The organism is Amycolatopsis sp. NPDC058986 (assembly GCF_042741125.1).
In the GTDB taxonomy this organism is placed as follows: domain Bacteria; phylum Actinomycetota; class Actinomycetes; order Mycobacteriales; family Pseudonocardiaceae; genus Amycolatopsis.
Window position 1 is genome coordinate 54,425 of the sequence record NZ_JBHYJW010000015.1, and the last position, 57,126, is coordinate 111,550.

The following is a 57,126-nucleotide window of genomic DNA, read 5'->3' on the forward strand; positions in this document are numbered from 1 at the left end:
GGATCTGTCCGGAAACCCCGACCGTGACAGGTCGACGCTCGGCAACCATCCCGGTCCCCACCGCGATTAATCGAAAAATTTCTGCGGAAACCCTAGCGGAGGGCATAATCCGACCGCTAGATTGCGAAGATCATCAGCTGCAGGGTGCGGTTTTCGTAGATCGCGCGCTGCACACCCCGCCCACGAGTGGCCCCTTGATTCCGCGGGCCGGTGCCGTTGCACTCCCCTCCCCCGACCGGCACCGGCCCGCGGTTCCACATCCCATACCGGTCAGCTGACCGACTTCACCCGCGTGACCAGGATCCCGGCGATCACCGTCGCGGCGGCCGACGCGGTGAACAACGCCGGATAGCCCCCGAACGACGCGAGGATGACGGTCGTCAGCAGCGGTGCGACGACCTGCGGCAGCGAGTTCGCGATGTTGACGACACCAAGATCCTTCGCCCGGTCCTGCGCGGCGGGCAGCACCTGCGTCAGCATCGCGAGCGCGACAGCCATGTACGTGCCGAAGCCGACACCCAGCAACGGGGACGCCGCGAGCGCGACCGGCCACGTCTGCCACACCACGAGCAGGAGCGCGGCGAGCGCCATGACCGCCGACGCGCCGAGAACGTACGGCTTCCGGCGGCCGGACTTGTCGGAGAAGTGCCCGGCGAGCACCGCGCCGACCACCAGCGCGAAGCCGTAGAGCCCCATCATGATCAGCAGCCCGGTGTCCGGATCGGGGTAGTGCACCGCGTCCTTGAGGAAGAACAGCAGGTACAGCGTCCCGAACGCGTTGCCGAGGTTGATCATGAAGTGGCACGCCCACGCCCAGGCGAAATCCGGATGCCGCCGCGGGGAGACCCACAACTCGGTCAGTACCGCACGCAGCCGGGTGGACGGACGGAACGCGATCGGCAGCCGCGCGTCCGGTGTCCGCAGCACGAACGCCGCCGCGCCGCCGAGCACGATCGCCGCGCAGACGGCGTAGGCCAGCGGCAGCCCGGCGAGGTCGAGCATGACCACGACCACCGCCGAGCCGAGCACCGTGCCAAGCATCTGCGCGATGCCGACGAGCCCGCCGGCCTGGGCGCGCTGGGCGATCGGCACCCGGTCGGCCATCCCGGACATCAATGTCGCGAGCATCCCGTTGAGCCCGGCCTGCACGAGACACCAGCCGATCGTCATCACCGCGACGTCCGGCGCGATCGCCAGCACGAGCAGTCCTGCCGCGGCGACCGTCGCGCCCGCGACCGTCCACGGATGACGGCGGCCGAAGCGGGAGCAGGTGCGGTCGGACAGCAGCCCGATCGCCGGGTTCATCACCATCGCCACCACCGCGCCGACGCCGGTGACGAGACCGAACACGAACTCCTTGTCCGCGGCGGCGAGCAGCTCCGCCTGTTTCGGCAGCAGCACCTGGATCGGCGCGTAGATCCCGAGCCAGAGCGCGAAGTTGGCGGTGAACAGCAGGCTCATCCAGCCCGCGCGGACCCGGACGACCGGTTCGGCCAATGCCTCCGGCACCTCGGACGACGGCTGCGGTTCGGCAGTGAGCTCACTCATGGCGCACCAGTTTCCGGTACCAGTGGAAGGAATCCTTGGGTGTGCGGCGCTGCGTCTCGTAGTCGACGTGCACCAGGCCGAACCGCGGCGCGTAGCCCTTGGACCATTCGAAGTTGTCCAGCAGCGACCAGACGAAATAGCCGCGGACATCCACCCCGGCGTCCATCGCCTCGCGGACCGCGCCGAGGTGTCCGGCGAGGAAGTCGACACGCTCGGGGTCGTGCACCGCGCCGTCTTCGCCGACCTCGTCGGCGAAACTGCAGCCGTTTTCGGTGATGTGGACAGGCGGCAGCTTCTCGCGGTAGCGCTCGTGGAAGGACACCAGCAACTCGCGCAGGCCGTGCGGGACGATCGGTGAATCGTTGGTCGTCATCGGATAGCCCTCGATCGGGCGAAGTTCGAACGGGAGCGGGTTGCCCTCGCCGGGCGCGGCGACACCCTGCGGCTCGTAGTAGTTGACGCCGTAGAAATCGAGTGGCTGCGCGATCGTCGGCAGATCGTCGGCGAATCCCTCGGGCAGGTGTGGATGCAGCTGTTCCGGGTACCGGCCCAGGAGGACGGGGTCGGCGTAGAGCCGGTTGATCAACGCGTCGAGCCATTCACCCGCGGCGCGATCGGCGGGAGTATCGGCTGCGGGCCAGATCGGCGAGTGGTTGTTCGCGGTGCCGATGCCCGTGGCACCGGCGGCGCGCAGGGCCTGGACCGCCTTGCCATGGGCGAGCGCCTGGTGATGCGCGGTCGGAACGGCGTCGAGCAACAACGTCCTGCCTGGCGCGTACTCCCCGATCGCATAGCCATAAATCGACATGACCATCGGCTCGTTGAGCGGAATCCACAATTTCACCCGATCGGCGAATCGCTCGCCGAGGATCGCGGCGTACTCGGCGAACCGGTCCGCGGTGTCACGGGAAAGCCAGCCGCCGTCGTCCTCGATGGCTTGCGGGCTGTCCCAGTGATAAAGCGTGACGACGGGGGCGATGCCGGCCTCGCACACCGCGTCGATCAGCTTGTCGTAGAAGGAAAGTCCCTCCGGATTCGGGGCACCCTTCCCGGTGGGCTGGATCCGTGGCCAGGCGACCGAAAGCCGGTACGCGCCGACGCCGAGTTCGGCCATCAGCGCGACGTCTTCGGGGTACCGGTGGTAATGATCAGCCGCGACGTCGGCGTGTTCACCGCGTGCTACCTTGCCCTCGGTCACGGTGAAAGTGTCCCAAATGGACGGTCCGCGACCGCCCTCCTTGGTGGCTCCCTCGATCTGGAAGGCCGAAGTCGAAACTCCCCAGAGGAAATCGGGCGGGAAGGTCGGGTTCTCCACCGGCTACGCACCTTTCGTCCTGCCACCCGTCCGGGTGAATGTGAAAAGTTCTCATATACTAGGTCGTCGTCCGGGCCGGGGGAAGCCCGTCGACACGATAAAGTCCCAGATCGGAAAGTGGAGGAGGAACTCAGTGCCCGACGTCGAGGCCTCGAAGGTGTCCGCTGACACCACCCCTCTCCGGCGGCAGCCGGTGCAGCAACGCAGTGCGAAGCGTGTCGAGCAGATGCTCGACGCGAGCGCCGCGTTGATAGACGAGCTCGGCTACGACGCACTGACCACGACGCTCATCGCGAAGCGGGCGGGGGTTGCCGTCGGCTCGCTGTACCAGTTCTTCCCCGACAAGCGGGCTGTGGTCCAGGCGCTGACCCAGCGCAACATGGAACGCTTCGTCGCCGCGGTGAACGAGCGGCTGACCGAACTCAGCCCGGAGCACTGGTGGGACGTCGTCGACTCGATCCTCGACATCTATCTACGGATGCACCGCGAGGTACCGGGCTTCTCCAAGGTCCACTTCGGCGACGTGGTCGACCGCCAGCTGCTCGACGAGGATCGGGACAACAACGCGGTACTCGTCGACTCGCTGACCGACATCCTCAGTGTGCGGGTGGACCGGCCGGTCGAGGACCTGCGCTTCGCCATCACCATCGCCAACGAGGCCGCCGACGCACTGCTCAAACTCGCGTTCCGGCGCGAGTCACGCGGTGACGAGAAGATCGTCGCGGAGACGAAGTACCTGGTGAAGGGCTATCTGGCGAGCAAGTTCGGCGAATGACGGTGATCAGTAAGCGCCTTCCCCGAACTGAGGACCGGGACTGACCTAATTGCCGCCTACCCTCGGCCGGGTCACCGAGCGAGGGAGCACACGATGAGCCGAATCGACCACAACCAGCCGCTGGGCACGCCGACGTGGATCGAACTGGAGGTCGCGGATCTGCCCGCGACCCAGGCGTTCTACGGGTCCGTTTTCGGCTGGGAGTTCGCCACCGGCGAGCACGGCACCACCTGTCTGCTGCGCGGCCTCCCGGTCGCGGGCTTGCGCGAGACCATGTCGGCGGGCGGCGGCTGGACCGTTCACCTGGCCACCGACGACTGCGACGGCACCACCAAGCAGGCCGTCGCCGCGGGCGGCACGCTGTTCGAAGAGCCGCACGACCTCGGCGACGAGGCTCGTACGGCGCTCGTCGTCGACCCGACGGGCGCGCGGTTCGGGCTCTGGCAAGGACGTTCCCGGCCGGGCTGCCGGTTGGTCAACGAACCGGACACGCTGGTGCGCAACGACCTGGTCACTCCCGCCGCCGAGCGGGCGCGGGCCTTCTACACCGCGGTCTTCGACTTCACGCTGGACGGCAACAAGGACCTCCCCGGCGTCGATTTCACCTTCCTGCGCAGGCCGGACGGGCACGAGATCGGCGGCATCATGGGATCGGCCGACGCAGCGGCGTCGAGTTGGGCGACGCTGTTCGAGGTCGCCGACGCCGACGAAACCGTGGCGCGAGTCAAGGCCGCGGGTGGGAAGGCCACCACGCCGGAAGACACGCCGTACTGCCGGATGTCCACGATCACCGACCTGTGGGGCACGGAGTTCTCAGTAGGATCCCGGCAGTAATCAGCCGAAGTTCTGCTGCTCGCCGCGGTAGGTCGGCACGGTGCGCTCCACCCGGTCGCCGGAGACCAGGTGATAGTGCGTGAACCGCTCGGCGAGTTCGCCTGCCTTCGCGTGACGCATCCAGACGCGGTCGCCGAGCCTCAGCGACCGGACGGCTTCGCCGGTGACCGGCGTCTGGACTTCGCCCGCACCCTCGAAGCTCAACAGCGAGAGCCCCGAAGGCAGGTACGGCGTCGGGACGCGCGAAGGTCCTGTCGGGCCCGAAGCGATGTAGCCGCCGGAGTAGAGCGTCGCGACGTTGCGCGTCGGGCGGCGCACCACCGGAAGTGCGAACAACGCGGCAGGACGCGGCGAGAAATGGGTGTAGCCGTCGAAGAGCGTCGGTCCGATCAGCCCCGAACCGGCCGCGACCTCGGTGACCGCGTCCTCCGCGACCGTGGATTCGACGCTGCCGCTGCCCCCGCCGTTCACGAACTCCAGATCCGCGATCGCCCGCACGGCCCGCACCGCGGCCCCGCGCCGTCGTGCCAGCTCCGCCGCCGACCGGCGCTGCATCCAGCCGACGACCGCGTTCTTCGGACGGCCGCCGTCGGCGTCCCCGAGACCAGCGATCTGGCCCTCGTACGCCATCATCCCTGCCAGGCGGAAACCCTTGCGCGCCATGATGATCCGGGCCAGTTCGGCGGCCTGCTTCGGGGTGAAGACCGGCGACCGCCGGGTACCGACGTGCACGCCGGGCAGCGGCCGCCACGACGCGTCCAGCTCCAGGCACACCCGGATTTCCGGATGCCCGTTCCCCAGCGCGGCGTCCACCAGATCCAGGTGCTCGGCCGAATCGACCATGATCGTGATCGCCGCTCGCGCGCGTTCGTCCGCCGCGAGCCTGCGCAGCGCCCCGTAATCGGCCGTCGGGTACGCGACGACTATGTCGTCCGTGGTGCCCTGCTCGACGTGCCAGACGGCTTCGGCCAGCGAGTAGCACATGAGGCCGGTGAAACCCGGCTTCGCGAGCACCCGCTCCAACAGCGCACGGCAGCGCACGGATTTACTGACCACCCGGATCGGCTTTCCCGCGGCGCGGCGCACCAGGTCGTCGGCGTTCGCGTCGAAGGCCGCCAAGTCGACGACGGCGAACGGAGGATCGAGGTCCTTGGTCGCCGCGTCGTACACCGTCGCACTGGTCACCGCTCTAAAGTACGACAACAAGGCTTGAAACGCGAATACTATTCACTTACTGTTTCGGCACTCACACCTCTGAGGAACAGGTGCAGACGCATGACACGGTGGAGCAACTGGGCCGGTACCGCGCACGCCTCGCCGCAGCGCGTCCATCAGCCCCGCAGCGTGGCCGACATCGCCGAAACCGTCGCGACGGTGGCCGCCGCAGGTCACAGCGTTCGCGCCTGGGGCAGTGGCCATTCCTTCACCGCGATCGCCGTCGCCGACTCGGACGCGCTCGACCTGACCCGCTGGACCGGCATCGAAAAGGCCGACGTCTCGACCGGGCTCGTGACCGTTCGCTCGGGTACGACGTTGCGGCAGCTCAACGCCGAACTCGACGCACTCGGCCTGGCGATGACCAACCTCGGCGACATCGACGCGCAGACCGTCGCGGGTGCGATCTCGACCGGAACCCACGGCACCGGCGCGAAATTCGGCGGGCTCGCGACCCAGATCGCGGCGCTCGAACTCGTCCTGGCCGATGGCTCGGTCGTGAGCTGCTCGGCCACCGAACGCCCGGAACTCTTCGCCGCCGCCCGGGTCGGGCTCGGCGCGCTCGGCGTCATCACCACCGTCACGCTCCAGTGCGAACCGTCGTTCGTGCTCTCCGCGCAGGAACGTCCGGAGCCCTTGGAGCAGGTCCTCGAAGGTTTCGACGAGTTCGCCGCGAACAACGACCACTTCGAGTTCTACTGGTTTCCCTACGGCCGCGACGCGCTGGTCAAGCGCAACAACCGGCTGCCTGCCGACGCCGAGCGCAAGCCGCTGAGCAGGCTCAAGCAGTTCATCGACTACGACCTCACCGAGAACATCGCGTTCGGCGGGCTGTGCCGCATCGGCCGCGCGGTGCCGAAGCTGGTGAAACCGCTGGGCGGCTTCGCCTCGCAGGTGCTCTCGGAACGCGACTACAGCGACGTCTCCCACCGCGTGTTCGTCACGCATCGTGGGGTCCGGTTCACCGAGTCCGAGTTCGCGGTGCCGCGTGAGTCCGTCCTCGACGTGCTCGCCGAGTTGCGCGCGCTCGTGCCGCGCTTGGAGAACCCGGTGATGTTCCCGGTCGAGGTCCGCGTCGCCGCGGGCGACGACATCTGGCTGTCCACCGCACACGGCCGCGACTCCGCCTACATCGCCATCCACCAGTTCACCGGCATGCCGTATCGCGAGTACTTCGCGGCCTTCGCCGACATCGCGGGCCAGGTCGGCGGACGCCCGCACTGGGGCAAGATGCACGACCTCGACGTGCACACGCTACGGACGCGCTACCCGCGTTTCGACGACTTCCTGCGTATTCGCAAGGAGGTCGACCCGGCGGGCGTGTTCACCAACACCTATCTCGACCGGATACTCGGACCGCTCACTTAGCCTCTTGTCCAGCACGGTCGTGCGTGATCACATCGGCGGGTGAACAGCACGACCACGGAAGCGCCGTCGCGGCGCCGGATCGCGACCGCCAGCTTCATCGGCACCGCGATCGAGTTCTACGACTTCTACATCTACGGGACCGCGGCCGCGCTGGTTTTCGGCACGGTGTTCTTCCCGAAGTTCTCCACGCTCGCCGGCACGCTGGCCTCGTTCGCGACGTTCGCGGTCGGGTTCATCGCCCGTCCGCTCGGCGCCGTCCTTTTCGGACATTTCGGCGACCGGCTCGGCCGCAAGCGGATGCTCATCGTCTCGCTGCTGCTGATGGGCGGGGCGACCGTGGTTATCGGGCTCATTCCGTCCTATGCGGACATCGGGGTGGCCGCGCCGATCCTGCTCGTGATCACGAGGTTCCTCCAGGGCATCGGCCTCGGCGGGGAATGGGGCGGCGCGGTGCTGCTCGCCACCGAGTACGCGCCGCCGGGCAAACGCGGGCTGTACTCGGCGTTCCCGCAGCTCGGGCCCGCGATCGGGTTCGTGCTGGGCAACGCGTTGTTCCTGATCCTCAACGCGACGATGTCCGCCGACACCTTCCGCTCGATCGGCTGGCGCATCCCGTTCCTGGCCTCGGCGATCCTGCTGGTCGTCGGCTTCTACATCCGGATGCGCATCGCCGAGACGCCGATCTTTCAGGCCGCGCTGGACAAGCAGGAGCGATCCCGCGTCCCGTTCTTCGAGCTGCTGCGCCGCCAGCCCGGCGTGCTCGTCCTCGCCACGCTGTCGTTCATCCTGGCGCACACACTCTTCTACACGGTCACGACGTTCGTGCTCTCCTACGGCACCGGAACGCTCGAGGTCAGCCGTACGACGATGCTCGTCGCGGCCATGATCGCGGTGTCGATCATGGGCGTGCTGACGCTGGTGTTCGCGGTGTATTCCGACCGGATCGGCCGCAGGCTGCTGTGCATCGCCTCGGCGACCATCGCCGCGCTCTGGGCGTTCCCGATGTTCTGGCTGATCGAAACCCGGGAGCCGGTGCTGATCACACTCGGCATGACCGGCGGCATGCTGTGCTTCGCGATGCTCTACGGCCCGATGGGCGCGTTCCTGCCCGAGTTGTTCCGCGTACGGTTCCGCTACTCCGGCGCGTCCTTCGCCTACAGCGCGGCGGGAGTCGTCGGCGGCGGGGTCAGCCCCATCATCGCGACCGACCTGCTGGCGAAGACCGGCTCGTCCACGCCGATCTCGCTGTACCTGATCGGGATCGCGGTGATCTGCCTGGTCTCGCTGCTGCTGATGCGGGAGACGAAGGACGCCGACTTCACCGACGGCCTGAGGCAGTGATGTTCGCGCTCGACGGCGTGCACGCGGTCGTCACCGGCGCCGCCCGCGGGATCGGCCTGGCGACGGCCACCGCGTTGGCGGCGCAGGGCGCCGAGGTCACGCTGATCGACCGCGACGCCGCGGCACTGACCGCTTTGGACAGTCCACACCGGACGATCGCGCTGGACGTCACCGACCACGACGCCCTCACCGACGCGGTCCGCACGTCGTTGGCGGACGGGCCGGGCCACGCGGTACTGGTCAACAACGCGGCGTTGCTGGACACGACGCCGCTGGCCGAGCTGACCCCCGAACGCTGGGAGCGGGTGCACGCGGTGAACCTGACCGCGGCCCTCACCACGATCCGTGCCGCGATCGCCCCGATGCGCGCTCGCGGCGGACGGATCGTGAACGTCGCGTCGGTCGCCGGACGTCAGGGCGGCGGGTTGCTCGGCACTGCGGCGTATGCGAGTTCCAAGGCGGGTCTGATCTCGCTGACCCGCAGCGCCGCACGCGAGCTGGCCACCGAGGGGATCACCGTCAACGCCGTCGCGCCCGGCCCGGTCGACACCGGCCTCATCAACGACCAGGACCCGGAGCTACTGCGCCGCATCCTCGCCGCCGTGCCGGTGGGACGTCTCGGCACGGCCGAGGACATCGCGGCGGCGGTCTGCTTCCTCGCTTCGGCCGAGGCGAACTGGATCACCGGCGCCGTCCTCGACGTCAACGGCGGTGCGTTGATGGCTTAGGCGGGCTCGAACAACGCGCTGACGGATTCGCCGTTGTGGATGCGGCGGATCGCCTCGGCCATCGCCGGAGCGATCGAGAGGATCTTGAGCTTGTCCGTGCGTTCGTCCTCCGGGATCGGCACCGTGTTGGTGCAGACGATCTCCAGGACGTCCTCCTGCCCGCCGATCCGCTCGATCGCCTTGGCGGCGAAAAGCCCGTGCGTGCAGGCGACGCGGATCGAACGCGGCTTCAGCTCGCGGAGCCTGTCGAGCAGTTCGAGGACCGTGCTGCCCTTGGCGATCTCGTCGTCGAGGACGATCACGTCGCGACCGGTGATCTCGCCGATCACGGAGCTGATCTGGACGCGGTCGTCGGCGAAGCGCTGCTTGGCCCCGGCGGCGACCTGCGCCCCGAGCAGCCGCGCGAAATGCGCCGCCTCCTTGGCGTTGCCCAGATCCGGCGACACCACGGTGGTCTGCGAAAGGTCGTACTGCCGGAAGTAGCGGGCCAGCTCCTGCAACGCGTGCAGGTGATCGACCGGGATGTCGAAGAACCCGTGCACCTGCGGCGAATGCAACGTCATCGCCAGCACCCGGTTCGCGCCCGCCGTGACCAGCAGATCGGCGACGAGCTTGCCACCGATGGAGATCCGCGGCGCGTCCTTCTTGTCCGAACGCGCGTAGGAGTAGTGCGGGATGACGGCGGTGATCCGGGCGGCCGAGGCGCCACGCGCGGCGTCGAGCATCAGCAGCAGCTCGACGAGGTTTTCCTGCACCGGGCGAACCAGCGGCTGGATGATGAAGACGTCGCGTTCGCGGCAGTTGGCCTGCAGCTGCACCTCGAGGCAGTCGTTCGCGAACCGCTGCACCCGCACGGGAAGCAGGGGGACGTCGAGATGCGCGCAGATCTCCGCCGCGAGCTCGGGATGGGCACTTCCGCTGAAGACTGCGATCTCGCGTGCGCTCACTTCCGACAGCCTAACGGTCCTCCATCAGAGCGTCGCCAGGGCTTCGGCGACCGTCAGGTCCCCGGAAATCAGCTCCAGCGTGCGGCCCGCGGTCTCGGGCGCGTCGAGCAGGCCGACGAGGGCGCGGGCGACGTCGTCCCGCGGGATCTTGCCGCGGCCGGTCGAGTCCGAGAGGTACACCAGCCCGGTGCCGGGATCGTCGGTCAGCTGACCCGGCCGCAGGATCGTCCAGTCCAGATCGCGGGCCCGCAGGTCGTCCTCGGCGGCCTTCTTGGCCTCCAGGTAGACGCGGAATTCCGGACTGAACGCGGGCGAGTCGAGCTTGTCGGTGCCCATCGAGCCGACCTGGATGTGCCTGCGCACCCCGGCCCGTTCGGCCGCTTCACCGAACAACGCGGCAGCACCACGGTCCACAGTGTCCTTACGAGCGGTACCGCTGCCCGGCCCGGCGCCCGCGGAGAAGATCGCCGCGTCGGCACCTTCGAGCACCTTGACCACAGCGTCCACATCGGACTTCTCCAGGTCGAGCACCACGGCACGGGCACCGACCGTTTCGAGGTCCGTCACGTGTTCGGGATTGCGGACGATCCCGACCGCCTCGTCCCCGCGCGCGGCGAGCAGTTTCTCCAGCCGCAGCGCGATCTGACCGTGTCCACCGGCAATGACAACTCGCATACCGGTGACAGTAGTACGGCTAGTCGACGTCCGCCGGGACCTCGGTGGCGCGCAGGAGCTGGTCGTAGACGAGCTCGTTGACGTACCGGGAGACCGAGTCCTCGGCGAGCAGGATCCGCTCGTCGCGGCCCTCCAGGTCGAGGTCGATCATCGCGTTCGGGTCGGCGGTGACGACGGCGAGGCCGTACGCGCGGGACCGCGGCAGGCAGTTGCCGACGTAGTCCTCCGTCAGTACGGCTGGCGATGGCAGAACCATCGCGGCCTCGCCGTAACGTGCGAACGGAACCGCGGAGGCCATCGCGGTGCGCCAGTGCCGGGCGACCGCGAGGACGCCGATGATCTCGGCGGCCGGCGCGGGTGCGGTCGCGGCCAGCTCCGGCCAGGTCCAGGTGTCGACGGTGGCGCGGTCGGCGACGGGACCGACACCCATCGCGATCCGCTCGGCGTGCACGTCGGTGCGCAACCGCGCGACCACGCAGACCTTGCGGCCGAGCATGGTCGTCTCGGGCAGCACGACTCCGTGCCAGCCCAGCAGCGCGGCGGCCTTGCGGGCCAGCTCTTCGACGCTCGCCGGAAGCTCGATCGGCGGCACCACACGGCTGGGCAGGGACCGGCTGCGCTTCGCGCTCCCGGTGACCGCCGAGCTCTCGGTGTTCTGAGGTGTAGCCGCCACGAGTCCGCCTCCTTCAACCCTGTACCGCTCGTGCCAGCGGAAACCGGCACAGGTACTTGAGTACCAGTGCGACGGCGCGGGGTCTCCGGGTAGCGGGAGTGGCTGCGATCGACGGCGCTCAGCGGTCGGTGACCGGTCGACGGGCGGTCGTCGGACTTCGGTCCGACCGTGCCGCCAACCGAGTGAGGGCAAGGTGAGTGGCATTACTGTGCGCCCGCGGACCACTACCGAAGGCACAGAACCGGCGTAGGGCAAAGGATTCAACGCGCTAGGCCATTCAGCCCAATCGACTCGGATTCCACAGTGGACGTCGAAGTGATGACCAGCGAAAGCGGTTGCGGTTGCCCCATCCGTGTTCCCTCACCCGGTTGGAGGTGACTTGCACCGCAGCGCCCGGGCGGCGCCCGGGTTTATGGTTACTCGTCGGTATACAACCGTGCATGGAGGATCGATGCGCTCGCCGAAGGACTTCTTCGCCCCGCTCGCGCTGGGCGCGCCGGAACCGCTCCGCCAGATCCCGGTGCGGCCGTCGCGGATGATCCACTTCTTCGATCCCGGCAACGAGAAGATGGCCGCCAAGGTGCCGGACATCGCGAAGAAGGTCGACGTCCTGCTCGGCAACCTCGAGGACGCCGTGCGCGCGGACCGCAAGGAGGCCGCGCGCAGCGGGCTGGTGGCGATCGCCAAGGCGAACGACTTCGGGAAGACCCAGCTGTGGACGCGCGTCAACAGCCTCGACTCGCCGTGGGTGCTGGACGACCTGGTCACGCTGGTCACCGAGATCGGCGACAAGCTCGACGTCATCATGGTGCCGAAGGTCGAGGGCGCCCAGGACATCCACTACGTCGACCGGTTGCTCGCCCAGCTGGAGGCCCGCGCCGGGCTGGAGAAGCCGCTGCTCGTGCACGCGATCCTGGAGACCGCGAGCGGGGTGGCGAACGTCGAGGAGATCGCCGGCGCGAGCCCGCGCATGCAGGGCATCTCGCTCGGCCCTGCCGACCTCGCCGCGAGCCGCCGGATGAAGACCACCCGGGTCGGCGGCGGGCACCCCGGCTACCTGGTGCGCACCGACCCCGTCGGCGAGGACCTGATCACCGGGCGCACGACGTACCAGCAGGACCTGTGGCACTACACGGTCGCGCGGATGGTCGACGCGTGCGCGATGCACGGGATCCTGCCGTACTACGGGCCGTTCGGGGACATCCGCGACGTCGTGGCCTGCGAGGACCAGTTCCGCAACGCGTTCCTGCTCGGCTGTGTCGGGGCGTGGAGCCTGCACCCGGTGCAGATCGACATCGCGAAGAAGGTCTTCTCCCCCTCGCCTGCCGATGTGGCCTGGGCGCGCCGGGTCATCGCCGAGATGGGCGACGGCACGGGCGCGGTCATGATCGACGGGAAAATGCAGGACGACGCGTCGGTGAAGCAGTGCCGAGTGGTCGCCGAACTGGCCGACGAACTGGCCGCCGACGATCCCGAACTCGCCGCCGCCTATGACGCGGCCACCAAGGAGGCTTTGGCGTGACCGAGGTCAAACCGCGCCGTTCGGTGCTGTACATGCCGGGCGCGAACGAACGCGCGCTGGAGAAGGCGAAGACGCTACCCGCGGACGCGCTGATCCTCGACCTGGAGGACGCCGTCGCGCCGGACGCGAAGGAAGAGGCCCGTGAACGCGTCTGTGCCGCGGCTTCGTCCGGGGATTACGGCAAACGCGAGGTGACCATCCGGGTCAACGGCCTCGACACCGAATGGCACGACGCCGACCTGCGCGCCGCCGCACAGGCTGGCCCGGCCGCGATCGTGGTGCCGAAGGTGAACTCGGCGGCCGAGGTGCACAACATCGAGCGCGCGCTGGAACTCGGCGGCGCCCCGGAGAGCACGAAGATCTGGGCGATGGTCGAGACGCCCGTCGCGATGTTGCACGCGGCGGAGATCGCGGGCGCGTCGGAGCGGCTGACCGTGCTCGTGATGGGCACGAACGACCTGGCCAAGGAGCTGCACGCGGAGTTCGTGCCGGGCCGCGGACCGCTGCTCGGCGGGCTGTCGCTGGCGCTGCTCGCGGCACGGGCGACCGGGAAGGTCATCCTCGACGGCGTCTACAACGACGTGAAGGATCTCGAGGGATTCGAGGCGGAATGCCTGCAGGGCCGCCAGTACGGCTTCGACGGCAAGACGCTCATCCACCCCGGGCAGGTCGAGCCGTGCAACCGGATCTTCGCGCCGTCCGAGGAGGAGATCGACCGCTCGCGCCGGATCATCGCGGCGTTCGAAGAGGCTCAGGCAGCGGGTAAGGGCGTCGTGACGGTGGACGGGCGGATGATCGAGAACCTGCACGTGGACAACGCGCGCCGGGTACTCGCCCTGGCCGACGCCATCGGCACGCCTGCGGAGTAGGTGGGCCCGGCCCCGCACCGAGGGACGCCCTTGGTGCGTTGGATGAGACGAGGGCGTCCCCGGGTGCGGCCAGTGCACCGAAGGCGTCCCTCGGTGCGGAGGCTCACGGCCAGGGGTGTTGTGCCGGGCGGAGGCGTTCGAAGGCGGCACCCGCCCGCAGCACCGCGACGTCGGCGAAGCGGGGGCCGGTGATCTGCAGGCCGATGGGCAGGCCGCCGGAGGTGTAGCCGCAGTTGACGGCGAGCGAGGGCTGGCCGGACATGTTGTACGGCACGGTGAACGCGATGTGCTCCAGCGCGCGGACCGGGTCGTTGGTCGGCGAGGCCCATTCCGCGGGCGGTGGACTGACCGGGCTGGTCGGCGAGAGCACCAGATCGAACGGGGCGGTCGCGCGCAGGGCAGCCACACTCACCGCGTCCATCTGGGCGAAGGCGCGGTAAGTGTCCACACCGGACACTTCGGCCCCACCCCCGGCCCACGCGGCGATGTAGGGCAGGACCTTCGCGCGGCGCTCGGCGGGCAGTGCCGTCATGTCGGACCAGGCACGAACGCGCCAGAAGCGGTCGAGGCCGTCCAGCATCTCCCGGGTCGTGAAGGCGGCCATCGGCTCGACCACTGCGCCCGCGGCTTCGAAAAGCCGCGCGGCCTCGGTGACGGCGGCGATGATCTCCGGTTCCACCGCGAGACCCGTTCCGGGATCGAGGTGGAGTCCGACGCGCAGACCGCGCACCGAGGCGTCCACAGTGGACCAATCGAGGTCCGCGGGTGGCAGGCACAAATGGTCGCGTAGGTCGGGCGCGGACAGGACGCTCATCAGCAGCGCGGCGTCGGCCACCGTGCGGGTCATGGGCCCCGCGACGCGGCCGAGGAACGGCGGGTCGACCGGGACGCGGCCGAAGCTCGGCTTGAGCCCGGCCAGACCACACCACCCGGCGGGCAGCCGGATGGAGCCGCCGATGTCGGTGCCGACGTGCAGCGGTCCGTACCCGGCAGCCGCGGCCGCACCGGCGCCCGCGCTCGAACCGCCCGGTGTGCGCGACGGGTCCCACGGATTGCGCGACGCGGTGTGGAAGCTCGACAAACCCGAGGTCAGCATGCCGTAGTCCGGCATGGTCGTCTTCGCCACCAGCACCCCACCGGACTCGCGGACTCGGGCAGCGGCCGGCGCGTCGGCGGGGGCCGGGACGAGTTCGGTGGCGGCCGTGCCGAGCGGGACCGGCGTGCCGCGCGTCGCGATGTTCTCCTTCAGCGTCAAGGGGACGCCATCGATCGGGCCTTGAGGCTCCCCCGCCTGCCAACGCGCCTCGGACGCCTTCGCGTCCTCTCGCGCGCCAGCCGGGTCGTACGCGTAGAGCGCGTGTAGCTCGGGCTCGCGCGCCTCGATGCGGGCGAGGACGTCCTCGGTGACCTCGACCGGCGAGAGCGTGCCCTCGCGGTACGCGGTCACCAGCTCGACGGCGGTCAGATCGGCCAACTCCGGCACGGCGTTCCTCCTCAGCGTCGGTCCGTGAAGGCCTCCTTACCGGCGCTCAACGCCGTGAAGGAGGCCTTCACGGAAGGTCAGGCGGGCGGGGTGAAGCGGCCGTCGACGGCGGTCCAGCCACCGTCGACGGCGAGCACCGACCCGGTCACGAAGCTCGACGCGTCCGAGGCCAGGTAGACCACCGCGCCCGCCAGTTCGTCCGGGCGCGCCCAGCGGCCCAGCGCACCCTTGGTGGCGTAGGCGTCGTACCACTCCGGGTTCGCCTTGATCTGCGCCGTCAGCGGAGTTTCGACGACGCCGGGCGCGATCGCGTTGACCCGGACCCCGGCCGGGCCGAACTCCGCGGCGGCCGTGCGGAAGAGCTGGACCAGCCCGGCCTTCGTGGCCGAATACGGCCCCTGGCCAGGCTCGACGGTGGTCCCGCGGATCGACGAGAACCCGATGATGCTGCCCCGCCCCCGCTCGACCATACCGGCGCCGAAGGCCCGCACGACATCGAAAGTCGCGCCGAGATTCAACGCGATCACCCGGTCGAACTCCTCGCGGGTGTAGTCGAGCAAACGTTTGCGTACGTTGGTCGCGGCGGTCAGGACAACGATGTCGACCTCGCCGAGGTCGGCCACGGCGCGTGAGATCGCACCCGGCGCGAGGATGTCGATCTCGTACGCGTCGCCGACGCCCGTCTCGCGTGCGGAGGCGACGTCGCGATCCGCACAGATCACCGACGCACCGTGCGCGGCCAGCGCCCGCGCGGATTCCCGGCCGATCCCGCTGCCGCCGCCGAGCACGACCGCGCGTTTGCCATCGAGCCGGAACAAGTTCTCGTAGTTCACGGCCGCAACACCGCCATCCTGGTCACCGTCAGCTCCTCGACCGCGAACCGCGGCCCCTCCCTGCCGATCCCGGAGTCCTTGACCCCGCCGTACGGCATGGTGTCGGACCGGAACCCGGGCACCTCGTTGATCACGACGCCGCCGACCTCCAGCTCGTCCAGCGCGCGGAACGCGGTGTTCAGCGAACGGCTGAACACACTCGCGTGCAGCCCGTAGCGCGACGCGTTGACCGCGGCGAACGCACTGTCCACATCGGACACCGTGCGCAGGCAGACGACCGGACCGAAGATTTCCTCGTCCCAGCAGTCGACGCCGTCGGGGACGTCGGCGAGCACGGTCGGCCGGATCACCGGCCCCTCCGCACTGCCACCCGCGAGCAGCCGCGCCCCCGAGGATGTCGCTTTGTCGACCCAGTCCAGGACGCGTTGCGTCGACCCCTCGTCGATCAGCGCCGAAACCCGCGTCTTCTCGTCCCTCGGGTCGCCGATGACGACCTCGCCGAGCCGGGACAGCACGCGTTCGGTGAACTCGTCGGCGACCGCGTCCACCACCAGCAGCCGCTGCACCGAGATGCACGCCTGGCCGGAGGCGTAGAACCCGCCACGCAGCACCGCGTCCGCCGCGGCGTCGAGGTCGGCATCCTCGGCGACGACCAGTGCGGCGTTGGATCCCAGCTCCAGCAACGTCTTCGTCGGCGCCGCGTCGCGCGCGATCCGGTGGCCGACCGCGGCCGAGCCGGTGAAGGACACCGCGCCGATCCGCCGGTCGGTGACCAGCGCCGAGCCCACCGAGGCATCGCCGGTGACCAACTGGACCATCGTGGGAACGTCCGTCACCGAACGCACCAGGTGGACCAGCCACAACGTGGCAAGGGGCGTCTGCGGCGCGGGTTTCACCACGACCGGGCAGCCCGCGGCGACGGCGGGCGCGATCTTGTGCGAGGCGAGGAGCAATGGGTAGTTGAACCCGGCGATCCCGACGACGATGCCGATCGGCTTGCGCTTCCAGAACCCGACCAGCCCGTCGCCCGAAGGCAGCAGGTCGAGTGGCACTGTCTCGCCGTGCAACCGCGAGACCTCCTCGGCCGCCGCCTGCCAGGTGACGATCGTGCGGGCGACCTCGACCCGGCAGTCCACCAGCGGCTTCCCGGTCTCCAGCACCAAAAGCTGTTCGAACTCCGCACGCCGCGATGCCACCGCGGCTGCGACGTCGTTGAGGATCGAACGCCGAGTCCGCGAGGGCAACGCCGCGACCTCACGAGCGACGGCGACGGCTTCGTCGATCGCCTTCCGCGCCAGCTCCGGCGTCCCGACCGGCGCCTGACCGACGACGCTGCCGTCGTACGGGAACACCACCGGCGCCGTGTCCACTGTGGACGTCCAATCGGCACCGATCGGCAGGCCCTCCGGATACTCTGCTGATGGGTTCTCAGCGGTAAAGAGTACTTCGAACCTAGCCATCTTCGCCCCCTTCGCTCAGCCGGGCCAGCGCGGCACGCAGGCTGGGCGCGGCCGCGAGCAGCTCCCGGGTGTACTCGTGCTGTGGCGCGTCGTAGACCTGGTCGACGTCGCCCAGTTCAACGATCTCGCCGCGGCGCATCACCGCGACGCGATCGCACACGTGCCGCACCACACCGAGGTCGTGCGAGACGAACACCAGCGTCAACGAGAACGTCTCCACCAGCGAGGCAAGCAGGTCGAGAATCTGTGCGCGCACCGAGACGTCCAGTGCGCTGACCGGCTCGTCGGCGACGAGCACGCTCGGGTTCGGCGCGAGCGCACGGGCGATCGAGATCCGCTGGCGTTGCCCGCCGGAAAACTGGTGCGGATAACGCTCGGCCGCATCCGCGGGAAGCCCGACGGCGGCGAGCATCTCGGTGACCCGCTCGCGACGCCCCGCAGCGCGGCCGAGCGGTTCGGCGACGATGTCCCGGACACGCATGCGCGGATCGAGCGAGCCCATCGGGTCCTGGAACACGATCTGGAGTTCCGACCGCAGGAAGCCAAGCCTGCGTTCCGGCAGCGTGTCGATCCGTTGCCCTTGGAACGTCACGGACCCGGCGGTCGGCTTGTCGAGCGCCGCGAGCAGTCTGACCAAAGTGGACTTTCCCGAGCCGGATTCGCCGACGATCCCGAAGCGCTGTCCGGCCTCGACGTCGAACGACACCCCGCGCAACGCGTGGACGTCCCGCCGCGCGTAACGGCGTTCCAGATCCTTGACCTCGATGATCGGCGTCATCGGCGGGCCTCCAGATCCGACGCGGCCAGCAGCTTGCGGGTGTACTCGTGTTTCGGCGCGGTCAGGACTTCACGCGTGGTGCCGGATTCGACGATCTCGCCGTCCAGCATCACGAGCACGCGTTCGCACACCGACGCGACCACGGCGAGGTCGTGCGTGATGAACAACAGCGCGCTCGCACTGGAAAGCCGCGCGCGGATGAGGTCGAGGATCTGCGCCTGCACGGTGACGTCGAGCGCGGTGGTCGGCTCGTCGCAGATGAGCAGTTTCGGATTGTTCGCCAGCGCGATCGCGAGGACGACACGCTGCCGCTGTCCGCCCGACAACTGATGCGGATACGCGCGGGACGTGCCGGGCAGGCCGACGGAGTCGAGCAGTTCGTCGGCGGCTTTGCCGGGATCACGTCGCGTGCCGTGGATCCGGATCGGTTCGGCGACCTGCCTGCCGACGCGCATCGCGGGATTGAGCGCGGTCATCGGCTCCTGGAACACCATCGACAGCTCATTGCCCCGCAGTCGCGAAATGTCCTTTTCGGACACTCCGAGCAGCTCACGACCGTCGAGCTTGATCGACCCCTTGGCCGTCAGCTCCTCGGGCAGCAGGCCCATGACCGACAACGCCGTCAGCGATTTCCCCGACCCGGACTCACCGATCAACCCGACCCGCTCACCCGCCCCGATCTCGAACGAGATGTCCCTGACCAGCCCCGCCACGGTGAGCCCGCGTACTTCCAGCGTCATAGCCGGGCCGCCAATCGGGGGTCGAGACGGTCGCGCAGGCCGTCGCCGAGGAGGTTGAAGCCGAGGACGGCGACGGCGATCGCGATACCGGGGACCAGCGCGAGCCGTGGGTAGGAGGTCAGGAGTTCCTGCGATTCCTGGAGCATCCGGCCCCACGACGGCGTCGGCGGCCGGGTGCCGAACCCGAGGAACGACAGCGCGGCCTCGGCGAGCACGGCGATCGCGAACGACACGGACGCCTGCACGATCAGCAGTCCGGCGATGTTCGGGACCACGTGGCGCACGGCGATGTTCAGCCGCGACCGCCCCGCCGAGCGCGCCGCCAGGACGAACTCACTGCTCAGGATCTGCAACGCGCCGGACCGCGCGATCCGCGCGAAGGACGGGATGGTCGCGATGCCGATCGCGACCATCGCGGTCAGCGTGTCCGCCCCGAACACCGCGCCGAACATGATCGCCAGCAGCAGCGCGGGAAACGCGAGCACGAGGTCGTTGACGCGCATGACGAACTCGCCGAGCCAGCGCGGCGTCATCGCGGCGAAGATCCCGAGCGGGGTGCCGATCACCGCGGCGATCCCGACCGCGACCACGCCGACGTACAGCGTCGTACGCGCGCCGACCATGATCTGGCTGAACACGTCGCGGCCGAACTTGTCGGTGCCGAACAGGTTCTCGCCGCCGGGTCCGAGCAGCCGGTGCGCGGCGTCGACCTTGACCGGATCGTGCGGCGTCCACAGGAACGACACCAGCGCCGCGAGCACGACGAGCCCGACCAGTACCAGCCCGACGACCAGGCTGCCGTTGCGGTTCCGGGTGACCACGGCCATCACGAACCCCGCAATCTCGGGTCGAGCGCCGTGTACAGCACGTCGACCACGAAGTTCACCAGCAGCACGCCGACCACCAGCACCAGCACGATTCCTTGCACGGTCAGCAGATCCCGCGCCGCGACGGCGTCGAGCAGCATGCTGCCCAGCCCCGGCAGGACGAACACGCGCTCGACGACCACCGCGCCGATCAGCAGCGTCGCGAGTTGCAGACCCAGCACGGTGACCACCGGGACGGCTGCGTTGCGCAGCCCGTGCCGGTACAGCGCCTGCCCCGGCCGCAGGCCCTTCGACCGCGCGGTGCGCAAATAGTCCTGTCCCAGCGTGTCCAGCACGGCCGAGCGGACGTAGCGCGTCACGACCGCGCCCTGCACCAGGCCGAGCGACAACGCCGGAAGCACGAGCCCGCGCAGGAACTCGCCGAAGTCCTGGTTCGGCGGCGTCCACCCGCCCGAAGGCAGCCAGCGCAGCTGCACCGCGAAGATCTGCACCAGGATGATCCCGGCGAGGAACGCGGGAATCGCGACACCGATCTGCGACAGCCCGGAAACGCCGGCGCCGGACAGCTTCCGGTGTCGCACCGCGGCGAACGTCCCGACCGGAACGGCGATCACGACCGCGATCAGCATGCCCGCGCCGACCAGCCACAACGTCACGCCGAGCCGGTCGAGCAGCTGTGGCCCGATCGCCTCGCGCGTGACGTACGAGCGGCCGAAGTCGCCGCGCAGGACACCGCCGATCCAGTCGAAGTACTGCGTGACCAGCGGCCGGTCGATGCCGAACTCCGCACGGGTCTTCGCGACCAGTTCCGGCGTCGCGTTGACGCCGAGGGCTACCTGCGCGGGATCGCCCGGCAGCACGGCCATGAAGAGAAAGACCACAATGGACGCCGCGAACACGCTGACCAGCAGGATCGCGATGCGCCGAAGCACCTTGACGGTCATCGCGGCGCCAATCCGGTGAGGTCGAAGGATTCGCTGACCTGGTTCCGCACGAACCCGGTGACCTTCGACTTCGCCACGATCACGTTGGGGAACAGGAAAAGCCAGTCCGCAGCGGCGTCCGCGGTGAGCCGCTTCGCCACCTGGCGCATGTCCGCGACCTGCTGTTCCGGCGTCCCGGTGTCCGCCTCGGCCAGCAGCCGCTGGACGTCCTTGTTGTCGTAACCCCAGTAGTACTTGGGCTTGCCGAACGTCGTGATGTCACGGGCCTCGACGTGCTGGATGATCGACAGGTCGTAGTCGTGGTCGGTGAAGACCTGTTTGAGCCACACCGCCGGGAAGTCCAGCGGCTCGATGGTCACGTGCACACCGACGTCGGCCAGCTGTGAGGCGACGACCTGCGCGGCGGACACCGCGTATGGGAGGTTCGGGATCCGCAGCCGCAGATTGAGATTCGTCGCGCCCGCTGCGGCGAGCAGGGATTTCGCCTTCGCCGGGTCGAACGGGTAGTACGTCGAAAGGTCCTCGTACCAGGGATCCGTCGGCGGGACCATGCTGCCGATCAACGTGCCGCGGCCGCCCCACGCGGTGTCGAGCAGTGCCTTGCGGTCGATCGCGTAGGTCAGCGCCTGCCGCACGCGGACGTCGTTCAGCGGGGCACGCGCGTTGTTCATCGCCATCGTGACCTCGCTGTTCGTACTGCCCTGGACGACGGTGAACCGGTCGTCACCAGTGAACTGCGGGATCGAGTCCGGCGCGGTGATCGCCGAAATGACGTCGATTCCGTTGGACAGCAAGGCGTTGTTGAGCGCGGTCGGGTCCTTGATGTACTTGAGTACCACGGTCCCGTACGCCGGTTTCCGGCCCCAGTAGGCCGGATTCGCCTTGAGCACGACGGAATCGCCGCGCTTGCGGGACGCCACGACGTACGGCCCGGTGCCGATCGGCTTGTTCGCCAGATCCCCGGCGCCGGTGCGGCTGAACATCGCGCCAAGTCTGCTGGTGAGGCTGAACAGCCAGCCGTTGCTCGGCTTGGTCAGCACGACGCGCGCGTGGTCCGGCGCCACCACGTCGACGTGGTCGACGACGTCCATTGTGGACTTGATCGAGATCGTCCAGTCGGTCTTGACGCGCATCAGCGAGAACTTGACGTCGTCCGCGGTGAACTCCGCGCCGTTGCCGAACTTCACGCCCTTGCGCAGCTGGAAGTCGTACGTCCTGCGATCCGGGCTGATCGTCCACGACTCGGCCAGGAGCGGGACGATATGGCTTTCGGCGTCCAGCTTCACCAAGCCTTCGTAGACGTTGTAGAGCAAGGCCTGCGGGATCGCGGTGCCGTCGCTGTGCGTGAAGTCGAAGTTCGCGGGTTCGGCGGTGAAGCCGACGGACAGCGTGTCCGGCCCGCCCGAGACGCTCGCGCTGGAGCCCGCCGAGCAGCCGGACGTCACCAGCAGCAGCGCGAGTGCCGCGGCGGGAAGCCGGCTCTTCATACGCCCTCCACCATGCTCTGGCGGTACACTGGTCTGACCAGTAACCTTCGCACCGCAGGACGCAGTGGTCAAGGGGGTGCAACGGGATGAGATTCGAACCGGTCGCCCCGGTCCGCGCCTACGAACGGGTCGTCGAGCAGATCGAGGAAGCCGTGTTCAGCGGCCGGCTGAAACCCGGCGAGCGGCTGCCCAGCGAGCGTGAACTGATGACGCAGTTCGGCGTCGGCCGCTCGACCGTGCGCGAGGCGCTCCGGGTGTTGCAGGCGGCGGAAATGATCCGCTCCCGGCCCGGTGATCCGCGTGGCCCGGAGGTGCTGGCCGCGTCACCGGCCGCGTTGCAGCGCTCCATGCAGCGGCTCGCCCGCGCCGAGCACGTCGGGCTCGCCGAGTTGCTGCAGTTCCGGATGACGCTCGACGGGTCGGCGCATCTGCTGGCCGCGCAGCTGCGCACCGAGGATGACCTGGCCGATCTGGACGCCGCGCTCGCCGCGATGCGGTCGGGCGCCGAGCAGGGTTTCGCCGAGTTCAGCCACGCCGATGTCGCGTTCCACGAGATCATCGCGCGGGCGTCGGGAAATCCGCTGCTGGTGATCAGCAGTGAGGTCGTGCGCGGCGTCGTCCTCGAACTCATCGAGGACAAGCTGGAGCACGCACAAGACCGGACTTCACTGATGCGTGCCTGGCTGACCCACCACGCCGACGTCCTCGAAGCGATCCGCGACGCCGACGGTGGCCGCGCCTCTCACCTGGCCAAACAGGCGTTGTACGACAACTACGCCGAATACGTGCCTACGGAGGATCACCGGCTGCTCACTCCTCTGCTGGATTGATCCGCCTACGCCATCCGGCGGATAATCCGGCTCCGGGTAACAGGACTCGGGGTACTTGCGACTCCCCCTACACTCATCGCACGTGGGGGATGCCATGGATATGACCACATTTCGGCGACAAGGCGTCGGACTCGCGCTTTCCGGCGGCGGGTACCGCGCGATGCTGTTCCACACCGGGGCGTTGTGGCGGCTCAACGAACTCGGCTGGCTGCCCAGGATCACCACCGTGTCCAGCGTTTCCGGGGGCTCGATCGCGGCGGGCGTGCTGGCACACGCGTGGCACAAGCTTCGCTTCGCCGACGGGATCGCGGAAAACCTCGACGCCGAGTTCGTGCGGCCGATCCGCAAACTCGCGCGGACGAAGCTCGACGTCCCGGTGGTGCTCACGGCGATGATGCTTCCCTGGCGCAGCGTCGGGGAGCAGCTGGCCCGCGCCTACGCGAAGCATCTGTTCGGGGATTGCAGCCTCGACGAGCTCAGCCCGGACGGCCCGCAGTTCGTGTTCACCGCGACCAACATGCAGGACGGCACGCTGTGGTGGTTCTTCCGGCAGAACGGACCACACGGGAAGCTCCCGCTGGCGACCGCGGTCGCCGCGTCCTCGGCGTTCCCGCCGGTGCTCTCCCCGGTGGTGATCCCGAACCCGCTGGAGGACAACCGGAAACGCAAGGTCGTGCTCGGCGACGCCGGCATGTACGACAACCTCGGCCTCGACCCGGTCGACGGCCAGTGCGCGACGGTACTGGTGAGTGACGCCGGCAAACGCATGCCCTACGTCAGGAACGTCAAGCGGAGCTGGCCGCGGCAGATGAAGCGGGTGCTCGACGTGGTCGACAACCAGGTTCGCGAACTACGCACCGGCTCGCTGCTGAAGTCCTATGTGGACAAAGACTTCGACGGCACGTATTGGGGCAGCTACGGCGACATCGCGAACTTCGAGCTGCCGGACACGTTGCCGGCGCCGGTCGAGAAGACCCACGTGCTCGCCGAAACGCCGACCCGGCTGACCAGGCTGCCGGAGATCCTGCAGGACAGGCTGATCAACTGGGGCTACGCCGTCTGTGACGCCGGGATGCGCCGCTGGGTGTGCCCGGACGCGACGGCGCCCGCCGCCTTCCCCTATCCCGCGGCGGGCGTCGGCTGACCAGCGCCCCAATGTGGCGTTCGCTGCGTCTGACGCACCGAACGCCACATTCGGTGCGTTGAGCGCACCCAATGCCACATTGGGGCGTTCGGGCCACGTCGTTACGCCGCCAGATGGGCGTAGACGATGACGTTGTTCTTGTAGCTGTGCTCGGCCTGGTCGAAGGCACCACCGCAGGTGATGAGCCGCAGCTGCGGCTTGTCGGTGTTGCCGTAGACCGCGTCGTTCGGGAACTGCTCCTTCGGCACCTCGTCCTTGCGGTCCACCACGAACTTCAGCTTCTTGCCGTCACTGCGGTCGATGAACACCTCGTCGCCCGCGGCGACGTCCTTGAGCTTGAAGAAGATGCCGGGCTGCTTGTTGCCGTCGACGTGCCCCAGCACGATCGCGGGGCCGGTCTCGCCCGGCACCGGGGACAGCCGGTACCACGCGGCCTGCATCGGCGTCTTCACCGACGGGACGGCGATCTTGCCGTCCTTGTTCGGCAGCACGGAAATCAGCGAGGACTCCGCGCCGATCTTCGGGATCTTGACCGAGGTCGGGCGAAGACCGTCGAACGGCTTGGTCACCGGTACGGCGGGAGGAGGCGCTGTCGGCTGCGCGGCCGGGGCCGGATCCGACGACCCACAGCCGGCCAGTGTCAGGGAAAGGGCCAGGGCGGCCACGACCACGCGGCCGCCCTGTCCGAACTTCGTCACCATCGATCAGGCCGCGGCCGTGCCACCGAAGCCGGTCTCGACGCCACCCTTGGGCGCGTACTTGACCTGCGAGTTTCCGCTCTTGTTGCCGGGCGCACCGGCACCGGCGCCGCCACCGGGCTTGACCGGGTTGTCGACCGGCTTGCTGCCACCGCACTTCCAGTGCAGCTTCACGTTGCCGGTGTCGAAGCTGACGCCCTCGTGCCGCTGCACGAGCCAGGTCCAGTACCGACCGTCCTCTTCGGACTGGTTCGGGCCCTCAAGCAGGTCGAACTCGGACGAGTACACCTCGGTCGGCTGACCGGCGGCACAGGCGATGAGCAGGACGCCCGCATTGCCCTCCAGGTCGATGCCGTACGCCACGTCGTCCTCGTAAGCACCCTCACCCGGCAGCTCGGGCTGCGAGCTGGTCGGCTTCGTGGGCTGAGTCGGCTTCGTGGTGTTCGTGTTCGTCGGCTCGGTCGGCTTGGTGGGCTCGGTCGGCTTCGTCGGCTCCGTGGGCTTGGTCGGCTCCGTGGTGGGATTCTCCGAAGTCGGCGCGGTCGGCGTCGTCGTCGTCGGAGGTGCCTCGGTGGTGGTCGGCACCGACGCGGCGTTGGTGGGCGTCGTGTCGTCCGCCAGCGCGGCCGGCGAAACGGCCGCGGTGATGAGGGCGGCCGCGAGCACAGCGCCCGCGAGACGACCCATCGTCTTCTTCAAGATGAGCTCCAAAGAATCATTCAGAACGCGCGGTGACCCCCACCGGGCGAACACCCACGACCTCACTCGATCGGGTGATAGCGCGATCCTGCCGTATGCGGACGGCAAAAACTAAACGTTAAAGTGGTGACAAAAGACACTGGTCAAACCGGTAACGAAGGCGGCGAACCGGCCGATAGGAACGGCCACGCGTTATGGTCCAGAGAAAGACCTCAGCGCCGCAACGCCGACGGTAACACTTTCCCCGCCGGAACGATAGCCCACGAAATCTGCGGTTTCCGCCGTCCGGGAGCCACTCGCTGACCGAATCCTTTCTCCGGATCCGCCCTCGCATTGTTCGAAGGTGAAGAGAAAACCCTTTGTCCCCAATTGTGGATACTTACCCACGGAACTGTGGATACCTTCACACCCCGAGAGCGGCGGTGAGGTCCTTCCACAGATCCTCGGGATCCTCCAGCCCGACACTGAACCGGATCAGCCCCGGCGGCACACGTTCCTCGCCCGCGAGCCACGCCCGCCGCTCGATGAGACTCTCCACCCCGCCCAGGCTTGTGGCCGAGCGGATGAGCCGCACCGACGCACACACCTTGTCGGCGGCATCGGCGTCCGGCAGCTCGAAGGCGAGCATCATGCCGCTGCCCGGATACCGCACGCGAGTCACCGCGGGGTGCCCGCCGAGCCGCTCGGCGAGCAGTGCCGCGGTGGCCGATTGCTCCCGCAGCCGCACCGGCATCGTCCGCAGGCCGCGCAGCGCCAGCCACGCTTCGAGCGTGCCCGGCGTCGAGCCGACCCTGGTCCGCGCCTCCCGCAGTTCGCGTGCGAGGGCTTCGTCCGCCGCGACGGTGACGCCGAGCAGCAGATCGCTGTGCCCGCCGATCAGCTTCGTCGCGCTGTGCACGACGATGTCCGCTCCCATCGTCAGGGGCCGTTGCGCGAGCGGCGTCGCGAACGTGTTGTCCACGACGACCCGCCCGCGCGCGGCCGCGGCGATGGTGGCGATCTCCATGACATCCAGCGTCGGGTTGGTCGGCGACTCCAGCCACAGCAGATCCGCCTGTGCCGCCTCGGCGACCCAGGCCGCGGTGTCGGTCGGCTCCAGCTCGGTGACGGTCAGCCGCCCGAGCCGCTGCGCGTGTGCGAGCACCCCACGGGTCACCGCGTAGCTGAACGTCGGCACGGCGACGCGCGCGCCGACCGGCAGCAGGTCCAGCACCGCGGACAGCGTCGCGACGCCCGAGGCGAACGCCGTGGCGTGCCCGCCTTCGAGCGCACCGATGGCCTCTTCGAACGCCGCCCACGTCGGCGTGCCTTCGGAGCGGGCGTAAGTGAACTCGCCGCCCGCGCCGAACGAACTCGCGGGCACGAGCGGCGTGTTCAGCGGTTCGCCGGGCCCGTCCGGCCGTCCGGCCGCGATCGCCAGCGTGCGGGGTGACCAGTCGTCCATGCCGGTCACGGTATCCGCAGGTTAGTGGGTGAGCACGCCCGATTTCGTCACAAGCTCGCCGGTCACCTTCGGATCCGCCACCGGAACACCCGCCGTCGCCGGTGCCTTGTCCAACGCGGACCGGCCGGTGAGCTTGTTCTTGATGATGCTCGCGACGCCGATCTCACCGGCCTTGTTCGGGTGATACGGCGCGGCGGCGAAGAGGTTGAGGTCCTTGCCCTGAATCCACGCCGCACCACCGGTCGCGCAGGCGTCGTGGCCGAGCGACGGGCCGTACGTGTCGACGTACGTTGTCCGGCCGTCCTTCTTCGCCGCATTCGCGAGCGCCTGGTTCAAGGCCTGTTCGACGCTGTCGAGCCAGTGCCCGTCACCATCGGCGAAAGGCAGGATGTCCGGGCAGTAGCCGGACGACGGGGCGATCCGCGGGTAACCGACGAGCAGCACCTTCGCCTTCGGCGAGCGCTGGTGGATGCCGCGGAGCACCTCGGTGATCCGTGCCTGGGTGTCGACCAGCTTGGCCTTGATGGTGTCGACGCCGTTCACCGTGTACTTGTCGCGGCACGGCGTGCCGGTCGGGTCCGACGCGGTCAGCTTCGGGCAGTCGCCGACGAGCGTGCCGAACACGCCGAAGTCGTTGCCGCCGATGCCGAGCGACACGAGGTCGGTGTCCGGCTTCAGCGCGTCGAACTGGGGCGCGGCCGTCCACAGTGGAATGCTCTGCGGCTTCGTCATGTGCGTGGTGTCCGCGCCGCTGCAGCTGACGTCGGTGTGGTCGGCGATCTTCAGGTTGGCCGCCAGCCACGACGGGTAGTTGTTCGTCGAGCGGAAGCAGGTCAGCGGATCGAGCCGCTGCCAGGGGATGAGCGGCCCGGCGGTGTAGGAGTCACCCATCGACACGTAGTGCTTGAAGGAAGCGGGGGCGGCCGAGGCCACCCCGGGAACCGCGGCGGCGGCGACCGCCGCGAGCGCGACGGCGGCCAGTCTTGTGCGAAACATCGTTGTTTCTCCCCAGTCTTAGTGTGCGTAGACCTCGAACTCGTACAGTGAGTAGCCGTACTTCGTGCCGCGCTGGACACCGCTCATCCGGACGTATCGCGCTTGAGACGCGGCGAACGCGAGATTGTCGGCTCCGCCCTTCCCGTCGGTCACCGAAGCGGCATCGCGCCAGGAGACGCCGTCATCGGACAGCTGGATCTTGTAGGCCTTGCCGTAGGCGGCCTCCCAGCGCAGGATCACCCTCGCCACCTGCTGTTTCGACCCGAGATCGACGGTGATCGACTGGTTGTCGTTCCAGTCGCTGGCCCAGCGTGTCGAGGGATTGCCGTCGACGGCGTTGTCCGGCGGCGAGTTGTAGAACCCGGTTTCGTGGCTCGTGGCGTCGACCGGTTTGCGGGCGGCGAGGTTCGCGACGTTGTCGCCCCGGTGTGCCGGGTACTCGACGACCTGCTGGAAGGTGGGCCGGTTCTGGGTGCTGATCTTGTCGTGCGTGATGCCGCCGAGCGGGCGCTGGATGATCGAGTCGGCGCACCACTGGTCGCCCGCCTTGCAGTCGCCGTCACCGGGATACACGGCGTTCGCGGGTTGCGCGGCGGCCTGGGCGAGCGAGTCGAGCAGCACCTGACGGCACGCGGTGAGATCGCCGCCGCCGCAGAACTTCGCGCCCAGCGGGCCCGCGACCGGCTGGCCGAGCACCGTCCGGATGTCCTTGCTGACGTAGCCCCACCAGCCCGATTGGTACGAGGAACCCTGGTGCGGCTGCCCGACGTGCTTGCCCGGCTCCTCGTTCTGGAACCCGGACGGGCTCTCGTTGATCTTGAGGACGTCGGTCATCGGCTTGAAGGCGTCGCCCATGCTCGGCTTGAACTCGCCCATGACCAGCAGGGGCCACCAGGCGTCCATGATCCGGATCGCGTCGGCGTCGGCGTAGGTCTTGCTGCCGGGCGTGGTTTCCGACCGCAGCCCGCCCTTCGACAACCAGGCCTTCAACTTCGCCTCGGCGTCCGCCGCCGGACCGGTGACCGGGCTCTTGTCGAGCACTTGCAGCAGCAATGGCAGTACCTTTTCCGCGCGGAGGTCGGCGAGCGCCGCTTCCGCCATCGCCTGCGTCAGGTTCACCCGGGTGACCTTGGTACCGCTGGAGATCAGCTTCTTGACCCGCGCGTCGAGCAGATCGCCGCGGTGCACCGCCGACTTGTCCGCACCGGCGGCGGCGTATCCGTTGGCCTGCGCGTTGTTCCAGCTGATGAAGTAGTCCTGGTCGACCGCCTGCGGATGCTGCAACGCCGGCGTGTAGTCCGCGAGGTTCCCGTTCGGGTTCCAGCCCTGCCAGTCGTAGCCCTTGTCGCCCCACACCGGCATCGCCGGGTCCACAGTGGACTTACGGACCGGGTTCGAGCCCGAGTTGAAGTACGCGGTGTCCTTCGAGTCGGCGTAGAACCAGTTGAAGGTGAACCCGACGTCGCTCGCGGCGCGCTGGAAGTCCTGTGCGGAGTGGATGAAGTCCGGGTCGTTGAATTCCTGGAACCCGATGAGCGAGTCGATCTCGTGGTCGAACGTCGAGCGCAGCGAGGCGTAGGCGACCGGCTTGCCGCCGATCGTCGCGCGGTGCGTCACCGGCCCGTACTTCGTGCGATAACTGCGCAGGGTGTACGAACCGGCCGGGGTGCCGTCGGCGACCGTCGGGGACCAGGAATTCTTGCGCTCCACGGTGTCCATCGGGAGACACTGGCCCTGGTAGCGGTAGTAGTTCGAGTCCTTCGTCGGCGTCTTGCCGCTCGGCTCGCACAGTTCGAGCGCGTACGTGTCGATGATGTCCTGCGCCGACGTCGTGGCGCTCCACGAGTAGTCCTGACCGCGGCCCAGCAGCACGTACATGCTGATCCCGGCGAACGACGCGCCGCGCGAGCTGATGCCCGGCCCCTGCAGTTCTTCGAGCATCAGCAGCTGCGGGGCGAAATACCCGGTCTGCGGGCCGAACACGGCCACCGGATGCCCGCTCTCGGTCTTCGCGCCGGACACGACGAGCGCGTTCGACATCCCGTGTTTCTCGCTGAGCATGTTGCCCGGCAGGACGCCGTTGTCGAAGATGCCTCGCGCGGACTCCTGGTCCTTGGGCGCCGCAACCGCGACCTTCGCCGCGTCGGCGTTCGCCGCCGAGCCGGTCGGATCGAACACGAGTTGCTGCCCCGTCACCGAGCCCTTGTCCGGTATCGCCGCGCCCTGCGGATTCGCCGGGGTGTTGGCGTACGGGAAGGTCTGGCCGTCGTGCAGCGTCTTGACGGCCTCGGGGTCGTCCTCGGCGCGCAGGCTCTTCCATACCTTCTCGCCCTGTTCGAGTCCGTACTTCTCCTGCAGCGCGAGCTTCGCGATGGCGTTCTGCACCTCGCCGCCGCCCCCGCCGCCGAACTGGGCGCCGACGAGCGCGGCGAGCACCACCATGTCGGTCAGCTTGAACGGCTCGATCTTCCCGGCGTTCGTGATCGCGTCGACGTGCCCGGTCAGCACGTACTCACCGGGGAAGTAGCGGCCGTTGTAGGAGTCGTTGATGTACTTGTTGATCCCGTCGATGTACGCCTGCGCGTCGGCGAGGCCCTGCTTGCCGCGCGGACCGGAGCCGGCGACCCGGTCGATCTGCTGCTGCAGTTCGGCCTCGGTGTAGGGCGCTCCGGAGAAGAAGCCCTGCTCCAGCTGACGGTTCGCGGGCGCGCCACCCGCGTACGGGGTCAGCTGGCCGCGGCCGACCCGGCGCATGATGTCCATGAGCCACAGGCGATCCTGCCCGGCCGCGAAACCCGCGCCGAACTCCGTGCCCGCGCGCGTGGTGCCTTGGATGTGCGGGACGCCGGTGGCCTTGTCCCGCGTGATCGTGACGTCTTCGCGGGGTTTGACAACGCTTTCCACCTGATCGGCGGGCACCCCGAAGGACGAGTCGTTGAAGAACTGGTTGATCGCCCCGGTGGTCAGTCCTTTGTAGCCGGACGCGAGGTTCGCGTACTTCCCGAGCTGGTCGGCGGCGTGCGCGGGCCGGGTGCCGAACGCCTTGTGCGCGAGGATGTCCGCGAGCGTGGCATTGCCGTTCTGGCCCGGCGGCAGGATGTCGCCGCATTGCCCGGCGCAGTAGTCGTTCCCGGGCAGGGCCTGCGCGACGGGCGGGGATTCGGCGCTCGCGGCGACCTGTGTCAGGCCCGCGACCAGGCCCACCAGCGCGGATACGGTCAAGGTGCGGATGCCTCGTCGCATGCCCCGGACTCCCGTCTTCGTGGAGTGACGGAGAGCACGCTACCGACGGGTACAACAATTGTGAAGGCGATTCGCGTTTTCCTCACCCGGGTTCATCCAGAGGTCGTACTCCGTCCGGCGCAGTTCACACCGCGTAGGTACGGTGACCCCCATGACGTTGGAAAAGCCCCAGATCGACCGCCCGGACGGCCCACCGCCCGCGGAACTCGAGGTCACGGACATCACCCTTGGCGACGGCACTGAGGCCACGGTCAACTCGAAGGTGAACGTGCACTACGTCGGCGTCTCGCACTCGACCGGCGAGCAGTTCGACGCGTCATGGGACCGCGGCGAAGCACTGCAGTTCACGCTCGGCGTCGGCCAGGTCATCCCCGGCTGGGACCAGGGTGTCACCGGGATGAAGGTCGGCGGCCGCCGCAAGCTGGTCATCCCGCCACAGCTGGCCTACGGCGAACGTGGCGCCGGGGGCGTCATCAAGCCGAACGAGACCTTGATCTTCGTCGTCGACCTCGTCGGCGTCAGCTGAGAGTCAGCGACCCTCACCCAGTGTCACCCGAACAGGAACTTACCCGCGCCGCACGCCGTCGATAGCCTCGGAAGCCGATCATCGGCCACCGGGCCGATGCCGTGCCGAAGGGGATCTTGAGTGCACTTACCAATTAGGCCGAAAGTAAGCCGACGAGGGCAGCCCACTGACCTGCACAAACGCTTACTTTCGGTCGGTTTGGTATCTATCGGCACCGTTCGCGCTGTGTTTTCCGCCGGGATTTTCGCACTGGGCTGCGCCACCGCCGGGCTGGCGACAGCCTCGCCCGCCGCGGCGGTGGCCAACGGCTCCGACGTGCCACAGGGCCAGTACGCCTTCGCCGCGAAGCTGGCGCTGACGGGCGTCCCACACCCCGGCGGAAGCACCTACAACAGCGTCTGCTCGGGCTCACTCGTCGCCCCGAAGTGGGTTCTCACCAGCGGGCACTGCTTTCACGACGCGAACAACAACCGCGTGGCCGGCAACGTCCCGTACCCGACCACCGTCACCCTCGGCACGTCCGACCAGACGACGAAACCGGGCGAGACCCGCAAAGTCACCCACGTCCTCCAGGCCGGCCCCAACGACGCCGCGCTGGCCCAGCTCGACCAGCCGGTCACCGACATCACGCCACTCACCGTGAACCGCGCGACGCCGGCCGCCGGGCAACGCCTCACTCTCGCGGGCTGGGGCAGCCTGACCGCCGCGAATCCCAAGCCGTCCATGAAACTCCAGCAGGGCGTCGTCGAGGTCGGCCAGGTCTGGCCCACCACGCTCGGCGTGCACGGGGTCAGCCCGGCGAACACCACGAGCGCCTGCGCGTACGACTCGGGCGCGCCGTACTTCCTGCCCTCGGGCGCGGGCGGCCAGCTGATCGCCGTCGAGAACAACGGGCCCGACTGTCCGCACTCGGGCCTGGAGACGACGTCGAGGGTCGATCTGATCGCGGACTGGATCGCCGGCCACATCGGCTGATCCGGCCTCGCCGGGCTCGGGTTTCGGCTACCGTGGGTGGTGCAGCGACCACGTCGACCACCGCCGCCCGAGGAGAGCCGATGCCCGAGCCCATCCTGATGGCGGTCGCGACCACGCTCGCGACCAAGGCCGCCACGACTCTCTTCGACCTCGTGAAGAAGAAGTTCTCCGGCGACAAGAACGCCGTGGCCACGCTGGAAGCGGCCGACGCCGACAAGCCCGAAACCGTCAAGGCGCTGGCCGAGCGGCTCGAAGCCGCCGAAAGCACCGACAAGGAGTTCGCGGAAGAGCTCCGGTCGGAATGGGAACGCGTCAACGTGCAGCAGCACGCGGAATCCGGCGGCGTCGCCAACCAGATCTCCGGCAACGTCAGCGGCAAGGTGCTGCAGGCAGGTGACATACACGGCAACGTGAGCTTCTGACCTCGCCCGCTTCCGCTCGGTAGCATCGCCCTTCGTGCCCACCCCGCCTTCGCTCACGCCGCGCTGGCGGACCGTGGCCACCGAACGCACCGTGCTCGCCATCGTGCACAACATCACCGCGGCGACCCGGCTGTTCGACGTCGTGGCGCTGTATGCGGGAGACCACCGCATCCAGACGGTGTTCACCTGCCCGGGTTCGAGCGCTTTCACCGCGGGAACCGAGGAATACCTCCGCAGCCGCGGAGTCACGGTGCTGCCCTGGCCCGACGCGATACGCACGACGTTCGACTGGGCGATCGCCGCGAGCTGGGGCGGCGACCTGCACGAAGTGCGCGCGCCGTTGACAGTTGTGCCGCACGGAATGGGATACAATAAATTCCTGGAAACCGGAAACCGGAAACCGGAAACCGGAAACCGGAAACCGGAAACCGGAAACCGGAAACCGGAAACCGGAAACCGGAAACCGGAAACCGGAAACCGGTTTTCGGGTTGTCGTCCCCGTGGCTGCTGCACAACGGTGTCCCGGTCGCCACGCATGTCATCCTCTCCCATGACGAACAGCTCGAAAGACTGCGTCAGTCCTGCCCGCCGGCCGTCGAACGTGCTGTCGTAGCAGGCGATCCCTGCCTTGACCGGCTCCAGGCCAGTCTTCTCCTGCGGGAAAGCCACCGACAGGCGCTCGGCGTCCGGCCCGCTCAGCGCCTCATCGTCCTTTCCTCCACCTGGGGCGATAAATCCTTGTTCGGCCGCACTCCCGATCTCCCTCGGAAACTCGCCGAACACCTTCCGCTGGATTCCTATCGGCTCGTCTTGGCGCTGCATCCGAACATCGGTCAAGGGCATTCGTCGTGGCAGCTGGAAAGGTGGCTCGACGACTGCCGGAACGCGGGTGTGCACGTCCTGCCGACCGAAGATCTCTGGCAGTCCGCTCTTGTCGCCGCGGACCTGACGATCGGCGACCACGGTTCGGTCACCTTCTACTCCGCTTGCCTCGGCACCCCGCTCCTGCTCGCGGAAGCCCCCGAAGACGCCGTCGATCCGGACTCCCCGATCGCCCGCCTGCTCCGTCGCGCCCCACGGCTCGGCGCCGACCCGCTCGGCTCCATCGAGCAGACCATCGCCGACCACGACCCGCGCCGCTACGCCGACATCACCGAGCTGGCTACCTCACTGCCCGGCAAGTCCGCGGAAACCCTGCGCGCCCTGCTCTACCGAGGCATGAACCTGACCCCGCCACCGCGGGCAGCCGCCTTCCCCACACTTCCCCTGCCTGCGCTTCCTGCGGCCACCCCGCCCGCGCTGTCGGTCCGGGTCACTGCTGGGGCGGTGACCCGCTATCCCGCCACGCCGCAGCCCCGGTGGGACGATGCCCAGCTCGTCGTCCACGCCGATGGAGCCGACGCCGGCCTGCTGGAACTCGCCGACGTCGTCATCGGCTCGGCGCGCACCGATCCACTGCACTGGGCCGGTGTGATGCTGCGCGCGCTTCCGGGCTGCCAGTGGGTCGCGACTCCGTCGAGCGACTCCTCGTGGCTGGCCGCGAGCGCGAGCGGCCTGGTGGTGGAGCTGACGGCCGACGGTGTCCCGGACGCCTTCGTCTCCCTGCTGGCCGCGTCGGACACCGCACCGCCGCCCGAGTTACGACTCGACGTCGCAGGGCACGTCTATACCGCGAAGGTCAGGACAATCCGTTCAGCCGGACCTTGATGTCGACCGCTTCTTCGGTGAACCCACGCAGCGCGTACACGTTCAACGCGTCCTCGAGATGCGACCGCGCGGTGGCCACGTCGCCACGCTCCAGCGCGAGATCGGCCTTCGCCTCACTCGTTTCGGCACGTTCCCGATGCCAGGCACTCTTGGCGGCGGCCACGGCAACCTCGTCGAGGATTTCGGCGGCCCGCACGAGATCCCCGGCCTCGCGGAGTTTCTTCCCCCGCCACAGGGCGACCTTGGCCTGGTTCAACGGTTCCTCGTCCGAGAACACAGCGGCTTCCAGCAGAGCCAGCGCCGTCTCCGGCTCCTCGACCTTGGCCAGGTGAAGCCGCGCAAGCGCGAGCCGACGCGCTCGGCCGATCTTCTTCGCCAGTTCGAGGTTCCCGCGCAGTTCCGCGCGAGCCTCCGCGATACGACCTTGTGCGAGCAGAACCAGGCCACGCGACTCGACGACCGTCGCCTCGGCCTCGGGTGAACCCGCTCGCATCGCGTAGTCCCCTGCTATGTCCAATAAGGACAATGCGTCGTCCCAGTCGCGCAGTTCCATCGCGGCGAACGCGCGCTGCACGGCGAGCACTGACGCCGCGAGATCATTCGACCAGGCCACGGCGGACTCGAAACCGAGCCGGTTCACGTCCGCCATCTCGAACGCGTAACCCCGCCGAAGGTGGATCGGCCACAACGCGAGACACAGCCGGACGACGTCCTCATGCGCGCCAAGCCGATGAGCCGCCTTCGCCGCTTCAACGAGGTTCACCCGCTCGGCGAGCAGCCACGCCACGGCTTCCTCCGAGGACCACTGGTGCGAAGCAGCCGGACGATCAGACCATATTTTCCCTACCCAGTCCCGAGTCTGGACAAGCGCCTGCGCCTCCCAGCCACGCCGGGCATACCAGGACACGATCTCGCGTAGCAGTTCATCGTCGGCGGCCTTGCTTCTGGCGTGGTCCTTCACCAGCCCGGAAACGAGATACCGCTCCTCCTGCGTTTCCTGCGCCAACCGCACCTTCACCAGCTCCGCGACGGATCCCTCGACCTCGTCACCGAGCACCGCGGTGAGCGCGGCGAACGCCATGTCGCCGCCGCCGGGATGGGCACCGAGCGCGAGATAGCACCGCCGCGCGAGCGGCGAAAGCCGGTCGAAGGCCAGATCGAACACCGCGTCCCGTGGCAGAGCTCGCACGACGCCACCACTACGTTCGAGACTGCGCAGCAACCGCGCGGGCTTCCAGTCCTCGTTCTCGGCGAACATCGACCCGATCACGTTGAGCGCGGCGACGGACCCCTCGCACATCGCGATCAGTTCGCCGACCGCCACGGGATCCGCGTCCAGCCGTGCGGAGTCCGCGAACTGCCCCAGCAGCGCCCGCGACGTCTCCGGCCCCAGTGGTTCGAGCGTGACGAGCGCGGCGCCGTGCCGCACCCGCACCCCGCCGAGGCCGCCCGCCTCGATCACCAGCACCAGAGACGGTCCCGGCCCCGGCAGCAGCACCTTGACCTGTGCTTCGGACAGGGCGTCGTCGATCACGAGCACGAGTTGCTTGCCGGTGCTCCAGTCGTGCCACATCGCCGAAAGGGCCTCGCCCGTCGCCGGAAGCCGTTCGTCCGCGAAGCCCGCACCACGAAGCAGCCGGACCAGCACGTCCTTGATCGGCAAACGGCCCAGTGGAGCCGAAAAATCGCCGTCGGGGAACTCGTCCCGATGCCGGTGGATCCACTCCCGGGTCAGCTCGGTGCGCCCGCTCCCCGGAGTACCGCGAATGATCGCCAGACAGGGCCGGTCCTTCTGCCGTCCGGCCAGCACCCGGTCCAGCTCCAGCAACTGGACCTCGTTGTTCGTGTAGTACGCCACGGGCGGGTCGTTCTGCCGGGCCACGGCCTTCGGCTCCTCCGGCGACCCGAAACTCACATTGCCGTAGATGTTGTGTGCCTGGACGACGATCCGCGCCTCGCCGCCGAACTCGTTGTGCTGATCGCCCACCCCTGACACCCCCGTCCCGGAGTAGCCCACGCTACCGCACGATCACGGTCCGTCACACCCTTGCGGTAATCCGGCAGGTCCATCGGGCACGATGGCTACAGTGGCCGGCAAGGCGGCAAGATCACGGGGAGGTGGTCGGATGACACACCGTCATCAAAACCGCCTCGTACCAAGGGATTCCGAGGCCGTCTGGGGAACTTTCGGTTGTGAGCGCACGGTCCTCTTCGTGGCGAGGACACTGACGTCGACCGCGCGGCTCCTCGAAGCCATGGACCTGTTCCGGAACGACTTCCGCGTCCGGGCCCGGTTCACCATCAGCAACGGCACCCGATTCGCCGGTGGCGTCGAACAACTGCTGCACGACTCGGGTGTGCACGACATCGTGCCGTGGCCGAAAGTCAGGAAACTCGACTACGACCTGGCGCTCTCGGCGAGCGAGAACGTCGACGTCCGCGTGCTCACCAAACCCGTGCTCGTGCTGCCGCACGGACTCGGCTTCAACAAATACGTCCCCGATTCCGCCGACGGCGGCCTACGGCTGGCCGGGCTCCCACCCGCCGACGCGCTGCGGACCGGGCGGGTCAAGCTCTTCGTGAGTCATCCCGAACAGGTCGCCCAACTCGGCGCGGCGGCCGGGGAAACACAGGGCAACACCATCGTGGTGGGCGATCCGACCTGTGACAGATTGCTCGCGAGTGTCCCGCTGCGAGAGCGTTACCGGGCACTGCTGGGCACCGGCGGACGGCGCCTGGTGCTGGTCGCGTCGACGTGGGGCGAGTCGTCGATCATCGGCTCCTGGCGGACGTTGCCCCGCCGCCTGCTTGCCGAGCTTCCCGCCGACGAATACCAGGTCGCCCTGGTGCTGCATCCGAACGTCTGGGCCTGGTACGGCCCCGCCGATCTGCAAGTACTGCTGGCCGACGCGCTGGACGCCGGGCTCCGGCTGATTCCGCCGCACCGCGGCTGGCACGCGTTGCTGGTCGCCGCCGACCAGATCATCACCGACCACGGCTCGATGGGGCTGCACGCGGCCGCGCTGGACAAACCACTGTTGCTGTCGAGCGCCGAGCCGGACACCGTCGCCGGGAGCCCGGTCGCCGAACTCGCCCGGATCGGCGACCGGCTCGAACCGGCCGATGACCTGCGGGAGCAGCTCTCGCGGAATGCGGCCGCACACGCGCCGGGACGTTTCGAGGCGGTGACGTCCCGAGTTTTCGCCCATCGCGGCAAGGCCACGGAACGTCTGCGCGACGAGGTGTACCGCCACCTCCCGTTGAGTCCGCCCGCAGCGGATCCGCCGCTGCTACGCGCACCGGATCCCGAACCCGAATACCGCGATGTCACGGCTTTCCGGGTTTCGGGCAGGCTCACCGGAGACGTCGTCGCGCTTTCCCGGTATCCGGCGTCCGTCCGGCCGGAAAGTGACAATCGCCACCTCGTCGTCGAAGAGAGCGAAGCGAATCTGCGGCTCCCGGAACGCGCGACCGTGCTGGTTCGTGCCCGATCCACCGAAACCGAAGACGCCTGGGCGTGGACGGAGTCGATACTGACCGCGTATCCCTTCGCCCGGCTCGCCGCGGCCGCCACCGTGGACGGATGTGTCGTACGCACCCGGCACGCACAGCGAGCCGCGATTTCTTCGTCGGGCGACGCGGCCGCTCTCGGTTCACTCGCCTATGTATTACTGGCGAACCGCCAATTCGCGAACACCGTGGTGACGCTTCGGATCGGGAAGGCGGAGCACACGGCCTCCGTCACCGTCATTCGCTGAACTCGCGGAGCCGTTCGGCGACCTCCGCGACCCTTGGACTGCCCAGCTCGCCCAGCAGATCCACGGCCCGCGTCAGGGACCGGCGAGCAACGTCGCGATCGTCCGACACCGTCGCGAGCATCTCGTGCGCACCGGCTTCGTAGAACTTGTACCCACCGGCTTCGAGCACGGTGATCGCTTCTCGCAGGGTCTCGACCGCGGCCGCCGGTTCGCCCAGGTCCACGCGGACCCTGCCGAGTTCGGTCAGCGCGCGTCCCGCCATCCGGGCGTTGGGAACCGCTCGGATGAGCGGCAGCGCCCGCTCGAGAGTTTCGAGCGCGACCTCGGGCTGCCCGGCAGCGCGCTGGGAACAGCCGAGGAAGTACATGACAAAGGCCACACCGCGCTCATCGTGCTCGCCGGTGAACAGCTCGATCGCCTTTTCGTAGGCGCCGAACGCGTTCGGCCAGTCGGCACGACGGTGGTGGTAGCGGCCGTACAGCTCCCAGATGGACGCGATCAGCCGCGCCTCACCGGTTTCTTGGGCAAGTGCGAGCGACTCCGCCAGCTCGGTGGCGATCTTGTCGAGATCGTTCGACGCGCGAGTACCGAAACTTCGCAGCCGAGCCTCGGCGCCGGCGTTCCCCGCGAGCCTCGCCTCCCTCCCACCGAGTTCGGCCGACTCGGCCCAGTCGACGAGGTACCTGCAGGTGAGGTACAGGGCCGAGGCTGCTTCGGCGAGCTGCCACGCGATGTCGTGCCAACGGTGTTCGGCGGCGGCGCGCATCATCGCGACGAGGTTCGCCCGCTCGGCGTCCAGCCAGGCCAGCGCCACCTTTTCGGCTCCGGCGAACGGGTTTTCGGTAGTCAGCAGCGCGTCGTGGCCGGTGCACCGGAAGCGGCCGGGACCGAGCATCGTCAGGTCCGCCCACGCCGCCCTGACCAGCAGCCACCTCGCCGTCCGATGCAGCGCCTTCTCGAGTTCGGCAGCTTGTTCCTCGACGCTCGCGCGTTCCCGGGCGTACCGCGCCACCAGCGCATGGAGGTGAAACCGGCCGTGGGTGTCCTCGGTGAGCAGACCGGCCTGCAGCACGAGGTGCTCCAGCAGTTCCTTCGCCTCCCTGACGGAGATGTCCGCCGTCACCGCGGCCATCTCGGCACTGAAGTCCGGCCCGGGAAGCACTGACAGCAGGCGATACAGCCTGGCGACATCGGCAGGGAGGTCGGCGTAGGCCACGGAGAAGACGGCCGACACCTTGTCGCGTCCCGCCGCCCGGAACGCGGCGAGACCGTGGGCCGAGATCTCTTCGTGCAGGGCTGTCACGCTCAAGCCCGGATGCGTCCGCAGCTTCGCCGCCACGACGGTCAAGGCGACCGGCAAACCGCCACAAAGCCGGACGAGGTCCGACACGGCTTCCTGGTCGCCGGACAGATCGCGACGGCTCAGCTCGGCGACGAGTTTCGCGCTGTGCGCCGCGTCCAGCGGTTCGAGCGGCACCAGTTCGGCCCCCTCGTCGAACAGGTCGCTCAGCTGGGAAGTACCCGCGACCAGTACCGCGCTGCCCGGCGCCTTCGGCACGAACGGCAGCACTTGCGCCGCGTCGGTGACTTCGTCGAGCACGACGAGCACGGGTTTCGCCGAGGTCTTGGTGCGGAACAGGCCCGCTCGTTCGCCGAGTCCGGCGGGAATGACTTCGGGCTCGACGTGGAGTGCCCGCAGGAAAGCCGCGAGAACGTCGTTGACGCCGGTCACCGGCCCGCTGGTGGTCTCGCGGAAATCGGCGTACAGCTGCCCGCCGGGAAACGCGCCGAGCCGCTCGGCGACCCGCAGCAAGAAGGAACTCTTCCCGACGCCGGGCGTCCCGTGGACCGCCACGATGACCGGCCGACCGCCACCAGCCCGATCGACCAGGCTCCCCGCGAACTCCAGCTCGGCCTCACGATTGACGAAGTGCCCGACCCGCACCGGCACCTGCTGCGGCGCCTCGGCCGACGCCCCCTCGCCCGACGCCCCGAACCGCACATCGCCGTAAACGGCCCCGACCTGCACAACGTTCCGAGCGCTCCCGCCCATCTCGTTCCGCACCCCGTCGCCGCTCTCCCCCACCAGCCCGCCCCTCGCCCGACTCCACGTCACGACCTCCCCACCGTACGCACCCCCGCAACACCAAGAAAAAAGGCACAACAAGCCCCCAAAGAGGCACCCAAGCCCAGAAATCCCACCAAGGCGAGGGCCGCCAGGCCCTACGCCGAAACCGGTTCTCATCAAGGCCAGGGCCGCCAGGCCCGAGGCCGAACCCGACAAGCAAGAGTGCATCTCATCAAGGCCAGGGCCGCCAGGCCCGAGGCCGACGCAACCACGCTGGGTCGAGACAGACCGCACCGTGGGGGTCCGGGGGCTCGGCCCCCGGGAGAGGTCGGGACAACGGGAAAGGGCCCCTGGCGAAGCCAGGGGCCCTGAACAGCGTGCGCGAGGAGGGAGTTGAACCCTCACGTCCTTTCGGACACACGGACCTGAACCGTGCGCGTCTGCCATTCCGCCACTCGCGCGAGTCACTTTGACAGCTCGTACAGCTTAACAGGGGGTTTGAACGGGTTTCACCGGGGGTCGTGTCCAGCGGCGCTTACCCGGATAGGATCGGAGCGGAAGCAACAGGCGTGAGGAGGTTTGCCCCGGTGGGCCGCGTTGAGCGCTTTGACAGGCGCCTCGAGAACCTGGTGGGTAATACCTTCGCGCGCATGTTCGGTGGCAATGTCGTCACTCAGGAAGTGGCGGTTGCGCTCGAGCGGGAAAGCGAGGAGAACGTTCGTGAGCTGGCAGGCGGTCGGCAGCTCGCCCCGAATCACTACATCGTGTCGCTGGGGCAGGCTGATCACGAGCGCATGGCCGGTGACGAGCAAAGAGTCACCAGTGCACTGGCGAGGGCTGTGGCGGAACATCTCGCCGAGCACGGCTGGGACACCTATGGTGACGTCGTCGTGTCACTCGAGCGCAACGAGGCGCTGCATACTGGACAGTTCAAGACCCGTTCGTCCGTCGATCCCGACGTCAGGTCTCCTGACGCCGCCGGTTCGTCACGGTCGGCACTACCCAGCAACGCAGGAGACCCAGCAATGAGCCAGCCCCCCGGCTACGGCCAAGGCCAATACGACAAGGGTGACCCGTACGGCCAGCAGCAGCACGGCCAGTACGGCTACGGACAGCAGGGTGGCCAGCAACAGCCCGGGTACGACCAGGGCTATGGCCAGCAGGGCGGCTACGACCAGGGCCAGGGGTACGGGCAACCGCCGCAGCCCGGATACGACCAGGGTTACGGTCAGCAGCCCGGGTACGACCAGGGGTACGGCCAGCAGCAGCCCGGATACGACCAGGGCTACGGCGGGCAACAGCCCGGGTACGACCAGTACGGCGGCCAGCAGCAACCCGGGTACGACCAGGGGTACGGCCAGCAGCAGCCCGGATACGACCAGGGCTATGGCCAGCAGCAGGGCGGGTACGACCAGTACGGCGGCCAGCAGGGCGGCTACGACCAGTACGGCCAGCAGCAGGGATACGGCCAGCCCGCGGGCGACCCGTACGCGCAGCAGGGCGGCGGCTACGGCGGTGGCGCGCGGCAGCTGGCGGCGAGCCTGCAGCTGGACGACGGGTCGAACCGGACGTACTCGCTCAAGCAGGGCGGGAACGTGGTCGGCCGCGGTCAGGACGCCGACTTCCGGCTGCCGGACACCGGGGTCTCACGCCGGCATCTGGAGATCACCTGGGACGGGCAGAGCGCGACGCTGGCGGACATCGGGTCGACCAACGGAACCACGGTGAACGGCACGCCGGTGCAGACGTGGCAGCTCGCCGACGGCGACGTCATCCGCGTCGGTCATTCGTCCCTCGTGTTCCGAACCCAGGGCTGAGCGGCGGGCACTGAGTAGGTTCGGTGCAGAATTGCCCTTGCGGGCGTACTGCGGCGAACCGGCGTCGTGGGCTGCGTGCAGAGTCGGGAGCGGACACAACAAGTGCCAGAGCTGGTCGTTCAACTCACCAGGGTGGGCTTTCTCGTGCTGCTCTGGCTTTTCGTGTTCGCCGCGCTGCGGATCGTGCGTTCGGACCTGTACGCGGCGTCGGGGCTCCGGGTACAGGTGCCGAGCTTCCGCCGCACCAAGGACAAGAAGAAGCCACGCAGCAGCAAGGCACCGCAGCAACTGCTGGTGACCCATGGGGCGCTGGCCGGGACCAGGATCGCGCTCGACGGCAGGCCGATCCTGATCGGCCGCGCCGACGATTCGACGCTGGTGCTCGACGACGACTACGCCTCGACCCGGCATGCCCGGATCGTGCAGCGCGGGGAGGACTGGTACGTGGAAGATCTGGGCTCGACGAACGGGACCTATCTCGACCGGGCTAAGGTCACTGCACCCCTCCGGGTCCCGCTCGGAGTCCCCATCCGGATCGGCAAGACGGTGATCGAGCTTCGCCCATGACTCTCGTCCTCCGCTACGCGGCCCGCAGTGACCGGGGCCTGGTGCGTTCGAGCAACCAGGACTCCGTCTACGCCGGTCCCCGCCTTCTCGCGCTCGCCGACGGTATGGGCGGGCACGCGGCCGGTGAGGTGGCCAGCAAGGTCGTCATCGCCTCGCTCGCCCCGCTCGACGACGACGAACCCGGTGACGACCTGCTCGCCCAGTTGCGCGACGCGGTGGCCACCGGCAACGGCGCGATCGCCGAGCTGGTCTCGCAGGACCCCGACCTCGACGGGATGGGCACGACGCTGACCGCGGTGCTGTTCGCCGGCACCCGGCTCGGCCTGGTGCACGTCGGCGACTCGCGCGCATACCTGTTGCGCGGTGGGCAGTTCACCCAGATCACCCGCGACGACAGCTTCGTCAACGAACTGCTCGAACAGGGCCGGATCACGCCGGAGGAGGCCGCGGTCCACCCGCAGCGTTCGCTGCTGCTCAAGGCGCTGACCGGGCACGAGGTGGAGCCGAGCCTGACCGTGCGGGAGGCCCGCGCCGGCGATCGGTACCTGATCTGCTCGGACGGGCTGTCCGGGATGGTCAGCGACGAGACGCTGGCCGAGGCGGTGCAGATCGCCGACCCGCAGGAGTGCGCCGACCGGATGATCGAGCTGGCGCTCAAGGGCGGCGGCACGGACAACGTCACGGTGATCATCGCGGACGTCGTCGACGTCGACTTCGGTGAGGACGCCCCGATCGTCGGGGGCGCCGCCGGGGACGGCAGCGACGAACGGCACCAGGGCGATTCGCCCGCCGCGCGGGCCAGGGCGCTGACGCAGCCGCCGCAGCAGCCGAGACCGGAGCTGCCGCAGCCGCAGCAGGATCCGAAGGCGAAGCGCCGGAAGCGGTTTCGCTGGCTGATCGGCTCGCTGGTGGTGCTGATCGTGCTGGCCGCGGCCGCGATCGCGACCCGGTATTTCGTGCTGAGTCAGTACTATGTCGGCGAGGGAGCGGACGAGGAGGTCGTGATCTTCCGCGGCGTCCCCGGCAGCATTCTCGGCATCCAGCTGCACTCGTACGAGCAGGGTTCCTGCCCGCCGGGTCAGGTGTGCACGGCGAAGCTGCGCGTGCCGCAGTTGCAGGAAGACGCGCGGATCGCGGTGAAGAACGGCGTCAAGAAGGAAAGCCTCGACGACGCCCGCAAGTACATCGACGACTTCCTTCAGCGGCAGAAGCGGCTCAACGACTGCAAGCCGGCCGCGCCGGGTCAGTCCGGGCAGCCGACCCCCACGCCGAGCTCGGCGCCTCCGTCGTCGGGTGAGCCCACTCCCGCCTCGTCGTCGGCGAACCAGCCAGCGGGGAGGGACTGCTCGACGCCGAGTACGGCACCGACGACGGGAGGCGGTAACTGATGAGTCAGCAGCAGCTGGCCGACTCGGTGTCCGCCCAGTTCCAGACCAACCCGCCCCGCGAACTGCCCGGCAGGCGCAACGCCGAGTTGCTGCTGCTGGCGTTCGCGGCGGTGATCGTCACGCTCGCGCTGGTGATCGTCGAGGCGAACCAGGAGCAGGAACTCACCCTCACGATCCTCTGGCTCGGCCTCGCCTACCTCGGCATCCTGACCGCCGCGCACCTGGCCGTCCGCCGCTGGGCACCGAACGCCGACCCGGTGATCCTGCCGTGTGTCGCACTGCTCAACGGCATCGGCCTGGTGATGATCCACCGCCTCGACCTGGCGTACGAGGACCGCGCGACCGAGGCGGACGACAAGTTCAGCCCCGCCGTGCCCAGCCAGCTGCTGTTCACCGTCATCTCGCTGGTGCTGTTCGTGGCCGTGCTGATCGTGGTCAACGACCACCGCACGCTGACCCGTTACGGCTACACCGCGGGCCTGGTCGGCATCGTCGCGCTGATCCTGCCCGCGCTGCTGCCCGCGAGCATCTCCGAGGCCAACGGCGCGAAGGTCTGGATCAGGCTTCCCGGCTTCTCGATCCAGCCGGGCGAGTTCGCGAAGATCCTGCTGATCATCTTCTTCGCGTCGTTCCTGGTGTCCAAGCGCGATCTGTTCATGGTGGCGGGCAAGAAGATCGTGGGTGTCGAGCTGCCCCGCGCCCGCGACCTCGGCCCGCTGCTGATCGCCGCGATCGTCTGCATGGGCGTGTTCGCCTTCGAGAAGGAACTCGGCGCGGCACTGCTGCTGTTCGGCATCATCCTGGTGATGATCTACGTGGCCACCGAGCGGGCCATCTGGGTGATCGTCGGGCTCAGCTTCTTCGCGGTGGGCTGCGTGATCGCCTACAACCTGTTCGCGCACGTCCGGGTCCGGGTGGAGAACTGGATCGATCCGTTCGCCGACATCGACAACAAGGGCTACCAGATGGTGCAGAGCCTGTTCGGGCTCGGCACCGGCGGTATCGGCGGCACCGGCCTCGGCGCGGGACGGCCCGACATCGTGCCCGAGGCGAACACGGACTTCATCACCGCGGGCATCGGCGAGGAGCTCGGCTTCATCGGGCTCGCCGCGGTGCTGATGCTGTACCTGCTGATCGCGATGCGCGGGATGCGCAACGCGCTGGCCGTGCGGGACACCTTCGGCAAGCTGCTGGGCTGCGGGCTCGCGTTCACCATCGTCATGCAGATCTTCGTCGTCGTCGGCGGCGTCACGAAGCTCATCCCGGAGACCGGTATCACCGCTCCGTTCCTGTCCAAGGGTGGCTCGTCGCTGCTCGCGAACTACATCCTGGTGGCCCTGTTGCTCCGAATCTCCGACGCGGCACGCAAACCGGCCGCGCGGCCGAAGCCACAGCAACCGCAGGCCCCGCTGGCCGAGGCGCACACCGTGATGGTGCAGCGCCCGCCGGTCGCCGGGGACGGGAGGGCCCAGTGAACACCCCCATGCGCAAGGTCGGCATCGCGATGCTGGTGATGGTGGTGCTCCTGCTCGGGAACGCGACCTACATCCAGGTGGTCAAGGCCGACGACTACCGCTCGAACCCGCGCAATCAGCGGGTGCTCTACGACGAGTACGCCAGGGAGCGCGGCCAGATCGTCACGCCGAACGGCACGGTGCTGGCCAAGGTCGAGAAGTCGAACGACAAGTACAAGTTCACCCGCACCTACACCGACGGGCCGATGTACGCGCCGGTCACCGGCTACTACTCGATCAACTACGGCTCCGGCGGGCTGGAACGCGCCGAGGACGACGTCCTCAACGGCTCGGACCCCCGGCTGTTCGTGCGGCGGCTCTCGGACATGGTCACCGGCCGCGACCCGCGCGGCGGCAACGTGCGGCTGACGATCGATCCCGCGGTGCAGAAGGCCGCCTACGACGGGATGATGAAGCACGGCTACACCGGCGCGGTGGTCGCGCTGGAGCCGAAGACCGGCCGCATCCTGGCGATGGTCTCGACGCCGTCCTACGACCCGAACAAGCTCTCCACGCACAGCGGCAAGGACCAGATCGCCGCGTGGGACTCGTACACCAAGAAGGACGACAAGAACCCGATGCTGAACCGGGCGATCTCGGAGTACTACCCGCCGGGTTCGACGTTCAAGCTGGTCACCGCCGCGGCCGCGCTCGAGGCGGGCAAGAAGCCGACCGACAAGATCGATACCTCGCCGAACACCAAGCTGCCCGGCACCGAAGTCACGCTGGAAAACTACGGGGGCGAGCCCTGCCCCGGCAGCACGTTCAAGGACGCGCTGGCGTACTCGTGCAACGTGCCCTTCGCGCAGATGGCCGGTGAGCTGGGCAAGGACAAGCTGAACAAGACCGCCGCGAACTACGGCATCGGGCAGAACAACATGACCGTGCCGATGAAGGTCGTGTCCTCCACGCTGGGTCCGCTGGACTCGCAGGGCGCGCTCTACCAGAGCGGCATCGGCCAGCGCGACGTCCGGCTCACGCCGCTGCAGGACGCCATGCTGTCGGCGACCATCGCGAACGGTGGCATGGCGATGACGCCGCAGCTGGTGCAGTCGGTGCTGGCGCCGGACCTGTCCACGATCGAGGATTACGCCCCGAAGGAGCTCACCGGAACGCCGGTGATGTCCAGTGAGAACAACGGGATCCTCAAGGACATGATGATCGCGTCCGAGGCCAACACCAAGGGCGGCGGCAAGAACCCGAAGATCCAGATCGCATCCAAGACGGGGACCGCCGAGCACGGCGTCAACCCGAAGCAGACCCCGCCGCACGCCTGGTACACCGCGTTCGCGCCGGCCAACGACCCGCAGATCGCCGTCGCGGTCATCGTCGAAAGCGGCGGTAACCGCGGGCTGGCCGCGACCGGTGGCTCGGTCGCCGCCGAGATCGGCCGCGCCGCGATCAACGCCAAGCTCGGGGGTGGATAGCGGATGCTGTCCTCGGGTCAGCTGCTGGCCGAGCGGTACAAGCTGACGAACCGGATCGCCGTCGGCGGGATGGGCGAGGTCTGGCAGGCCAGCGACACCAGGCTCGACCGGACGGTCGCGGTCAAGGTGCTCAAGGCGGAGCTCTCCGGCGACGCCGAGTTCCTGCACCGCTTCCGCACCGAAGCCAGGATGACGGCCTCGCTCAACCACCCCGGCATCGCCGCCGTGCACGACTACGGCGAGACGATCGCGGGCGAGCAGGGCACCGGGGACGAGCTGTCGATCGCCTACCTGGTCATGGAACTGGTCGAGGGTGACCCGCTCGCCGGGCTGCTCGCCAAGCACGGGCGGCTGTCGGCCGACTTCACCCTCGACATCCTGGAGCAGGCGGGCAACGCGCTGCAGGCCGCGCACGAACAGGGCCTGGTGCACCGAGACGTCAAACCGGGCAACATCCTGGTGACCCCGGCAGGGCAGGTGAAGATCACCGACTTCGGCGTCGCGAAGGCCGCCGACGCGGCACCGGTGACCCGGTCCGGGATGGTCATGGGCACCGCCCACTACATCGCCCCCGAGCAGGCGCTCGGGCACGTGGCCGAACCCGCCAGCGACGTCTATTCGCTCGCCGTGTGCGGGTACGAATGTCTCGCCGGGCACCGGCCGTTCCTCTCCGAGAACGCGGTGACGGTCGCGATGATGCACATCCGCGACATCCCGCCCCCGCTGCCTCCCGACGTCCCGCCGGGGGCCCGCGCGGTGATCGAGGCGACGCTCGTCAAGGACCCCCGCCAGCGCTATTCGGCGGGTGGCGAGTTCGCGAACGCGGTCGCCGCCGTCCGTGCCGGCCTCCCGTTGCCGACGCCGTCCGGGCTGGTCCAGGCGTCGTACCCGGCGAACCAGCTGCCGGTGCAGCCGTCGCTGGCGCCACCGGCCCCCCTGTCTCCACCCAACCCGATGGTCGCGATCGGTCCGCCGTCTCGCCCGGCCATGCACCCGGTGTCCCCGGCTCCCCGGCGCAGGAGCCAGTGGGGCTGGTGGGTGTTGCTCGCGGTGATCATCGTCGCTGTCCTCGCGGCAGGCGCGCTGGTCGCCATGAAGCTGGTCGGTTCGGGCAACGGAGCCCCGCCGCGGAACGTGGAGACGAATGAACCGGTTCCGGGCGGACAATCCCCCGCTCCCGCGCAGTCACTCGCGCCGACCATGTACCCCGTGGTCCCGTATGGCAGAGCGCCGGGCCGCGCGACATCGGGGTCGCGCGAAAACGACGGCCGGCAAGGCATCATGACCACATCTTGGACGGAATGGAACGGCATTCAGAGATGAGCACACCCAGACTGCTCTCCAACCGGTACGAGCTGGGCGACACGCTCGGCTACGGAGGCATGTCCGAGGTCCATCACGGCCACGACGTGCGCCTCGGCCGGGAAGTCGCGATCAAGATCCTGCGTGCCGACCTGGCCCGTGACCCGCAGTTCCTGGAGCGGTTCCGCCGGGAGGCACAGAACGCCGCCGCGCTGAACCACCCGGCGATCGTCGCGGTCTACGACACCGGCGAGGCGAACACCGAGTTCGGCCCGCTGCCGTACATCGTGATGGAGTACGTCGAGGGCCGGACGCTGCGGGACATCGTCAAGACCGAGGGCCCGCTGTCGCAGAAGCGCGCGATGGAGGTCATGGCCGACGTCTGCGCCGCGCTGGACTTCTCGCACCGGCACGGCATCGTGCACCGCGACGTCAAGCCCGCGAACGTCATGATCACCAAGAACGGCGCGGTCAAGGTGATGGACTTCGGCATCGCCCGCGCGATGCACGACGGCCAGTCCGCGATGACCCAGACCGCCGCGGTGATCGGCACGGCGCAGTACCTCTCGCCGGAGCAGGCACGCGGCGAGTCGGTCGACGCCCGTTCGGACGTCTACGCCGCCGGCTGCGTGCTGTACGAACTGGTCACCGGGGAGCCGCCGTTCACCGGGGACTCCCCGGTGGCCGTGGCCTACCAGCACGTCCGGGAGGACCCGAGCGCGCCGTCCACGGTGAACCCCGCGGTGTCGCCGGAGCTGGACGCCGTCGTGCTCAAGGCGCTGGCGAAGGGCCCGGCCAACCGCTACCAGTCCGCCGCCGAGATGCGTTCGGACCTGGTGCGCACGCTGTCCGGGCAGCGGCCGTCGGCGCCGATGGTCATGTCCGAGGACGAGCGCACCCAGGTCATGGACACCGACCGCCGGACGCAGGCGTACGACGACTACGCCGAACCGGAGGAAGACCCGAAGGCGAAACGACGACGCCGGATCTGGCTGGCGATCGGCGCGGGGGTGTTCGTGCTCGCTGCGGTGCTCGGCATCATGGCGCTGCTCGGTGCGTTCAACTACAAGTCGGAGGCCAAGCCCATCCCGCAGGTGCTGCACCAGCAGGTTGAGGTGGCCAAGGCCAAACTGCGCTCACAGGGCTTCACCAACATCGGCCCGGACAAGCAGGTCGTCTGCGGTGGCGCCCAGCCCACCGACGGCGGTCCGACCTGTACCGCCGACGACATCGGCAAGGTCGTCAAGATTGAGCCCGGCGAGGGGCAGAGCGTCCCGGTCGACCAGCAGGTGACGCTGTCCGTGGGGGCGAAGCCCGGCCAGACCAGCGTCCCCGACCTCAAGGGCAAGTCCCTCACCGACGCGGTGAAGGAACTCACCAACAGCAAGCTGCGGATCGGCAACACCACCGAGGTGGAGGTCAACGACCCGAGCCAGGCCGGAATGGTCCAGTCCCAGAACCCGGCGGCGGGCTCCTCGGTGGAACTCAACTCCACTGTGGACATCGTGGTCGGAAAGGCGCAGGGGAACAAGAACGCCCAGGACTACACCGGCCAGCAGTACTCCTCGGCCGCCGCCGCGCTCAAGGCCTCCGGATTCACGGTCAAGCGGGTGGACCAGGCTTCGGACAAGCCCGAGGGCGAGGTCATCAGCCAGAGCGCGAGCGGTTCGCTGCCGCCGGGCACCACCATCACGCTGGTCGTGTCGGACGGTTCGCAGCAGCAGATCACCCTGCCCGACCTGACCGGTCAGACTCCCGAGTCGGCACAGCAGTTGCTGCAGTCCAAGGGCTGGAAGGGCAGCTTCAACAAGCAGACGGATCGCTCCGGCAAGGGCGATCCCGGCACGATCGTGAAGACCAATCCGCAGAGCGGGACGCAGATCGGCAAGACCGCGACGGTCACGATCTTCGTCGCCGACAGCAACGGCAATCCGACGTCGTCGAGTTCGTCGACCTCAGGCCTGTTCCCGCCAGGCAGGCCCTGACGGCATGAGGTCCTGAGAAAGGCCCGCACGGTTCTCCGTGCGGGCCTTTCTCATGAGTCGAGCCATTCGAGGTCCACATCGCCGATGATGCGCAGCACCTCCAACAACCGTTCCGGGGTATCGGAAGAGTGAACCGTGCTGTCCTCGAAGAAGCAGAACAGCACTCCGCCCTCGTCGGGCAACTGCATGCCCCAGCCGATGAGCGGCTCGTCGGGAGACCGCTTCATCGTCCCGAAAACCGTGAACAACCTGGGCTTTCCCGCGACGGCGTTGTCATGGATGAGCCGCCGGTACGCTGCCTCACTAGGTTCCATAGCTCGGACGGTAGCAAGAAACTTTCTCTTGTGACAACTGCTAGTATTCGCGCATGGACATTCCGTCAGACCCGGAGTTGCTGAAGACCCAGCTGGGTATCGAGCTGCGACGACTGCGCGAGGAAGCAGGCTATACCGCGCTCGAGGCCAGCAGAGCCATCAACGCGCAGACGCCGAAACTGTCCAAGCTGGAGAACGGCAACCAGACCGCTGATCCCGAGGACATCCGCAAGCTCGCCGAGTTCTACCGCGCGACCCCGGAGCAGCGCGACTACCTGGTCACGCTCGCCGAGGCCCAGCCCAAGCGCCGCCGTCGCCGCAAGTCAGCCGAACGCGACGCGGTCCCCGACTGGTTCCGCCGCTTCCTGGCACTGGAATGGGACGCCACCGAAATCCGCAACTACCAGTCCGAAGGAGTGCCGGGGCTGCTTCAGACCGAGGACTACGCCAGGTCGAACATCTTGGCCTGGGAGCCGGAGGCCGACGCGCGGATCGTCGAGAAGCAGGTGGCTACCCGGTTGGAACGACAGATGGCGCTGCGGCGCAACGGGCGACCGTCGCTGCGGCTCGACGTGGTGCTGAGCGAGGCCGTGCTGCGCCGGATCCAAGGCAGCAAGACCATCATGTACGGGCAACTCAAGCAGCTCATCACGGCGTCCAAGCGACCCAATATCACCGTCCGAGTGTTGCCCTTCGACGTCCCGGACCGCATCACGATGCCGTCCGCCTTCGCGTTGTTCCGCCTACAGGAACAGAATTTCTCGACCGTGTATCTGGAGGACTTGTTCGGTGCGACCTACCTCAAGGAACCGGACGAGTTCACCAGGTACAGCATCGTTTTCCGCCGCCTCCGCGACTCGGCACTGGACCCGGAAAACTCTCGAAAGTTCATCGCTAAGGTGGCAGAGTCCTATAAGTAGACCGCCACCTGAAGGGGAGTGCCATGCCTGCCCCAGAGTTCCCCACCACCGGCTGGTTCACCAGCTCCTACAGCAACAGCAATGGCGGCGACTGCGTCGAGGTCGCCTTCACCGGCTGGCGCACCAGCTCCCACAGCGGCGGCAATGGCGGCAGCTGCGTCGAGGTGGCGTTCGCGGCACCGGCCGTCGGCATCCGCGACAGCAAGGACCGCACCGCAGGCCACCTGACCCTCCCCACCCCAGCCTGGCGCGCCCTCCTCACTCAAGTGCGTTCAGGCGCGGCGGCGGAGTAGCCAGCCCACCGCGGTACCGCTGGCGAAAAGCAGGACGAGGGCGAGCACCGCCGCGAGCGTCAGCGGCCCGGTAAGCGGGCGGTCGTTGGTCATGGCGCGCAGCAGCGGGTTCGCCAGCGGCAGCCATTTGAGCAGCAACACCGCGGCCAGCACCAGGACCGCGGCCAGCACCGTCCAGCCGACGCGCGGCACGAGCAGCCGGGAGCACGGCAGCCCGATCACGATCCCGAACACCGCGCAGATCAGATGCGCCGCGAGTCCCAGCCCGAGCACGGGTGCCGGACCGTGGCCGGACTTGATGACCGACCACGCCACGGACGCGCACGCGAGCACCAACGCGCAGCCGAGCACCGCCAGCACGGCCCCGCCGAGCACCGCGCGCAGCCGTCGCGCGTGGCTGAAGGTGATCAGCCGCTGCACGGGATCCTCGATGTCGAGAGTGGCGATCGTCAGCCAGCAGGACACCACGAGCAGCGCCCCCGCGCTGACGCCGTACTGCGGGATCAACGGCGATCGCGGGTCGGAGTACAGGATGACGTTCACCGTGAGGTAGACCAGCACGGCGGGCAGGTACCGCTGCGAATGGGCCAGCAACGCCAGGTAATACCACGTCATCGCGAGCACGGCGCCACCTCCCGCACCGACCAGCCGCCGTTGAGCGCGCGTAGCAACACCGCGTCCGCGTGCTCGGCTTCCACCGTCAGCACCACCCGCGCTCCATCGGCGACGGTTTCGCGCACGCCCGGCTCGGCGGAGAGGTCGCCGCCCGCCCCGTGCAGCACGATCCGCGTGGCCGCCGGTATGTCCACTGTGGACTCGACGACGGACAGTCGCCCGTGCTCGATTCGATAGACGTCGTCCGCGTGCTCGTGCACCACGGCGGCGCGATGGTCGGTGAACACCACGCTCGCACGGCGGTTCTTCGTCTCCGCGACGAGTTCGCCGAGCACGGCGTGCGCCTCGACGTCCAAACCGGACCAGGGTTCGTCGAGGATCAGCAGTTCGGGATCGACCAGCACCGCCTGGGCGAGGCCGACCTTCTGCGCGTTGCCCTTCGACAAGGTCCGCAACGGCGAACGCGGTCCGCCGACCAGCGCAAGCCGGTCCAGCAGCGGATCGATCGCCGAGAGGTCGGCCAGTCCGTGGATTCGCGCCATGTGCCGGAGGTAGGCCCGCGCGCTCATCCGCTGCCCGGCCGGGAACCGGTCCGGCAGGTAGCCGACCCGCGGCCGTCCGACGACGCGGCCGGCGCTCTCCCGCGAAAGTGCCGCGAGGATCCGGAGCAAGGTGGACTTACCGGAGCCGTTCGTGCCGAGGATGCCGATGACCCGGCCGCGCGGCACGGTGAGGTCGACGCCCTGGAGCACCGGTTCCCCTCGGCCGTACCACTTGCCGACCCCCACCAGCCGGATCAGTTCTGCCGTCACTTCCCCAGTCTTACCCGCACAGCGACACTGTCGGTACTCGCCGCTACTGTTCGTGAGTGGTCGAGCACACAGTGGCCCACGTCGACGAAGCAGGCGCCCGTCTCCCGGACGGACAGCGCCTCTACGTCGTAGCCGCCGTCCTCACAGCGGTAAGCACCCACGAGCACATCACCACAACGCTGGCCACAATGCAGGAAGCCGGGCTGCCGTTGCACTACCGCACCGAGCGGTACGAGCGTCGCCTCGCCGTGGCGAAAACCTTGGGCGAGTTCCCGCTGCACGGTGCCATCCTTCTCACCACCGGCTGCGGCAAAGCCGACCAGGAGCACGCACGCGCGCAACTCCTGCGCGAACTGCTGCCTCGGCTTGAACACATCGAACAAGCTCGCCAGGTGGTCTTGGAGAGCCGCGGGGGTGGCGACCGGCATGACCGTCGCACCTGCGAGCGGCTCCGTCGTTCCCGCCGGATCACTGCCGCATTGCGCGTCGACCATGCTGGTAAGGCGTTGCCGTTGCTATGGCCTGCCGACTGGGTCGCGTCCGCCTACGTCGCCGCACATCACCACGAGGAATGGGAACCGTGGGAAACGATCAACAACGCGCATCTAATCGAGATCACCACAGTGGACCCCGGATAGCGCGAAGCCGGGGGTCCCGTCATCCGGCGGGCACGTTCCCCGGCTCACTTCCGGCCGCGTCCGCGGACCGACCAGCTCAACCACCAGTGTAGCGCCTCAACCACCGAACGTCACGCGACGGCGGCCTTCTGGAGTGCCTTCGTCGCGCGTTCGAGTTCGTCCACGGTGGCGGCCGGGACCGGGTGCCCCGCCGAGGCCATCCAGTTCGCCAGCATCCGGTGCCCGCCCTCGGTGAGCACGGACTCGGGGTGGAACTGCACGCCCTCCAGCGGCAGCTCGCGGTGCCGCATGCCCATCACGATCCCGGACTCGGTGCTACCGGTGATCTCGAAAACGTCGCTCGGGATGGTGTCGGGCAACACGGTCAGCGAGTGGTACCGCGTGGCGGTGAACTCCTCGGGCAGGCCGGCGAGCACGCCGACGCCGCGGTGCCGGACCTGGCTGGTCTTGCCGTGCAGCAGCTCCGGGGCGCGGTCCACGGTCGCGCCGAACACGACGCCGAGCGCCTGGTGGCCGAGGCAGACGCCGAGCATCGGGGTCCGTGTCTCGGCACACTTCCGAATGACGTCCATGCTCTGACCAGCGCGTTCGGGCGTGCCGGGGCCGGGAGAGACGAGTACGGCGTCGAAATCGCCGATCTTGTCGAGGTCGACCACGTCGTTGCGCCACACCGTGCAGTCGGCGCCGAGCTGCGCCAGGTACTGGACGAGGTTGTAGACGAAGCTGTCGTAGTTGTCGACCACGAGTACGCGCATGCGCCCAGCTTAACCGTCCCAGCTGGTGGACCGTACGCCAGATCACATTAAAAATTAGGCTAGCCTAACTTACCCTCGAGGATGTGAGCCGTTCTCTTCGTGTAGCCGTGGTCGGCGCGGGTCCCGCTGGGATCTACGCCGCCGACATCCTCGACAAGTCCGACGCCGACGTGTCGGTCGACATCTTCGAGCGCATGCCGGCGCCCTTCGGGCTGATCCGTTACGGCGTCGCGCCCGATCACCCGCGCATCAAGGGCATCGTGACCGCGCTGCACAAGGTGCTCGACAAGCCGAACATCCGGCTGCTGGGCAACATCGACTACGGCACCGACATCAAACTCGACGAGCTGCGCGAGTTCTACGACGCGGTCATCTTCGCGACCGGCGCGATGGCCGACCGAGCGCTCGACCTGCCGGGCATCGACCTCGACGGCAGCCACGGCGCCGCCGACTTCGTGTCCTGGTACGACGGCCATCCCGACGTCCCCCGCACCTGGCCGCTGACCGCGACGAGTGTCGCGGTGCTCGGCGTCGGGAACGTCGCCCTCGACGTCGCGCGCATCCTGGCGAAGACCGCGGACGAACTGCTCACCACCGAGATCCCGGACAACGTCTACGAAGGACTCAAAGCCAGCCCGGTCACCGACGTCCACGTGTTCGGCCGCCGCGGCCCGGCGCAGGCGAAGTTCACGCCGCTGGAACTGCGCGAGCTCGACCACTCGCCGAACGTCGAGGTCATCGTCCACCCCGAGGACATCGAATTCGACGAGGGCAGCATCGCCGCGCTGCGCGAGTCGAAGCAGATCGACATGGTGGTCAAGACGCTGCAGGAGTGGGCGATCCGCGACCAGGGCGACCGCCCGAAGCGGCTGCACCTGCACTTCTTCCACTCGCCGGCCGAGGTGCTCGGCGAGGACGGCAAGGTCGTCGGCCTGCGTACCGAGCGCACGGAGCTGACCGGTGACGGCAACGTCCGCGGCACCGGCGAGTTCCACGACTGGGACGTCCAGGCCGTGTACCGCGCGGTCGGTTACCTGTCCTCGCACCTGCCGGAGGTCCCGTTCGACCACGTCAACGGCGTGGTGCCGAACCAGGCCGGCCGCGTGCTGGACCTCGACGAGAACCAGGTGCCCGGCGTCTATGTCACCGGCTGGATCAAGCGCGGGCCGGTCGGCTTGATCGGGCACACGAAGGGCGACGCGGCCGAGACCATCGCGAGTCTCCTGGCCGACGCCGACACGCTCGCCGAGCCGCAGCACGCTTCCCCCGACGCGATCCTCGGCTTCCTCGCCGCGCGCGGGATCGCTTTCACCACGTGGGAAGGCTGGGGCAAGCTCGACGCCTACGAGAAGGACCTCGGCGCCCCGCACGGCCGCGAGCGCGTCAAGGTCGTGGAGCGCGAAGAAATGCTGCGCGTCTCGCGTTCCTGACCGCTCACGAGAGTTCGCGACAGACCCGGCGTACGCAGGCTCGCAGCCACCGATGCGCTGGGTCGGCGTCGAGCCTCGGGTGCCACGCCAGTGAGATCGGCAACGCCCGGACCCGCTGCGGCGGCTCCACGATCGCGAGCCCGGCCTTCCCGGCGAACTGCCGCGACATCAGCGTGACGGCGTCGGAATCCCGCAGCAGGTAGACCGCCGCGGGGGCCGCCGGGACGACCGCCACCACCCGCGCGCCGTGCTTGGCGGGCGTCTCGCCGATCCGGCCGCGCCGGGAGATCGAGATGTGCGGGAACTGCGCGAGCCGTTTCCAGCTGACGTCGCCGCGCGTGAGCGGATGTCCCGGCCGCATCGCGAACACCACGTCGTCGCGGAACAGCGGTTCGACGTGGACCTCCGGCCCCGTCTCGCCGATGACGCCGATGTCCAGGTCGACGCTGCCGTCCCGCAGCGATCGCACGTCCTCGT

At 68.6% G+C, this 57,126-nt stretch carries 52 protein-coding genes and 1 tRNA gene (1 of these 53 running past the window's edge); 26 read left to right on the top strand and 27 right to left on the bottom strand.

Annotation, left to right across the window (positions count from 1 at the left end):
* Positions 1–270 precede the first annotated feature (270 nt).
* On the bottom strand, positions 271–1,548 hold the full coding sequence (locus ACFW0G_RS15935) for an MFS transporter (RefSeq protein ID WP_378325971.1): 1,278 nt from the start codon (positions 1,546–1,548) through the stop codon (positions 271–273).
* Positions 1,541–2,863, bottom strand: a complete 1,323-nt coding sequence (locus ACFW0G_RS15940) for a GH1 family beta-glucosidase (RefSeq protein WP_378325972.1) — start codon at positions 2,861–2,863, stop codon at positions 1,541–1,543. The genes ACFW0G_RS15935 and ACFW0G_RS15940 overlap by 8 nt, the downstream gene beginning before the upstream one ends.
* Positions 2,864–2,996: 133 nt before the next feature.
* On the opposite strand from ACFW0G_RS15940, the gene ACFW0G_RS15945 reads away from it, so the two are divergent.
* Both ACFW0G_RS15945 and ACFW0G_RS15950 read left to right on the top strand, forming a co-directional pair.
* Entirely contained in the window at positions 2,997–3,638 is a 642-nt protein-coding gene (locus ACFW0G_RS15945) for a TetR/AcrR family transcriptional regulator (protein ID WP_378325973.1), read from the top strand.
* 93 nt (positions 3,639–3,731) lie between these two features.
* The gene (locus ACFW0G_RS15950) at positions 3,732–4,472 is read left to right on the top strand and encodes a VOC family protein (protein ID WP_378325974.1); all 741 of its coding nucleotides are present in this window, start codon (positions 3,732–3,734) and stop codon (positions 4,470–4,472) included.
* Here ACFW0G_RS15950 and ACFW0G_RS15955 read toward each other — a convergent pair whose 3' ends face one another.
* Positions 4,473–5,657: an amino acid deaminase/aldolase gene (locus ACFW0G_RS15955; RefSeq protein WP_378325976.1), complete on the bottom strand. Its 1,185-nt coding sequence runs from the start codon at positions 5,655–5,657 to the stop codon at positions 4,473–4,475.
* Positions 5,658–5,747: 90 nt separating this feature from the next.
* Here ACFW0G_RS15955 and ACFW0G_RS15960 point away from each other — a divergent pair, with 90 nt between their 5' ends.
* Genes ACFW0G_RS15960 through ACFW0G_RS15970 form a run of 3 tightly spaced genes read left to right on the top strand, consistent with a single transcriptional unit; the run spans position 5,748 to position 9,124 of the window.
* On the top strand, positions 5,748–7,055 hold the full coding sequence (locus ACFW0G_RS15960; RefSeq protein ID WP_378325978.1) for a D-arabinono-1,4-lactone oxidase: 1,308 nt from the start codon (positions 5,748–5,750) through the stop codon (positions 7,053–7,055).
* Positions 7,056–7,094: 39 nt separating this feature from the next.
* Positions 7,095–8,396: an MFS transporter gene (locus ACFW0G_RS15965; protein ID WP_378325979.1), complete on the top strand. Its 1,302-nt coding sequence runs from the start codon at positions 7,095–7,097 to the stop codon at positions 8,394–8,396.
* Positions 8,396–9,124 carry an SDR family NAD(P)-dependent oxidoreductase gene (locus ACFW0G_RS15970; protein WP_378325981.1) on the top strand — a complete coding sequence of 243 codons (729 nt, stop codon included), beginning with the start codon at positions 8,396–8,398 and terminating at the stop codon, positions 9,122–9,124. Before ACFW0G_RS15965 ends, ACFW0G_RS15970 begins: the two co-directional genes overlap by 1 nt.
* Here ACFW0G_RS15970 and ACFW0G_RS15975 read toward each other — a convergent pair.
* The 3 genes from ACFW0G_RS15975 to ACFW0G_RS15985 are packed head-to-tail and all read right to left on the bottom strand — an operon-like array spanning position 9,121 to position 11,419.
* On the bottom strand, positions 9,121–10,071 hold the full coding sequence (locus ACFW0G_RS15975) for a ribose-phosphate diphosphokinase (protein WP_378325982.1): 951 nt from the start codon (positions 10,069–10,071) through the stop codon (positions 9,121–9,123). The two genes, ACFW0G_RS15970 and ACFW0G_RS15975, sit on opposite strands and share 4 nt — an antisense overlap.
* Before the next feature lie 24 nt (positions 10,072–10,095).
* Positions 10,096–10,746, bottom strand: coding sequence for an SDR family oxidoreductase (locus ACFW0G_RS15980; protein ID WP_378325983.1), 651 nt, complete (start codon positions 10,744–10,746; stop codon positions 10,096–10,098).
* Positions 10,747–10,765: 19 nt separating this feature from the next.
* On the bottom strand, positions 10,766–11,419 hold the full coding sequence (locus ACFW0G_RS15985; RefSeq protein WP_378325984.1) for a hypothetical protein: 654 nt from the start codon (positions 11,417–11,419) through the stop codon (positions 10,766–10,768).
* Between the two features lie 451 nt (positions 11,420–11,870).
* On the opposite strand from ACFW0G_RS15985, the gene ACFW0G_RS15990 reads away from it, so the two are divergent.
* The gene (locus ACFW0G_RS15990) at positions 11,871–12,941 is read left to right on the top strand and encodes an HpcH/HpaI aldolase/citrate lyase family protein (RefSeq protein ID WP_378325986.1); all 1,071 of its coding nucleotides are present in this window, start codon (positions 11,871–11,873) and stop codon (positions 12,939–12,941) included.
* On the top strand, positions 12,938–13,810 hold the full coding sequence (locus ACFW0G_RS15995; protein WP_378325987.1) for an HpcH/HpaI aldolase/citrate lyase family protein: 873 nt from the start codon (positions 12,938–12,940) through the stop codon (positions 13,808–13,810). The genes ACFW0G_RS15990 and ACFW0G_RS15995 overlap by 4 nt, the downstream gene beginning before the upstream one ends.
* A 103-nt stretch (positions 13,811–13,913) precedes the next feature.
* Here the strand turns inward: ACFW0G_RS15995 and ACFW0G_RS16000 are convergent, their stop codons facing one another.
* The 8 genes from ACFW0G_RS16000 to ACFW0G_RS16035 form a co-directional block, all read right to left on the bottom strand.
* Positions 13,914–15,293 carry an amidase gene (locus tag ACFW0G_RS16000; protein WP_378325988.1) on the bottom strand — a complete coding sequence of 460 codons (1,380 nt, stop codon included), beginning with the start codon at positions 15,291–15,293 and terminating at the stop codon, positions 13,914–13,916.
* 77 nt (positions 15,294–15,370) lie between these two features.
* Positions 15,371–16,126 (bottom strand): SDR family NAD(P)-dependent oxidoreductase, encoded by a 756-nt coding sequence (locus ACFW0G_RS16005; protein ID WP_378325989.1) that lies wholly within the window; start codon positions 16,124–16,126, stop codon positions 15,371–15,373.
* Complete coding sequence (locus ACFW0G_RS16010; protein WP_378325991.1) at positions 16,123–17,586, bottom strand: aldehyde dehydrogenase family protein; 1,464 nt, start codon at positions 17,584–17,586, stop codon at positions 16,123–16,125. The genes ACFW0G_RS16005 and ACFW0G_RS16010 overlap by 4 nt, the downstream gene beginning before the upstream one ends.
* Entirely contained in the window at positions 17,579–18,364 is a 786-nt protein-coding gene (locus ACFW0G_RS16015) for an ATP-binding cassette domain-containing protein (RefSeq protein ID WP_378325993.1), read from the bottom strand. The genes ACFW0G_RS16010 and ACFW0G_RS16015 overlap by 8 nt, the downstream gene beginning before the upstream one ends.
* Positions 18,361–19,104, bottom strand: coding sequence for an ABC transporter ATP-binding protein (locus ACFW0G_RS16020; RefSeq protein ID WP_378325994.1), 744 nt, complete (start codon positions 19,102–19,104; stop codon positions 18,361–18,363). Before ACFW0G_RS16020 ends, ACFW0G_RS16015 begins: the two co-directional genes overlap by 4 nt.
* Complete coding sequence (locus tag ACFW0G_RS16025) at positions 19,101–19,931, bottom strand: ABC transporter permease (RefSeq protein WP_378325996.1); 831 nt, start codon at positions 19,929–19,931, stop codon at positions 19,101–19,103. Before ACFW0G_RS16025 ends, ACFW0G_RS16020 begins: the two co-directional genes overlap by 4 nt.
* Complete coding sequence (locus ACFW0G_RS16030) at positions 19,931–20,875, bottom strand: ABC transporter permease (RefSeq protein ID WP_378325997.1); 945 nt, start codon at positions 20,873–20,875, stop codon at positions 19,931–19,933. Before ACFW0G_RS16030 ends, ACFW0G_RS16025 begins: the two co-directional genes overlap by 1 nt.
* Positions 20,872–22,362 carry an ABC transporter substrate-binding protein gene (locus ACFW0G_RS16035; RefSeq protein WP_378325998.1) on the bottom strand — a complete coding sequence of 497 codons (1,491 nt, stop codon included), beginning with the start codon at positions 22,360–22,362 and terminating at the stop codon, positions 20,872–20,874. Before ACFW0G_RS16035 ends, ACFW0G_RS16030 begins: the two co-directional genes overlap by 4 nt.
* A gap of 86 nt (positions 22,363–22,448) precedes the next feature.
* On the opposite strand from ACFW0G_RS16035, the gene ACFW0G_RS16040 reads away from it, so the two are divergent.
* A complete protein-coding gene (locus ACFW0G_RS16040; protein WP_378325999.1) occupies positions 22,449–23,192 on the top strand; it encodes a FadR/GntR family transcriptional regulator in 744 nt (247 codons plus the stop codon).
* 100 nt (positions 23,193–23,292) lie between these two features.
* Positions 23,293–24,336: a patatin-like phospholipase family protein gene (locus ACFW0G_RS16045; protein ID WP_378326000.1), complete on the top strand. Its 1,044-nt coding sequence runs from the start codon at positions 23,293–23,295 to the stop codon at positions 24,334–24,336.
* Between the two features lie 101 nt (positions 24,337–24,437).
* Here the strand turns inward: ACFW0G_RS16045 and ACFW0G_RS16050 are convergent, their stop codons facing one another.
* The 5 genes from ACFW0G_RS16050 to ACFW0G_RS16070 all read right to left on the bottom strand — a co-directional run bounded on the left by ACFW0G_RS16050 (position 24,438) and on the right by ACFW0G_RS16070 (position 31,416).
* Positions 24,438–25,037: a class F sortase gene (locus ACFW0G_RS16050; protein WP_378326001.1), complete on the bottom strand. Its 600-nt coding sequence runs from the start codon at positions 25,035–25,037 to the stop codon at positions 24,438–24,440.
* A gap of 3 nt (positions 25,038–25,040) precedes the next feature.
* Complete coding sequence (locus ACFW0G_RS16055) at positions 25,041–25,733, bottom strand: hypothetical protein (protein ID WP_378326003.1); 693 nt, start codon at positions 25,731–25,733, stop codon at positions 25,041–25,043.
* Between the two features lie 403 nt (positions 25,734–26,136).
* Positions 26,137–27,177 carry a trans-sulfuration enzyme family protein gene (locus ACFW0G_RS16060; protein ID WP_378326004.1) on the bottom strand — a complete coding sequence of 347 codons (1,041 nt, stop codon included), beginning with the start codon at positions 27,175–27,177 and terminating at the stop codon, positions 26,137–26,139.
* Between the two features lie 21 nt (positions 27,178–27,198).
* Positions 27,199–28,173, bottom strand: a complete 975-nt coding sequence (locus ACFW0G_RS16065; RefSeq protein ID WP_378326005.1) for an SGNH/GDSL hydrolase family protein — start codon at positions 28,171–28,173, stop codon at positions 27,199–27,201.
* 18 nt (positions 28,174–28,191) lie between these two features.
* A complete protein-coding gene (locus ACFW0G_RS16070; RefSeq protein ID WP_378326007.1) occupies positions 28,192–31,416 on the bottom strand; it encodes a penicillin acylase family protein in 3,225 nt (1,074 codons plus the stop codon).
* A 151-nt stretch (positions 31,417–31,567) separates the two neighbouring features.
* Here ACFW0G_RS16070 and ACFW0G_RS16075 point away from each other — a divergent pair, with 151 nt between their 5' ends.
* From ACFW0G_RS16075 to ACFW0G_RS16095, 5 genes are all read left to right on the top strand, one after another.
* Positions 31,568–31,942, top strand: coding sequence for an FKBP-type peptidyl-prolyl cis-trans isomerase (locus ACFW0G_RS16075; RefSeq protein WP_378326008.1), 375 nt, complete (start codon positions 31,568–31,570; stop codon positions 31,940–31,942).
* Positions 31,943–32,167: 225 nt separating this feature from the next.
* Positions 32,168–32,917, top strand: coding sequence for a S1 family peptidase (locus tag ACFW0G_RS16080; protein WP_378326009.1), 750 nt, complete (start codon positions 32,168–32,170; stop codon positions 32,915–32,917).
* An 80-nt stretch (positions 32,918–32,997) separates the two neighbouring features.
* Positions 32,998–33,339: a hypothetical protein gene (locus ACFW0G_RS16085; RefSeq protein WP_378326010.1), complete on the top strand. Its 342-nt coding sequence runs from the start codon at positions 32,998–33,000 to the stop codon at positions 33,337–33,339.
* Positions 33,340–33,373: 34 nt separating this feature from the next.
* A complete protein-coding gene (locus ACFW0G_RS16090) occupies positions 33,374–33,952 on the top strand; it encodes a hypothetical protein (protein WP_378326012.1) in 579 nt (192 codons plus the stop codon).
* A 125-nt stretch (positions 33,953–34,077) separates the two neighbouring features.
* A complete protein-coding gene (locus tag ACFW0G_RS16095) occupies positions 34,078–35,046 on the top strand; it encodes a hypothetical protein (RefSeq protein ID WP_378326013.1) in 969 nt (322 codons plus the stop codon).
* Here ACFW0G_RS16095 and ACFW0G_RS16100 read toward each other — a convergent pair.
* A complete protein-coding gene (locus tag ACFW0G_RS16100; protein ID WP_378326015.1) occupies positions 35,018–37,033 on the bottom strand; it encodes a hypothetical protein in 2,016 nt (671 codons plus the stop codon). The genes ACFW0G_RS16095 and ACFW0G_RS16100 overlap by 29 nt on opposite strands.
* A gap of 226 nt (positions 37,034–37,259) precedes the next feature.
* Here ACFW0G_RS16100 and ACFW0G_RS16105 point away from each other — a divergent pair, with 226 nt between their 5' ends.
* Complete coding sequence (locus ACFW0G_RS16105; protein ID WP_378326016.1) at positions 37,260–38,804, top strand: hypothetical protein; 1,545 nt, start codon at positions 37,260–37,262, stop codon at positions 38,802–38,804.
* On the opposite strand, the gene ACFW0G_RS16110 is transcribed toward ACFW0G_RS16105, so the two are convergent.
* A complete protein-coding gene (locus tag ACFW0G_RS16110; protein ID WP_378326017.1) occupies positions 38,794–40,920 on the bottom strand; it encodes a tetratricopeptide repeat protein in 2,127 nt (708 codons plus the stop codon). The genes ACFW0G_RS16105 and ACFW0G_RS16110 overlap by 11 nt on opposite strands.
* A 330-nt stretch (positions 40,921–41,250) precedes the next feature.
* A tRNA-Leu gene (locus tag ACFW0G_RS16115) sits at positions 41,251–41,333 on the bottom strand.
* Positions 41,334–41,459: 126 nt separating this feature from the next.
* Between ACFW0G_RS16115 and ACFW0G_RS16120 the strand changes: the two genes are divergently transcribed.
* The 7 genes from ACFW0G_RS16120 (at position 41,460) to pknB (ending at position 50,872) form a co-directional block, all read left to right on the top strand.
* Positions 41,460–42,689, top strand: a complete 1,230-nt coding sequence (locus ACFW0G_RS16120; RefSeq protein ID WP_378326019.1) for a DUF3662 and FHA domain-containing protein — start codon at positions 41,460–41,462, stop codon at positions 42,687–42,689.
* Positions 42,690–42,791: 102 nt separating this feature from the next.
* Positions 42,792–43,256 (top strand): FHA domain-containing protein, encoded by a 465-nt coding sequence (locus ACFW0G_RS16125; RefSeq protein WP_378326020.1) that lies wholly within the window; start codon positions 42,792–42,794, stop codon positions 43,254–43,256.
* Positions 43,253–44,644 (top strand): PP2C family protein-serine/threonine phosphatase, encoded by a 1,392-nt coding sequence (locus ACFW0G_RS16130; protein ID WP_378326022.1) that lies wholly within the window; start codon positions 43,253–43,255, stop codon positions 44,642–44,644. Before ACFW0G_RS16125 ends, ACFW0G_RS16130 begins: the two co-directional genes overlap by 4 nt.
* Positions 44,644–46,119, top strand: coding sequence for an FtsW/RodA/SpoVE family cell cycle protein (locus ACFW0G_RS16135; protein ID WP_378326023.1), 1,476 nt, complete (start codon positions 44,644–44,646; stop codon positions 46,117–46,119). Before ACFW0G_RS16130 ends, ACFW0G_RS16135 begins: the two co-directional genes overlap by 1 nt.
* Positions 46,116–47,585, top strand: a complete 1,470-nt coding sequence (locus ACFW0G_RS16140; RefSeq protein ID WP_378326024.1) for a peptidoglycan D,D-transpeptidase FtsI family protein — start codon at positions 46,116–46,118, stop codon at positions 47,583–47,585. The genes ACFW0G_RS16135 and ACFW0G_RS16140 overlap by 4 nt, the downstream gene beginning before the upstream one ends.
* A 3-nt stretch (positions 47,586–47,588) precedes the next feature.
* Positions 47,589–48,908, top strand: a complete 1,320-nt coding sequence (locus tag ACFW0G_RS16145; protein WP_378326026.1) for a serine/threonine-protein kinase — start codon at positions 47,589–47,591, stop codon at positions 48,906–48,908.
* Complete coding sequence (gene pknB / locus ACFW0G_RS16150) at positions 48,905–50,872, top strand: Stk1 family PASTA domain-containing Ser/Thr kinase (protein ID WP_378326028.1); 1,968 nt, start codon at positions 48,905–48,907, stop codon at positions 50,870–50,872. Before ACFW0G_RS16145 ends, pknB begins: the two co-directional genes overlap by 4 nt.
* A 50-nt stretch (positions 50,873–50,922) precedes the next feature.
* Here pknB and ACFW0G_RS16155 read toward each other — a convergent pair whose 3' ends face one another.
* Positions 50,923–51,186, bottom strand: coding sequence for a hypothetical protein (locus ACFW0G_RS16155; RefSeq protein WP_378326029.1), 264 nt, complete (start codon positions 51,184–51,186; stop codon positions 50,923–50,925).
* 53 nt (positions 51,187–51,239) lie between these two features.
* Between ACFW0G_RS16155 and ACFW0G_RS16160 the strand changes: the two genes are divergently transcribed.
* Both ACFW0G_RS16160 and ACFW0G_RS16165 read left to right on the top strand, forming a co-directional pair.
* Positions 51,240–52,106 (top strand): helix-turn-helix domain-containing protein, encoded by an 867-nt coding sequence (locus tag ACFW0G_RS16160; protein ID WP_378326031.1) that lies wholly within the window; start codon positions 51,240–51,242, stop codon positions 52,104–52,106.
* Positions 52,107–52,129: 23 nt separating this feature from the next.
* Positions 52,130–52,399 carry a DUF397 domain-containing protein gene (locus tag ACFW0G_RS16165; protein ID WP_378326032.1) on the top strand — a complete coding sequence of 90 codons (270 nt, stop codon included), beginning with the start codon at positions 52,130–52,132 and terminating at the stop codon, positions 52,397–52,399.
* On the opposite strand, the gene ACFW0G_RS16170 is transcribed toward ACFW0G_RS16165, so the two are convergent.
* Positions 52,379–53,023, bottom strand: coding sequence for a hypothetical protein (locus ACFW0G_RS16170; RefSeq protein WP_378326033.1), 645 nt, complete (start codon positions 53,021–53,023; stop codon positions 52,379–52,381). The two genes, ACFW0G_RS16165 and ACFW0G_RS16170, sit on opposite strands and share 21 nt — an antisense overlap.
* Positions 53,011–53,814 carry an ABC transporter ATP-binding protein gene (locus tag ACFW0G_RS16175; protein WP_378326076.1) on the bottom strand — a complete coding sequence of 268 codons (804 nt, stop codon included), beginning with the start codon at positions 53,812–53,814 and terminating at the stop codon, positions 53,011–53,013. Before ACFW0G_RS16175 ends, ACFW0G_RS16170 begins: the two co-directional genes overlap by 13 nt.
* A gap of 68 nt (positions 53,815–53,882) precedes the next feature.
* Here ACFW0G_RS16175 and ACFW0G_RS16180 point away from each other — a divergent pair, with 68 nt between their 5' ends.
* Positions 53,883–54,464: a hypothetical protein gene (locus ACFW0G_RS16180; protein ID WP_378326034.1), complete on the top strand. Its 582-nt coding sequence runs from the start codon at positions 53,883–53,885 to the stop codon at positions 54,462–54,464.
* 110 nt (positions 54,465–54,574) lie between these two features.
* Here ACFW0G_RS16180 and ACFW0G_RS16185 read toward each other — a convergent pair whose 3' ends face one another.
* On the bottom strand, positions 54,575–55,219 hold the full coding sequence (locus ACFW0G_RS16185; RefSeq protein WP_378326035.1) for an aminodeoxychorismate/anthranilate synthase component II: 645 nt from the start codon (positions 55,217–55,219) through the stop codon (positions 54,575–54,577).
* An 83-nt stretch (positions 55,220–55,302) separates the two neighbouring features.
* Here ACFW0G_RS16185 and ACFW0G_RS16190 point away from each other — a divergent pair, with 83 nt between their 5' ends.
* Positions 55,303–56,649 (top strand): FAD-dependent oxidoreductase, encoded by a 1,347-nt coding sequence (locus ACFW0G_RS16190; RefSeq protein ID WP_378326036.1) that lies wholly within the window; start codon positions 55,303–55,305, stop codon positions 56,647–56,649.
* A 4-nt stretch (positions 56,650–56,653) separates the two neighbouring features.
* On the opposite strand, the gene ACFW0G_RS16195 is transcribed toward ACFW0G_RS16190, so the two are convergent.
* Positions 56,654–57,126, bottom strand: the 3' portion of a protein-coding gene (locus tag ACFW0G_RS16195) for a LysR family transcriptional regulator (protein ID WP_378326037.1). The gene runs 388 nt beyond the window's last position; only the last 473 of its 861 coding nucleotides appear in the window; the start codon falls outside the window, past its right edge; it ends in the stop codon at positions 56,654–56,656.

Excerpts from the sequence above, each read along its gene's own strand:
- ACFW0G_RS15935 (WP_378325971.1), bottom strand. The coding sequence starts at position 1,548 with ATGAGTGAGCTCACTGCCGAACCGCAGCCGTCGTCCGAGGTGCCGGAG.
- ACFW0G_RS15950 (WP_378325974.1), top strand. The coding sequence starts at position 3,732 with ATGAGCCGAATCGACCACAACCAGCCGCTGGGCACGCCGACGTGGATC.
- ACFW0G_RS15960 (WP_378325978.1), top strand. The coding sequence starts at position 5,748 with ATGACACGGTGGAGCAACTGGGCCGGTACCGCGCACGCCTCGCCGCAG.
- ACFW0G_RS15970 (WP_378325981.1), top strand. The coding sequence starts at position 8,396 with ATGTTCGCGCTCGACGGCGTGCACGCGGTCGTCACCGGCGCCGCCCGC.
- ACFW0G_RS15980 (WP_378325983.1), bottom strand. The coding sequence starts at position 10,746 with ATGCGAGTTGTCATTGCCGGTGGACACGGTCAGATCGCGCTGCGGCTG.
- ACFW0G_RS15990 (WP_378325986.1), top strand. The coding sequence starts at position 11,871 with ATGCGCTCGCCGAAGGACTTCTTCGCCCCGCTCGCGCTGGGCGCGCCG.
- ACFW0G_RS16010 (WP_378325991.1), bottom strand. The coding sequence starts at position 17,586 with ATGGCTAGGTTCGAAGTACTCTTTACCGCTGAGAACCCATCAGCAGAG.
- ACFW0G_RS16015 (WP_378325993.1), bottom strand. The coding sequence starts at position 18,364 with ATGACGCCGATCATCGAGGTCAAGGATCTGGAACGCCGTTACGCGCGG.
- ACFW0G_RS16020 (WP_378325994.1), bottom strand. The coding sequence starts at position 19,104 with ATGACGCTGGAAGTACGCGGGCTCACCGTGGCGGGGCTGGTCAGGGAC.
- ACFW0G_RS16025 (WP_378325996.1), bottom strand. The coding sequence starts at position 19,931 with ATGGCCGTGGTCACCCGGAACCGCAACGGCAGCCTGGTCGTCGGGCTG.
- ACFW0G_RS16030 (WP_378325997.1), bottom strand. The coding sequence starts at position 20,875 with ATGACCGTCAAGGTGCTTCGGCGCATCGCGATCCTGCTGGTCAGCGTG.
- ACFW0G_RS16035 (WP_378325998.1), bottom strand. The coding sequence starts at position 22,362 with ATGAAGAGCCGGCTTCCCGCCGCGGCACTCGCGCTGCTGCTGGTGACG.
- ACFW0G_RS16040 (WP_378325999.1), top strand. The coding sequence starts at position 22,449 with ATGAGATTCGAACCGGTCGCCCCGGTCCGCGCCTACGAACGGGTCGTC.
- ACFW0G_RS16045 (WP_378326000.1), top strand. The coding sequence starts at position 23,293 with ATGACCACATTTCGGCGACAAGGCGTCGGACTCGCGCTTTCCGGCGGC.
- ACFW0G_RS16050 (WP_378326001.1), bottom strand. The coding sequence starts at position 25,037 with ATGGTGACGAAGTTCGGACAGGGCGGCCGCGTGGTCGTGGCCGCCCTG.
- ACFW0G_RS16060 (WP_378326004.1), bottom strand. The coding sequence starts at position 27,177 with ATGGACGACTGGTCACCCCGCACGCTGGCGATCGCGGCCGGACGGCCG.
- ACFW0G_RS16065 (WP_378326005.1), bottom strand. The coding sequence starts at position 28,173 with ATGTTTCGCACAAGACTGGCCGCCGTCGCGCTCGCGGCGGTCGCCGCC.
- ACFW0G_RS16070 (WP_378326007.1), bottom strand. The coding sequence starts at position 31,416 with ATGCGACGAGGCATCCGCACCTTGACCGTATCCGCGCTGGTGGGCCTG.
- ACFW0G_RS16075 (WP_378326008.1), top strand. The coding sequence starts at position 31,568 with ATGACGTTGGAAAAGCCCCAGATCGACCGCCCGGACGGCCCACCGCCC.
- ACFW0G_RS16085 (WP_378326010.1), top strand. The coding sequence starts at position 32,998 with ATGCCCGAGCCCATCCTGATGGCGGTCGCGACCACGCTCGCGACCAAG.
- ACFW0G_RS16130 (WP_378326022.1), top strand. The coding sequence starts at position 43,253 with ATGACTCTCGTCCTCCGCTACGCGGCCCGCAGTGACCGGGGCCTGGTG.
- ACFW0G_RS16135 (WP_378326023.1), top strand. The coding sequence starts at position 44,644 with ATGAGTCAGCAGCAGCTGGCCGACTCGGTGTCCGCCCAGTTCCAGACC.
- ACFW0G_RS16145 (WP_378326026.1), top strand. The coding sequence starts at position 47,589 with ATGCTGTCCTCGGGTCAGCTGCTGGCCGAGCGGTACAAGCTGACGAAC.
- pknB (WP_378326028.1), top strand. The coding sequence starts at position 48,905 with ATGAGCACACCCAGACTGCTCTCCAACCGGTACGAGCTGGGCGACACG.
- ACFW0G_RS16155 (WP_378326029.1), bottom strand. The coding sequence starts at position 51,186 with ATGGAACCTAGTGAGGCAGCGTACCGGCGGCTCATCCATGACAACGCC.
- ACFW0G_RS16160 (WP_378326031.1), top strand. The coding sequence starts at position 51,240 with ATGGACATTCCGTCAGACCCGGAGTTGCTGAAGACCCAGCTGGGTATC.
- ACFW0G_RS16165 (WP_378326032.1), top strand. The coding sequence starts at position 52,130 with ATGCCTGCCCCAGAGTTCCCCACCACCGGCTGGTTCACCAGCTCCTAC.
- ACFW0G_RS16185 (WP_378326035.1), bottom strand. The coding sequence starts at position 55,219 with ATGCGCGTACTCGTGGTCGACAACTACGACAGCTTCGTCTACAACCTC.